General features: G+C 40.8%; 61 protein-coding genes, 1 tRNA gene, 1 pseudogene and 1 riboswitch. Of the genes and pseudogenes, 56 read left to right on the plus strand and 7 right to left on the minus strand.

The window, feature by feature from the left end:
- Positions 1-104, minus strand: a pseudogene (locus AB5706_RS18070) (DUF6783 domain-containing protein); the annotation flags it as partial.
- Here AB5706_RS18070 and AB5706_RS18075 point away from each other — a divergent pair.
- The 17 genes from AB5706_RS18075 to AB5706_RS18155 all read left to right on the plus strand — a co-directional run bounded on the left by AB5706_RS18075 (position 60) and on the right by AB5706_RS18155 (position 23,056).
- Positions 60-158 carry a DUF6783 domain-containing protein gene (locus AB5706_RS18075; protein ID WP_368366257.1) on the plus strand — a complete coding sequence of 33 codons (99 nt, stop codon included), beginning with the start codon at positions 60-62 and terminating at the stop codon, positions 156-158. The pseudogene AB5706_RS18070 and the gene AB5706_RS18075 overlap by 45 nt on opposite strands.
- Before the next feature lie 96 nt (positions 159-254).
- Positions 255-1,679 carry an amidophosphoribosyltransferase gene (gene purF / locus AB5706_RS18080; RefSeq protein ID WP_148462806.1) on the plus strand — a complete coding sequence of 475 codons (1,425 nt, stop codon included), beginning with the start codon at positions 255-257 and terminating at the stop codon, positions 1,677-1,679.
- 262 nt (positions 1,680-1,941) lie between these two features.
- A complete protein-coding gene (locus AB5706_RS18085; protein WP_118580104.1) occupies positions 1,942-2,169 on the plus strand; it encodes an HPr family phosphocarrier protein in 228 nt (75 codons plus the stop codon).
- A 1,090-nt stretch (positions 2,170-3,259) separates the two neighbouring features.
- Positions 3,260-4,888 (plus strand): CTP synthase, encoded by a 1,629-nt coding sequence (locus tag AB5706_RS18090; protein WP_173736410.1) that lies wholly within the window; start codon positions 3,260-3,262, stop codon positions 4,886-4,888.
- A 5-nt stretch (positions 4,889-4,893) separates the two neighbouring features.
- A complete protein-coding gene (gltB, locus tag AB5706_RS18095) occupies positions 4,894-9,450 on the plus strand; it encodes a glutamate synthase large subunit (protein ID WP_416385931.1) in 4,557 nt (1,518 codons plus the stop codon).
- A gap of 14 nt (positions 9,451-9,464) precedes the next feature.
- Complete coding sequence (locus tag AB5706_RS18100) at positions 9,465-10,949, plus strand: glutamate synthase subunit beta (protein ID WP_173736412.1); 1,485 nt, start codon at positions 9,465-9,467, stop codon at positions 10,947-10,949.
- A 336-nt stretch (positions 10,950-11,285) separates the two neighbouring features.
- Complete coding sequence (glnA, locus tag AB5706_RS18105) at positions 11,286-12,608, plus strand: type I glutamate--ammonia ligase (RefSeq protein WP_173715502.1); 1,323 nt, start codon at positions 11,286-11,288, stop codon at positions 12,606-12,608.
- Between the two features lie 19 nt (positions 12,609-12,627).
- Positions 12,628-13,182, plus strand: coding sequence for an ANTAR domain-containing response regulator (locus AB5706_RS18110; RefSeq protein ID WP_118578478.1), 555 nt, complete (start codon positions 12,628-12,630; stop codon positions 13,180-13,182).
- A gap of 104 nt (positions 13,183-13,286) precedes the next feature.
- Complete coding sequence (gene aspS / locus AB5706_RS18115) at positions 13,287-14,618, plus strand: aspartate--tRNA(Asn) ligase (RefSeq protein ID WP_173715503.1); 1,332 nt, start codon at positions 13,287-13,289, stop codon at positions 14,616-14,618.
- Between the two features lie 66 nt (positions 14,619-14,684).
- Complete coding sequence (gene gatC / locus AB5706_RS18120; protein WP_173715504.1) at positions 14,685-14,978, plus strand: Asp-tRNA(Asn)/Glu-tRNA(Gln) amidotransferase subunit GatC; 294 nt, start codon at positions 14,685-14,687, stop codon at positions 14,976-14,978.
- An 11-nt stretch (positions 14,979-14,989) separates the two neighbouring features.
- On the plus strand, positions 14,990-16,462 hold the full coding sequence (gatA, locus tag AB5706_RS18125; RefSeq protein WP_173736413.1) for an Asp-tRNA(Asn)/Glu-tRNA(Gln) amidotransferase subunit GatA: 1,473 nt from the start codon (positions 14,990-14,992) through the stop codon (positions 16,460-16,462).
- Positions 16,459-17,898, plus strand: a complete 1,440-nt coding sequence (gatB, locus tag AB5706_RS18130) for an Asp-tRNA(Asn)/Glu-tRNA(Gln) amidotransferase subunit GatB (RefSeq protein WP_173715506.1) — start codon at positions 16,459-16,461, stop codon at positions 17,896-17,898. The genes gatA and gatB overlap by 4 nt, the downstream gene beginning before the upstream one ends.
- Positions 17,899-17,918: 20 nt before the next feature.
- Entirely contained in the window at positions 17,919-19,133 is a 1,215-nt protein-coding gene (locus tag AB5706_RS18135; protein ID WP_173715507.1) for an LL-diaminopimelate aminotransferase, read from the plus strand.
- Between the two features lie 83 nt (positions 19,134-19,216).
- Entirely contained in the window at positions 19,217-19,546 is a 330-nt protein-coding gene (locus tag AB5706_RS18140; protein WP_118578473.1) for a cupin domain-containing protein, read from the plus strand.
- 195 nt (positions 19,547-19,741) lie between these two features.
- A complete protein-coding gene (locus AB5706_RS18145) occupies positions 19,742-21,004 on the plus strand; it encodes a M18 family aminopeptidase (RefSeq protein ID WP_173715508.1) in 1,263 nt (420 codons plus the stop codon).
- Positions 20,997-21,866, plus strand: coding sequence for an HAD-IIB family hydrolase (locus tag AB5706_RS18150; protein ID WP_244095631.1), 870 nt, complete (start codon positions 20,997-20,999; stop codon positions 21,864-21,866). Before AB5706_RS18145 ends, AB5706_RS18150 begins: the two co-directional genes overlap by 8 nt.
- On the plus strand, positions 21,863-23,056 hold the full coding sequence (locus tag AB5706_RS18155) for a M20 family metallopeptidase (protein WP_368366244.1): 1,194 nt from the start codon (positions 21,863-21,865) through the stop codon (positions 23,054-23,056). Before AB5706_RS18150 ends, AB5706_RS18155 begins: the two co-directional genes overlap by 4 nt.
- Before the next feature lie 9 nt (positions 23,057-23,065).
- On the opposite strand, the gene AB5706_RS18160 is transcribed toward AB5706_RS18155, so the two are convergent.
- Positions 23,066-24,010: an AEC family transporter gene (locus AB5706_RS18160; RefSeq protein WP_173715510.1), complete on the minus strand. Its 945-nt coding sequence runs from the start codon at positions 24,008-24,010 to the stop codon at positions 23,066-23,068.
- Between the two features lie 189 nt (positions 24,011-24,199).
- On the opposite strand from AB5706_RS18160, the gene AB5706_RS18165 reads away from it, so the two are divergent.
- The 3 genes from AB5706_RS18165 (at position 24,200) to ilvC (ending at position 27,182) form a co-directional block, all read left to right on the plus strand.
- A complete protein-coding gene (locus AB5706_RS18165) occupies positions 24,200-25,279 on the plus strand; it encodes a tyrosine-protein phosphatase (protein WP_173736606.1) in 1,080 nt (359 codons plus the stop codon).
- A gap of 194 nt (positions 25,280-25,473) precedes the next feature.
- Positions 25,474-25,971, plus strand: a complete 498-nt coding sequence (gene ilvN / locus AB5706_RS18170) for an acetolactate synthase small subunit (protein ID WP_173736605.1) — start codon at positions 25,474-25,476, stop codon at positions 25,969-25,971.
- A 191-nt stretch (positions 25,972-26,162) separates the two neighbouring features.
- Positions 26,163-27,182, plus strand: coding sequence for a ketol-acid reductoisomerase (gene ilvC, locus AB5706_RS18175; RefSeq protein WP_118578467.1), 1,020 nt, complete (start codon positions 26,163-26,165; stop codon positions 27,180-27,182).
- A 135-nt stretch (positions 27,183-27,317) separates the two neighbouring features.
- Here ilvC and AB5706_RS18180 read toward each other — a convergent pair whose 3' ends face one another.
- The gene (locus AB5706_RS18180) at positions 27,318-28,193 is read right to left on the minus strand and encodes a LysR family transcriptional regulator (protein WP_173736604.1); all 876 of its coding nucleotides are present in this window, start codon (positions 28,191-28,193) and stop codon (positions 27,318-27,320) included.
- A 318-nt stretch (positions 28,194-28,511) separates the two neighbouring features.
- Here AB5706_RS18180 and leuC point away from each other — a divergent pair, with 318 nt between their 5' ends.
- The 7 genes from leuC to AB5706_RS18215 all read left to right on the plus strand — a co-directional run bounded on the left by leuC (position 28,512) and on the right by AB5706_RS18215 (position 34,222).
- Complete coding sequence (gene leuC, locus AB5706_RS18185; RefSeq protein WP_118578465.1) at positions 28,512-29,780, plus strand: 3-isopropylmalate dehydratase large subunit; 1,269 nt, start codon at positions 28,512-28,514, stop codon at positions 29,778-29,780.
- A 15-nt stretch (positions 29,781-29,795) separates the two neighbouring features.
- On the plus strand, positions 29,796-30,284 hold the full coding sequence (gene leuD / locus AB5706_RS18190; RefSeq protein ID WP_118578464.1) for a 3-isopropylmalate dehydratase small subunit: 489 nt from the start codon (positions 29,796-29,798) through the stop codon (positions 30,282-30,284).
- 335 nt (positions 30,285-30,619) lie between these two features.
- Positions 30,620-30,693: transfer RNA gene (locus tag AB5706_RS18195), tRNA-Pro, on the plus strand.
- A gap of 514 nt (positions 30,694-31,207) precedes the next feature.
- Positions 31,208-31,393: a hypothetical protein gene (locus AB5706_RS18200; protein ID WP_148462920.1), complete on the plus strand. Its 186-nt coding sequence runs from the start codon at positions 31,208-31,210 to the stop codon at positions 31,391-31,393.
- A gap of 202 nt (positions 31,394-31,595) precedes the next feature.
- On the plus strand, positions 31,596-32,951 hold the full coding sequence (locus tag AB5706_RS18205) for a hypothetical protein (RefSeq protein WP_368366245.1): 1,356 nt from the start codon (positions 31,596-31,598) through the stop codon (positions 32,949-32,951).
- Between the two features lie 12 nt (positions 32,952-32,963).
- The gene (locus tag AB5706_RS18210) at positions 32,964-33,302 is read left to right on the plus strand and encodes a hypothetical protein (RefSeq protein WP_173770051.1); all 339 of its coding nucleotides are present in this window, start codon (positions 32,964-32,966) and stop codon (positions 33,300-33,302) included.
- Between the two features lie 455 nt (positions 33,303-33,757).
- A complete protein-coding gene (locus AB5706_RS18215; protein ID WP_173770050.1) occupies positions 33,758-34,222 on the plus strand; it encodes a hypothetical protein in 465 nt (154 codons plus the stop codon).
- Positions 34,223-35,087: 865 nt separating this feature from the next.
- On the opposite strand, the gene AB5706_RS18220 is transcribed toward AB5706_RS18215, so the two are convergent.
- A complete protein-coding gene (locus AB5706_RS18220) occupies positions 35,088-35,786 on the minus strand; it encodes a hypothetical protein (protein ID WP_173770049.1) in 699 nt (232 codons plus the stop codon).
- Positions 35,787-35,970: 184 nt separating this feature from the next.
- Positions 35,971-36,046, plus strand: a riboswitch (cyclic di-GMP riboswitch).
- Between the two features lie 73 nt (positions 36,047-36,119).
- On the opposite strand from AB5706_RS18220, the gene AB5706_RS18225 reads away from it, so the two are divergent.
- Both AB5706_RS18225 and AB5706_RS18230 read left to right on the plus strand, forming a co-directional pair.
- Positions 36,120-38,753, plus strand: coding sequence for a leucine-rich repeat protein (locus AB5706_RS18225; RefSeq protein WP_173770048.1), 2,634 nt, complete (start codon positions 36,120-36,122; stop codon positions 38,751-38,753).
- An 18-nt stretch (positions 38,754-38,771) separates the two neighbouring features.
- Positions 38,772-39,851, plus strand: coding sequence for an Ig-like domain-containing protein (locus AB5706_RS18230; RefSeq protein WP_173770047.1), 1,080 nt, complete (start codon positions 38,772-38,774; stop codon positions 39,849-39,851).
- Between the two features lie 1,348 nt (positions 39,852-41,199).
- On the opposite strand, the gene AB5706_RS18235 is transcribed toward AB5706_RS18230, so the two are convergent.
- Complete coding sequence (locus AB5706_RS18235; RefSeq protein ID WP_368366246.1) at positions 41,200-42,048, minus strand: ArdC family protein; 849 nt, start codon at positions 42,046-42,048, stop codon at positions 41,200-41,202.
- 174 nt (positions 42,049-42,222) lie between these two features.
- The gene (locus AB5706_RS18240; RefSeq protein WP_148462936.1) at positions 42,223-42,402 is read right to left on the minus strand and encodes a hypothetical protein; all 180 of its coding nucleotides are present in this window, start codon (positions 42,400-42,402) and stop codon (positions 42,223-42,225) included.
- A 376-nt stretch (positions 42,403-42,778) separates the two neighbouring features.
- Here AB5706_RS18240 and AB5706_RS18245 point away from each other — a divergent pair, with 376 nt between their 5' ends.
- The 16 genes from AB5706_RS18245 to AB5706_RS18320 all read left to right on the plus strand — a co-directional run bounded on the left by AB5706_RS18245 (position 42,779) and on the right by AB5706_RS18320 (position 49,007).
- A complete protein-coding gene (locus AB5706_RS18245; RefSeq protein WP_148462937.1) occupies positions 42,779-43,057 on the plus strand; it encodes a hypothetical protein in 279 nt (92 codons plus the stop codon).
- Positions 43,058-43,102: 45 nt separating this feature from the next.
- On the plus strand, positions 43,103-43,291 hold the full coding sequence (locus AB5706_RS18250; protein WP_148462938.1) for a hypothetical protein: 189 nt from the start codon (positions 43,103-43,105) through the stop codon (positions 43,289-43,291).
- 101 nt (positions 43,292-43,392) lie between these two features.
- Positions 43,393-43,560 carry a hypothetical protein gene (locus AB5706_RS18255; protein ID WP_195409668.1) on the plus strand — a complete coding sequence of 56 codons (168 nt, stop codon included), beginning with the start codon at positions 43,393-43,395 and terminating at the stop codon, positions 43,558-43,560.
- Positions 43,561-43,628: 68 nt separating this feature from the next.
- Positions 43,629-43,949 carry a hypothetical protein gene (locus AB5706_RS18260; protein ID WP_368366247.1) on the plus strand — a complete coding sequence of 107 codons (321 nt, stop codon included), beginning with the start codon at positions 43,629-43,631 and terminating at the stop codon, positions 43,947-43,949.
- Between the two features lie 47 nt (positions 43,950-43,996).
- Positions 43,997-44,233: a hypothetical protein gene (locus tag AB5706_RS18265; protein WP_368366248.1), complete on the plus strand. Its 237-nt coding sequence runs from the start codon at positions 43,997-43,999 to the stop codon at positions 44,231-44,233.
- A gap of 2 nt (positions 44,234-44,235) precedes the next feature.
- A complete protein-coding gene (locus tag AB5706_RS18270) occupies positions 44,236-44,397 on the plus strand; it encodes a hypothetical protein (protein ID WP_173770042.1) in 162 nt (53 codons plus the stop codon).
- A 15-nt stretch (positions 44,398-44,412) separates the two neighbouring features.
- Positions 44,413-44,679, plus strand: coding sequence for a hypothetical protein (locus AB5706_RS18275; protein ID WP_368366249.1), 267 nt, complete (start codon positions 44,413-44,415; stop codon positions 44,677-44,679).
- Between the two features lie 16 nt (positions 44,680-44,695).
- Positions 44,696-44,851, plus strand: a complete 156-nt coding sequence (locus AB5706_RS18280) for a hypothetical protein (RefSeq protein WP_173770040.1) — start codon at positions 44,696-44,698, stop codon at positions 44,849-44,851.
- A 104-nt stretch (positions 44,852-44,955) separates the two neighbouring features.
- Positions 44,956-45,294 (plus strand): hypothetical protein, encoded by a 339-nt coding sequence (locus AB5706_RS18285; protein ID WP_148462942.1) that lies wholly within the window; start codon positions 44,956-44,958, stop codon positions 45,292-45,294.
- Positions 45,295-45,303: 9 nt separating this feature from the next.
- On the plus strand, positions 45,304-45,582 hold the full coding sequence (locus AB5706_RS18290) for a hypothetical protein (protein WP_148462943.1): 279 nt from the start codon (positions 45,304-45,306) through the stop codon (positions 45,580-45,582).
- Positions 45,579-46,091 carry an HNH endonuclease gene (locus AB5706_RS18295; RefSeq protein ID WP_227199917.1) on the plus strand — a complete coding sequence of 171 codons (513 nt, stop codon included), beginning with the start codon at positions 45,579-45,581 and terminating at the stop codon, positions 46,089-46,091. Before AB5706_RS18290 ends, AB5706_RS18295 begins: the two co-directional genes overlap by 4 nt.
- A gap of 12 nt (positions 46,092-46,103) precedes the next feature.
- Positions 46,104-46,331 carry a hypothetical protein gene (locus AB5706_RS18300; protein WP_368366250.1) on the plus strand — a complete coding sequence of 76 codons (228 nt, stop codon included), beginning with the start codon at positions 46,104-46,106 and terminating at the stop codon, positions 46,329-46,331.
- A gap of 85 nt (positions 46,332-46,416) precedes the next feature.
- Entirely contained in the window at positions 46,417-46,653 is a 237-nt protein-coding gene (locus tag AB5706_RS18305) for a hypothetical protein (RefSeq protein WP_368366251.1), read from the plus strand.
- A 186-nt stretch (positions 46,654-46,839) separates the two neighbouring features.
- Positions 46,840-47,412: a Fic family protein gene (locus AB5706_RS18310; RefSeq protein WP_368366252.1), complete on the plus strand. Its 573-nt coding sequence runs from the start codon at positions 46,840-46,842 to the stop codon at positions 47,410-47,412.
- Between the two features lie 22 nt (positions 47,413-47,434).
- On the plus strand, positions 47,435-48,472 hold the full coding sequence (locus AB5706_RS18315) for a hypothetical protein (protein ID WP_368366253.1): 1,038 nt from the start codon (positions 47,435-47,437) through the stop codon (positions 48,470-48,472).
- The gene (locus tag AB5706_RS18320; protein ID WP_368366254.1) at positions 48,453-49,007 is read left to right on the plus strand and encodes a Uma2 family endonuclease; all 555 of its coding nucleotides are present in this window, start codon (positions 48,453-48,455) and stop codon (positions 49,005-49,007) included. Before AB5706_RS18315 ends, AB5706_RS18320 begins: the two co-directional genes overlap by 20 nt.
- Before the next feature lie 50 nt (positions 49,008-49,057).
- On the opposite strand, the gene AB5706_RS18325 is transcribed toward AB5706_RS18320, so the two are convergent.
- Positions 49,058-50,068 (minus strand): helix-turn-helix domain-containing protein, encoded by a 1,011-nt coding sequence (locus tag AB5706_RS18325; RefSeq protein ID WP_148462947.1) that lies wholly within the window; start codon positions 50,066-50,068, stop codon positions 49,058-49,060.
- 638 nt (positions 50,069-50,706) lie between these two features.
- Between AB5706_RS18325 and AB5706_RS18330 the strand changes: the two genes are divergently transcribed.
- From AB5706_RS18330 to AB5706_RS18380, 11 genes are all read left to right on the plus strand, one after another.
- The gene (locus AB5706_RS18330; protein ID WP_148462948.1) at positions 50,707-50,970 is read left to right on the plus strand and encodes a hypothetical protein; all 264 of its coding nucleotides are present in this window, start codon (positions 50,707-50,709) and stop codon (positions 50,968-50,970) included.
- 77 nt (positions 50,971-51,047) lie between these two features.
- The gene (locus AB5706_RS18335) at positions 51,048-51,314 is read left to right on the plus strand and encodes an IclR family transcriptional regulator (RefSeq protein WP_148462949.1); all 267 of its coding nucleotides are present in this window, start codon (positions 51,048-51,050) and stop codon (positions 51,312-51,314) included.
- Positions 51,311-52,378, plus strand: a complete 1,068-nt coding sequence (locus tag AB5706_RS18340; protein ID WP_148462950.1) for an FtsZ/tubulin family protein — start codon at positions 51,311-51,313, stop codon at positions 52,376-52,378. Before AB5706_RS18335 ends, AB5706_RS18340 begins: the two co-directional genes overlap by 4 nt.
- 65 nt (positions 52,379-52,443) lie before the next feature.
- Positions 52,444-52,635, plus strand: coding sequence for a hypothetical protein (locus AB5706_RS18345; protein WP_148462951.1), 192 nt, complete (start codon positions 52,444-52,446; stop codon positions 52,633-52,635).
- A gap of 66 nt (positions 52,636-52,701) precedes the next feature.
- Positions 52,702-52,971, plus strand: coding sequence for a hypothetical protein (locus AB5706_RS18350; RefSeq protein ID WP_148462952.1), 270 nt, complete (start codon positions 52,702-52,704; stop codon positions 52,969-52,971).
- Between the two features lie 99 nt (positions 52,972-53,070).
- On the plus strand, positions 53,071-53,475 hold the full coding sequence (locus AB5706_RS18355) for a hypothetical protein (protein ID WP_148462953.1): 405 nt from the start codon (positions 53,071-53,073) through the stop codon (positions 53,473-53,475).
- 15 nt (positions 53,476-53,490) lie between these two features.
- Positions 53,491-54,363 (plus strand): YkyB family protein, encoded by an 873-nt coding sequence (locus AB5706_RS18360; protein WP_148462954.1) that lies wholly within the window; start codon positions 53,491-53,493, stop codon positions 54,361-54,363.
- Between the two features lie 77 nt (positions 54,364-54,440).
- Complete coding sequence (locus tag AB5706_RS18365; RefSeq protein WP_148462955.1) at positions 54,441-55,109, plus strand: hypothetical protein; 669 nt, start codon at positions 54,441-54,443, stop codon at positions 55,107-55,109.
- A gap of 48 nt (positions 55,110-55,157) precedes the next feature.
- Positions 55,158-55,346, plus strand: coding sequence for a DUF5659 domain-containing protein (locus tag AB5706_RS18370; protein WP_148462956.1), 189 nt, complete (start codon positions 55,158-55,160; stop codon positions 55,344-55,346).
- 4 nt (positions 55,347-55,350) lie between these two features.
- A complete protein-coding gene (locus tag AB5706_RS18375; protein ID WP_173769084.1) occupies positions 55,351-55,503 on the plus strand; it encodes a hypothetical protein in 153 nt (50 codons plus the stop codon).
- Positions 55,504-55,652: 149 nt separating this feature from the next.
- Entirely contained in the window at positions 55,653-56,909 is a 1,257-nt protein-coding gene (locus AB5706_RS18380) for a DEAD/DEAH box helicase family protein (protein WP_148462957.1), read from the plus strand.
- Positions 56,910-57,671 lie beyond the last annotated feature (762 nt).

Raw genomic sequence — 57,671 nt, forward strand, 5'->3', positions numbered from 1 at the left:
CCCCACTTTGCGGTATATTTTGCCCGAATTCGGTTGTCGTAGCCCGCTACGACGCCCTCATCCGGACAAAATCTCCCACAAATTGTGACGCACATCTTGCAGAAAGCCTTTTTCAAACACGCTCTAGAGCCTGCATAACGATACGTTCCTGGGTGTAAATTTATTTGGCGATACGCCAAATCGACGAAATGGGATGCATTTCTGAGATTGGATTTGATCATTAAAATAAAACTCAGTACCGAGGAGGAAAACAAATGGCAGAGATTAAAGAAGAGTGTGGTGTCTTCGGAATCTATGACCTGGATGGAAATGATGTGACGTCTTCTATCTACTATGGTCTGACTTCTTTGCAGCACCGTGGTCAGGAAGCCTGTGGCCTGGCAGTATCGGATACTAAGGGACCTATTGGAAATGTTAAGTTTCACAAAGATCTTGGACTGGTAAGCGAGGTGCTTCGCGAGGATACACTCCATAAGATGAGTGGTGATATCGGAATCGGACATGTACGCTATTCCACAACAGGAGCATCCGTTGCAGAGAACGCACAGCCTTTGGTTTTATCTTATGTAAAAGGAAGTCTGGCACTGGCACACAATGGAAACCTTGTTAACACTGGGACACTGAAATGGGAACTGATCCAGAGCGGAGCAGTTTTTCATACCACCACTGACTCAGAAGTGATCGCATTTCATGTAGCCAGAGAGAGGGTACATACCAGCTGTGTAGAGGAAGCGGTTCTGAATACAGCCAGGAAGCTGCAAGGCGCATACGGTCTTGTGATCATGAGTCCCCGTAAGCTGATCGGAGTCCGTGACCCCTATGGCTTAAAGCCTCTCTGCCTTGGAAAAAGGGACAATGCTTACGTGCTGGCTTCTGAGAGCTGTGCACTTACTTCTGTAGGTGCCGAGTTTATCCGTGATATCGAACCTGGTGAGATGATTACGATCAGCCGCAAGGGCGTGAAGTCAGACATGACTCTTGCAGATACTGTGAAAAAACGTGCTCACTGTGTTTTTGAATATATCTATTTTGCAAGACTGGACAGTACCATGGACGGTGTAAAGGTTTATGACGCACGTATACGTGGCGGTAAATCCCTTGCAAAATCTTATCCTGTGGAGGCAGATCTTGTCACCGGCGTTCCGGAATCCGGTCTTCCTGCAGCCAAGGGATTTTCTGAAGAATCTGGTATTCCATTCGGATTTGCATTTTATAAGAACTCTTATATTGGCAGAACTTTTATCAAACCTACTCAGAAGGAGAGAGAATCCAGCGTTCATCTGAAGCTGAGCGTATTGGATGCAGTTGTAAAAGGAAAACGCATTGTGCTTGTGGATGATTCTATTGTCCGTGGAACTACCATAGCAAACCTGATCCGCATGCTGAAAGAAGCAGGCGCTCTTGAAGTGCACGTAAGGATCAGTTCCCCGCCATTTTTACATCCATGCTATTTCGGAACCGATGTGCCAAGCAATGACCAGCTGATCGCAGCACAGCACTCCACAGAAGAAATCTGTAAGATGATAGGGGCCGATTCCCTTGGTTATATGGAGATTGATTATCTGGAGGGCATGGCAGGTGGACTTCCTATTTGTAAGGCATGCTTTGACGGAAAGTATCCGATGGTAATTCCAGATGAGAATAATTTACAAAATGATTTTGAAATTCATAAGATATGAGAGAAATAATTTCGTTTATACAGGTTGTTCCAGAACATTCATAACAATAAAAAAGTGCATAATTACCAAAATACCGATTGCATATTTGTGCAATCGGTATATTTATTTCTGAAATGTTACAAAAAAGTGTATGAGAAAAAACTTGACAAATATGGAGACTTGGTGCATAATTTGCTTCAATCAAAGGAAAGCGTTTTCAAGAGCCTTTGATTTTGATAGAAAAGGAAACTATAATTCCTGTAAAACAGAAAGGGTGATAACGATGTGTCAGAAGCAGATTAAGCTGAATGCGAAGGAAGATGTTCAGGAATTCGTAAGGGCAGCAGGTAAATGTGATTTTGACATAGATGTTTTTTATAACAGAATCATCATTGATGCAAAATCCATTCTGGGAGTTCTGAGCATGGATCTTACAAGGGTTCTTACTGTACAGTGCCATGGCGAGAGCAAGGAATTTAACCGTACATTACAGAAGTTTGCAGTTGCCTGATTAAGCAGTTGTAAACTGGCGCCTTTTAAGGTGTCCATAAAATCGCAAAAAACAGATATTGCCGGGAACGACTTGAAATATGAGACAGCATGGTATCCCGACAGCATCTGTTTTTTTTTATAACTCAAATTGCTATTTAGTGTGTTGAAAGTTGTTCAAGGCGGACGCACTCGGACAATGGTGATTGCTCACTCGCCGGCGCAACGCTCCAGCGAACTAACTGCTAACTGCGACTAAATCGTTCAGGAAAGCCTTCACGATTAAGTCTCCGTAAGCAGTGGATTTCGCCTACGCTAAAACCGCGCCTGAAATGGCTCGCTGGAGCAATCACCATTGCCCGAATGCTGTGTACTGGCTGGGACTTATTTATGCGTAGGAACTTTCAACAGGTGGAGCGGGTGAGTGACTGGTTTCCCTATACTGTATCGGAAGCGAAAATTTATGGGAAACTTGCCGGAAATTAGCGGATTTTACAATTTCTATGAAGTATTTGCACATTTTAAGGGTTGTTTTGCAAACAAAAACTTGACATATTATTTTATGTGTCTTCGATACCCCATTTAGCTGGTTGATACTTCGCAACTTTATTGGTTTTACCTAATCTATCATTGTCAAGAAAGTATCGGGAAACCAATCACTTCCCCTCCCCCTCGTTAAAAGTTCCTAAATAACCTCAGTTCTAGCCGACACACAGCATTTGGGCAATGTGTATTACTCCAGCGAGCCATTTCAGGCGCGCTCTTAGCGTAAGCGAAATCCAGCGCTTACGAAGACTTATGCGTGAGGGCTCTCCCGAACGCATTAGTCGCAGTTAGCGATTAGTTCGCTGTAGCGTTGCGCCGGCGAGTGAGTAATACACATTGTCCAAATGCGTCCCTACTGAAGAACTTTTCAACACACTAAATAGCAAAAAAGTGGATTGACAAAGCCAAAAAAATGATATATTATATACCATATTTTTGAATAAGAATTTGTTTTGACAAAGGCGTCAAAGAGAAATGGATAGGTTAAGTGCCCCCTAATCCTCCTCTTTGACGCCTTTTTTACATATTAGAACACATTAAAAGCAATTGGAGGAGGAAATCAAAAGATGGCAGTAAAATACGTTTTTGTCACTGGCGGTGTTGTGTCAGGACTGGGAAAGGGAATCACAGCAGCTTCACTTGGGCGACTTTTAAAGGCAAGAGGTTTTCAGGTCACAATGCAGAAATTTGACCCTTACATCAATATTGATCCCGGAACCATGAACCCTATTCAGCATGGAGAAGTCTTCGTAACAGACGATGGAACCGAGACCGACCTGGATCTTGGCCATTATGAACGATTCATTGATGAAAGCCTGGATAAAAATTCCAATGTAACTACCGGAAAAATTTATTGGTCCGTTTTACAAAAAGAACGTCATGGAGACTTTGGAGGAGGAACCGTACAGGTAATCCCTCATATTACAAATGAAATCAAAAGCCGCTTCTATCGCGCAAAATCCCCGGATGAAAACAGGATTGCCATTATCGAAGTCGGCGGAACAGTAGGAGATATTGAAAGCCAGCCATTTCTGGAATCCATCAGACAGTTTCAGCATGATGTGGGGCATGAAAATGCAATCCTTATCCATGTAACCCTGATTCCATACCTGAAAGCTTCAGGAGAAATGAAAACAAAACCAACCCAGGCCAGTGTAAAGGAGCTTCAGGCAATGGGAATCCAGCCGGATGTTCTGGTATGCAGAAGTGAATATCCGCTGACCGACGACCTGAGAGCAAAAATTGCCCTGTTCTGTAACGTGCCGGTAAGCCATGTACTTCAGAATCTGGATGTAGAGTATCTGTATGAGGCCCCACTTGCGATGGAACGTGAAAAACTGGCAGATGTGGTCATGCAGTCATTGGGACTTGAAAAAAGAAAACCAGACCTTACGGACTGGGAAGCTATGGTAGAAAATCTCCGCCATCCGGATAAAACTGTAAACATTGCCATGGTAGGAAAATATACCCAGCTTCATGATGCATACCTTAGTGTGGTGGAAGCTCTGAAGCATGGCGGAATCGCATGCAAGGCGAAAGTAGAGATTACCTGGATCGATTCCGAAGAGTTAAACGAGAAGAACCTGGATCAGAGGCTTTACCAGGTAGATGGAATCCTGGTTCCAGGTGGTTTCGGCGGAAGAGGAACAGAAGGAATGATCCTGGCAGCCCAGTATGCCCGTGTACATAAGATCCCATACCTTGGAATCTGTCTTGGAATGCAGATGGCAATCGTAGAATTTGCCCGTCATGTACTTGGTTATGAAGATGCAAACAGCATTGAACTTGCACCAGAAACTACCAATCCGGTAATTGCCCTTATGCCAGACCAGGAAGATGTGGAAGATCTTGGAGGAACCCTGCGCCTTGGAAGTTATCCATGTGTGCTTGCGGATGGTTCTTTATCCCTGGAACTTTTCGGACAGAAAGAAATTCAGGAACGTCACAGACATCGTTATGAAGTTAACAATGCATATCGCAAAGAACTGGCAGAAAAAGGCATGACCATAGCAGGAACTTCTCCTGATGGTCACATTGTGGAAATGATCGAGATTCCGGCAAACCCATTCTTTGTAGGAACCCAGGGACATCCGGAGTTCAAATCAAGACCAAACCATGCTCACCCGCTGTTCCGTGGATTTATCCAGGCAGCTGTAGATAAATTAAACAAAGAGGAAACTCTTAATCAACAATAGAAAGGATGAGGAAAATGAAAGAAGTGATAAAGGAAAGGCAGGGACTTTACCGCCAGGAATTTGAACATGATAACTGCGGTATCGGTGCAGTTGTCAATATCAAAGGTAAAAAATCCCATGATACAGTTGCCAACGCATTGCGGATTGTAGAGAATCTGGATCATCGTGCCGGAAAAGATGCAGAAGGCAAAACAGGTGATGGCGTTGGTATCCTCCTTCAGATTTCCCATAAATTTTTTAAGAAAGCATGTAAAAAAGAGGGAATCGAAATCGGCCAGGAAAGAGAATATGGTATTGGCCAGTTCTTTTTCCCACAGCATGAGATCAAACGTGCCCAGGCAAAAAAAATGTTTGAGATCATTGTGGAAAAAGAGGGACTGGAGTTCCTTGGCTGGAGAGAAGTTCCGGTAGTTCCGGAGGTTCTCGGACATAAGGCAAGAGAGTGCATGCCATACATTATGCAGGCATTTATCAAAAAGCCGGATGATCTGGAAAAAGGCATCGCATTTGACCGTAAACTGTATATTGCCCGTCGTGAGTTTGAACAAAGTAATGACAACACTTACGTATGTTCTATGAGTAGCCGTACGATTGTTTATAAAGGTATGTTCCTGGTTGGACAGCTTCGTACATTTTTCTCTGACCTTCAGAGCCTGGATTATGAATCTGCGATTGCACTGGTACATTCCCGTTTCAGTACCAACACAAATCCAAGCTGGGAGAGAGCACATCCAAACCGTCTGATCGTGCACAATGGTGAGATCAACACCATCCGTGGAAACGCAGATAAGATGCTGGCAAGAGAGGAAAATATGGAGTCCCCATACTTAGAAGGGGAAATGCAGAAAATCCTTCCGGTAGTCAACCGAAATGGTTCTGATTCTGCAATGCTCGATAATACGTTGGAATTCCTTACCATGAGCGGCATGGATCTTCCGCTTGCAGTGATGATCACCATTCCGGAGCCATGGGCAAATAACGATACCATTTCCCAGGAAAAACGTGACTTCTATCAGTATTATGCCACTATGATGGAGCCATGGGATGGACCTGCGTCTATTCTTTTCTCAGATGGAGATGTGATGGGCGCAGTGCTTGACCGTAACGGTCTTCGTCCGTCAAGATATTACGTGACATCCGATGGCTGCATGATTCTTTCTTCTGAGGTTGGAGTATTGCCGGTACCGGAAGAGAAGATCATATTAAAAGAGCGTCTTCATCCTGGAAAAATGCTTCTGGTAGATACGGTTCAAGGCAAGATCATTGATGATAACGAATTAAAAGAGATGTATGCGAAGAAACAGCCATACGGCGAATGGCTGGACAGCAATCTGGTACACTTAAAAGATATTAAGATTCCAAACGAAAGAATGGAAGAATATACAGAGGAACAGCGTTCCCGTCTTCAGAAGGCTTTCGGATACACTTACGAGCAGTATCGTACTTCTATCCGAAACATGGCGTTAAACGGTGCTGAGAGCATTGGCGCAATGGGTGTGGATACACCATTGGCAGTATTTTCCAAACAGAACAGACCGCTTTTTGACTACTTCAAACAGCTTTTTGCGCAGGTAACCAATCCGCCGATCGATGCGATCCGTGAGGAGATTGTCACCAGCACAAGCGTTTATGTTGGAAAAGACGGAAACCTTCTGGAGCAGATTCCGGAGAACTGCAAGGTATTAAAGATTAACAATCCGATTCTTACCAATACAGATATGCTGAAAATTAAGGAAATGCATCACGAAGGCTTCAAGGTGGCTGTTGTCTCCACTCTTTATTACAAGAGCACAAAGCTGGAGCGTGCTATTGACCGTCTGTTTGTAGAAGTGGATAAAGCATACAGGGATGGTGCCAATATTCTGGTGCTTTCCGACAGAGGCGTGGATGAAAACCATATGCCGATTCCGTCTCTGCTGGCTGTTTCTGCAGTACATCAGCACCTTGTAAAGACGAAAAAGAGTACTTCTCTTGCTATTATTCTGGAATCCGGCGAGCCGAGAGAGGTTCATCATTTTGCTACTCTTCTGGGCTATGGCGCAAGTGCAGTCAACCCATATCTGGCATTGGAGACAATCCATGAGCTGATCGATACCCATATGCTGGACAAGGACTATTATGCAGCTGTAGACGATTATAATCATGCAGTTATCAGCGGTATTGTTAAGATCGCTTCCAAGATGGGTATTTCTACAATCCAGTCTTATCAGGGATCTCAGATTTTCGAGGCAATTGGTGTATCTCAGGATGTAATCGATAAATATTTCACAGGTACTGTAAGCCGTGTTGGAGGCATTACACTGGAAGATATTGAGGAGAATGTAGAAAAGCTTCATTCAGAAGCATTTGACCCGTTAGGACTTACCACAGACCTTACTCTGGATAGCGTGGGTGCTCACAAAATGAGAAGCCAGGGAGAAGAGCACCGTTACAATCCGGCAACCATTCATCTCCTTCAGCAGTCTACAAGAACAGGCAGCTATGAGATGTTCAAACAGTATACAAATCTTGTGGATAAGGAAAATCACGGCAATCTTCGTGCGCTTATGGACTTTAAGTATGCAGAAAATCCTATCCCTCTTGAAGAGGTGGAGAGTGTTGATGAAATTGTAAAGCATTTTAAGACTGGTGCCATGTCCTATGGTTCCATTTCTCAGGAAGCACATGAGACACTTGCTATTGCAATGAACCATCTTCATGGAAAATCAAATACCGGTGAGGGCGGTGAAAGCAATGAAAGACTGGATTCAGCAGGAACAAAAGATGACAGATGTTCTGCAATCAAACAGGTAGCCAGTGGTCGTTTCGGTGTTACCAGCCGTTATCTGGTATCTGCAAGAGAAATCCAGATCAAAATGGCACAGGGCGCAAAACCTGGTGAAGGTGGACATCTTCCGGCGAAGAAGGTTTATCCATGGGTTGCGAAAACCCGTCACTCCACACCGGGTGTTTCCCTGATCTCCCCGCCGCCGCATCACGATATCTATTCCATCGAGGACCTGGCAGAGCTGATCTATGACCTGAAAAATGCAAATAAATATGCAGATATTTCTGTAAAGCTGGTTTCTGAGGCTGGCGTTGGTACGGTTGCAGCCGGAGTTGCAAAGGCCGGTGCACAGGTAATCCTGATTTCCGGATATGATGGAGGTACTGGTGCAGCACCCAGAAGCTCCATTCACAATGCAGGACTTCCATGGGAGCTTGGACTTGCTGAAACCCATCAGACACTGCTTATGAACGGACTTCGTAACCGTGTCCGCATTGAGACAGACGGTAAACTGATGAGCGGCCGTGATGTTGCAATTGCAGCACTTCTTGGTGCAGAGGAATTCGGTTTTGCTACAGCACCTCTTGTAACTATGGGGTGTGTGATGATGAGAGTCTGCAATCTGGACACCTGCCCGGTTGGTGTAGCTACCCAGAATCCGGAGCTGAGAAAGAGATTCAAAGGCAAACCGGAATATGTTGAGAACTTTATGAAATTTATTGCCCAGGAGCTTCGTGAATATATGGCAAAACTGGGTGTGAGAAGTCTGAAAGAGATGGTAGGACGTACGGATCTTCTGGTTGCTACAGATGCAGTAGATGAGCCGCACAAAGGAAAAGTAGATCTTAGTGCAATCCTGAACAATCCATATGCAAAAGCTGGCAGCGAGGTAACCTTTGATCCGAAAGCAGAGTACAATTTCCAGCTGGATAAGACGCTGGATGAGAAAGTTCTTGTGAAGAAATGCAGTCGCGCAATTCATGGCGGTGAGAAGACCAGATTTTCGGTAGAAGTAAAGAACACAGACCGTGCATTTGGAACAATCCTTGGTGCGGAGATTACCAGAAATAATAAAAACGGACTGCCGGAAGATACGGTAGAGATTGATTGTACAGGAGCCGGAGGACAGAGCTTTGGTGCCTTTATCCCGAAGGGTCTTACTCTGAAGCTTACCGGCGACTGCAACGACTACTTCGGAAAGGGTCTTTCCGGTGGCAAGCTGATCCTGAAGACTCCGGAAAATGCCGGTTACAAGGCGGAAGACAATATTATAGTCGGAAACGTTGCACTCTACGGTGCAACCAGTGGAACTGTCTTTATCAATGGTATGGCAGGCGAGCGTTTTGCAGTTCGTAACTCTGGCGCAAATGCAGTTGTGGAAGGAGTGGGAGAGCACGGCTGTGAGTACATGACCGGTGGTCGTGTGGTAGTTCTTGGAAGAACCGGTAAAAACTTTGCAGCAGGTATGAGCGGCGGTATCGCTTATGTTCTGGATGTGGAAAATGTTCTTTATAAGAACTTAAATAAAGCGATGATTTCTATTGAAAAAGTAGATAATAAATATGACAAAAAAGAACTGAAAAATCTGATCGAAGCACATGTAGCTGCAACGGGATCGGAGCTTGGACAGAAGGTTCTGGATCAGTTTGACATGTATCTGCCTCACTTCAAAAAACTCATTCCAAATGAGTACAAGAAGATGATCACATTAAGTGCAAAGCTTGAGGAAAAAGGTCTGAACAGTGAGCAGGCGCAGATGGAAGCATTCTACGAAAGCATAGGAGTTAAGCATTAAGGAGGCAGAAGATCGTGGGAAAACCGACTGGATTTTTAGAATATAACAGAGAGACGGCAAAGGTTCTGCCGCCAAAAGTAAGAATTGCCAATTTCAAGGAGTTCCGTACTCCTCTTAATAAAGAGAAACAAAAACTTCAGGGAGCACGCTGCATGGCTTGCGGCGTTCCCTTCTGCCAGGCAGGCATGATGATCGGCGGCATGGCTTCCGGATGTCCGCTTCACAACCTGGTGCCGGAGACAAATGATCTGGTATTTACCGGAAACTGGAAACAGGCGTTTCTTCGTCTGAATAAGACACACAGCTTCCCGGAATTTACCTCCCGTGTATGCCCTGCACTTTGCGAGGCAGCCTGTACCTGCAACTTAAATGGAGAGCCTGTTTCCACTAAGGAAAATGAACGTGCCATCATTGAGACTGCATATGCAGAAGGCTGGGTTGTTCCACAGCCTCCGAAGGTTCGTACAGGAAAGACCATAGCAGTTATCGGAAGCGGTCCTTCCGGACTTGCAGCAGCACAGCAGTTAAACAGAAGAGGTCACAATGTAACTGTATTCGAAAGAAGTGACCGGATCGGCGGACTTCTTCGTTACGGCATTCCAAATATGAAACTGGAGAAATCTGTGATCGACAGAAGGCTGAAGCTGATGGAAGCTGAGGGTGTGAAATTTGTAACAAATACAAATGTTGGAGTGGATATTACAGCAGAGGAGCTTTTGAAGAAATTTGACCGTGTAATCCTTTGCTGCGGAGCTTCCAATCCCCGTGATATTAAAGTGCCGGGAAGAGATGCAAGGGGAATTTATTTTGCAGTAGACTTCCTGAAAAAAGTCACCAAAACTCTTCTGGACAGCGATTTCACCAAAGCTCCCTATGAAGAGGCAAGAGGCAAACATGTGCTGGTAATCGGCGGTGGTGATACCGGAAATGACTGTGTGGGTACTTCCGTACGTCTCGGTGCCAAATCTGTAACACAGCTGGAAATGATGCCAATGCCGCCGACAGAGCGTGCTGCTTCCAATCCATGGCCGGAATGGCCGAAGGTCTTAAAAACAGACTATGGCCAGGAAGAAGCAATTGCAGTGTTTGGACATGACCCCCGGGTTTACCAGACAACCGTTACTGAGTTTATCAAAGATAAAAACGGAAATGTCTGCCAGGCCCGGATCGTAAAGCTGAAAAGCGAGAAGGATGCCAAAACAGGCCGTATGATGATGGTTCCAGTAGAGGGGACGGAAGAAGTGATCCCTGCAGACCTGGTACTGATCGCAGCTGGTTTCCTTGGAAGCCAGAAATATGTGACCGATGCATTTAAGGTTGCAACAACTGCAAGAACCAACGTAGAGACAAAACCGGAAGCCTATGAGACCAGCGTACCGCGGGTTTTCACAGCAGGAGATATGCACAGAGGCCAGTCTCTGGTAGTATGGGCAATCCGTGAAGGAAGAGAAGCCGCAAAGGCAGTGGATGAATCCCTGATGGGATATTCTTATCTGTAAGTTGGCAAAAAAATGCTTTGTGGAATAATACCTGCTGAATCGCTGACGGGAAAATAAAAAAGAGAGTATATAAAAAGTATGGTCGGGGGCAAACTAAATTTGCTCCCGATTTTCCGTTCTGATACAAAATATTTATTTTGTACATCATTTTATACAACGCTGATATGGTAAAGTGGTAAAAAATAAGTTGACAAAGCATGACCTCATTGCTATAATTACCTCCATGAACAAGGGCGTTCTTCAGAAGGGTATCTTTTTGAAGTGCGCCTTTTTTGTTTAAATAAGTCATGCGTAATGGATGGATGAGGGCATGAGAGTGAAAGAAGGAGAGAAACCATGGGGAATTACACCAGAGAAGAAGTGTTACAGATGGCAGAAGACGAGGATGTAGAATTCATTCGTCTTCAGTTTACCGACATGTTTGGTACTTTGAAAAATATTGCGATTACAGCTCGGGAGCTCCCCCGGGCACTGGATAATGAATATGTAGTAGACAGCTCCTACATTGCCGGAATTGCAGGGGAGAAAGAGCCGGATATGTATTTACATCCGGATTATAATACGTTTACCATTCTTCCGTGGCGTCCGCAGCAGGGAAAGGTAGCCAGACTGCTCTGTGATATCTACCGCTCAGATGGAACACCGCTTGAGAAAAGCCCGAGATATATTCTGAAACAGGTAGTAGAGATGGCTGCTAAGGAAGGTTATGTTTGTGAAGTGGATCCGGAATGTGAGTTTTTCTTATTCCACACAGATGATAATGGAATTCCCACTACACTGACTCATGAAAAAGCCGGATATCTGGATATCAGCCCGCTGGATCTGGGAGAAAATGCAAGACGTGATATGGTTCTGAATCTGGAAGATATGGGATATGAAATTGAATCTTCCCATCATGAAACCGCTCCGGCACAGCATGAGATTGATTTTAAATTTACCGGTGCAAATGAAATGGCTGACTGTGTGATGACTTTTAAAATGGCAGTCCGCACCATTGCAAAACGGCATGGACTTCATGCAACCTTTATGCCAAAGCCGAGAGCTGAGGTGAATGGTTCCGGTATGCACATTCATTTTGCATTATATAAAGATGGAAAAAATATATTTGCTGATCCTGATGACGTAAATGGTCTCAGTGAGGATGCTTATCATTTTATAGGTGGTCTTCTTGCACACAGTGAAGAGATGGCTGCCATTACCAATCCACTTGTGAATTCCTACAAGAGACTTGTACCTGGCTATGATGCTCCTACAGAACTGACCTGGACAAAGAATAATCAGAACTCTCTGATCCGTATTTCCAATTTAAGATCAGACAGTCTGGCAATCGAGCTCCGAAGCCCGGACGCATCTGCAAATCCTTACCTTGTGTTTGCTGTTTGTATTGCAGCCGGTCTGGATGGAATTCAGCAGAAATTATATCCTACCAAGGCATCGGATCGTTCTTTTTCCGAATCTGACCAGAAAGCTATGAATATTGGAAATCTTCCTCTGAACCTGGATGATGCCCTTACACATTTCGAGAATAGCACCTGGATCCAGAGTGTACTTGGTAAAAAGTTCTGTGAGGAATATGCAGCTGCCAAGAAGGAAGAATGGCTGAATTATATGAGACAGGTAAGCGAGTGGGAAATCAGCCAGTATTTATACAAGATTTAAGATAAGAGAGTAGCATGGTATGAACAGCAGCATTGTAATTGCATTACCGAAAATCGATGACGCAAAGAAAATACGTACCATATTGAACCGGCACGGTTTTTCTGTAGCTGCGGTATGTTCAACTGCTTCAACAGCACTTGCCAGCATGAGTGAGCTGGACGGAGGTATTCTGATCTGCGGCTATAAGCTGACGGACCGGTATTACCGGGATGTGCTGGAAGATATTCCTTCATATTTTGAAATGCTGTTGCTGGCATCTGGAAGAGTGATTGCGGAGGCGCCTACATCCGTTCTTACTGTAGAAATGCCAATGAAAGTCAGCGACCTGGTAAACACGGTGGATATGATGTTGTCCCAGATCGAGCGGCGGCTAAAAAAAGAGAAGAAGAAACCGAAAACGCGTTCCTGGAAAGAGCAGAATTACATTTCCAACGCAAAGTTTCTTCTTATGGAGCGAAACCATTTAAGCGAAGAAGATGCATACCGGTACATTCAGAAATGCAGTATGGATTCCGGGACAAATATGGTAGAGACAGCTCAGATGGTTCTGATGCTGTTATATGATGAGGTATAGTGTAAGGCGGAATTTTAATCCTGTTGTATAGGATTTTTCAGAAATTCCGGCCGGGGTTTTTATAAGATATATTTTTATGATTTTAGGAAATGGAGGATGAGGAAATGGAGTTTTTGGATGGAAGCTGGAAAAAAGAAGTGAGCAGCTGGGATGCACTGATGGGAGAAGAACTTCTGAATCAGGAAGCCATCCTGGAGGGCGCCATTCACAGTATCCGCAACATGGGAGATGTTGCATTTGTAATTATCAGAAGAAGAGAGGGTCTGTTTCAGACAGTTTTTGTAAATGAGGATGTTGATTTTTCCATTCATGATCTGAAAGAAGGCATGACAGTAAGAGTAAAAGGTGTTGTAAATAAAGAAGAGAGAGCGCCTCATGGCAGAGAACTTCACATTCGTGAAATTCAGGTGTTGTCTTCTCCAGCTGAACCTCTTCCTCTTGCAATCGATAAATGGAAGCTGAATACTTCTCTGGAAGCCAAATTAAATTACCGTTCCCTTTCCCTCCGCAATATTCAGGAGCGCGCAAGATTTAAAATCCAGGAAGCTTTGACGAGGGCTTTTCGTGATTATCTCTATGAAAATGGATTTACGGAAATCCATACGCCGAAGATCGGAGCCAGAGGTGCTGAGGGAGGCGCGAACCTGTTTAAACTCAGCTATTTTCATAAACCGGCTGTGCTGGCTCAGAGCCCACAGTTTTACAAACAGATGATGGTGGGAGTTTTTGACAGAGTATTTGAGACCGGACCTGTTTTCCGTGCTGAGAAACATAACACTAAGAGACATTTAAATGAATATACAAGTCTTGATTTTGAGATGGGCTATATTGATAGCTTTGAAGAGATCATGGCTATGGAGACTGGCTTTTTGCAGTATGCAATGAAGCTTTTAAAAGAGGATTATGCAAAAGAACTTGAGATCCTGAAGGTTGAGCTTCCAGATGCTTCCAGGATTCCGGCAGTTCGTTTTGATGTGGCAAAAGAGCTGGTTGCAAAGAAATACAACCGCCAGATCCGTAATCCGTTTGATCTGGAGCCAGAGGAGGAAGCCCTCATCGGTCAGTATTTTAAAGAAGAATATAATGCAGATTTTGTTTTTGTTACTCATTATCCATCTAAGAAACGTCCGTTCTACGCAATGGATGATCCGGAGGATACCAGATTTACTTTAAGCTTTGACCTGCTTTTCCACGGCCTTGAGATCACAACAGGAGGACAGAGAATTCACGATTACAATGCCCTTCTGAAAAAGATAGAGGACAGAGGTATGGAGACAGAAGGAATGGAACAGTATCTGGATACATTCAAATATGGTATGCCTCCTCACGGCGGTCTTGGAATCGGTCTGGAGCGTCTTACCATGCAGCTTCTCGGGGAGGAAAATGTCCGTGAGGCATGCCTGTTCCCAAGAGACCTGAACAGACTGGAGCCATAATAAAGTTGATTTTTCAAACAGGCTCGAGTGTGGATTGTAATAATTTCTGTGCAGGAGGATGAGAAAATGGCAAAACAGATTGACGATGAAACCATGGAAAATGTCTGCATTCTTGCAAAACTTTCCCTTACAGAAGAAGAGAAAGAAAAGGCAAAAAAAGATATGCAGGAAATGCTTGATTATGTAGATAAGCTGGATGAACTGGATACATCCAGTGTTGAACCAATGTCCCATATTTTTGGCGACAACAATGTATTTCGTGAGGATGAAGTTACAAATGGGGACAACCGCGAGGCAATGCTTGCAAATGCGCCAAAAGCCAAAGAAGGACAGTATCAGGTTCCAAAGACCATAGGATAGGAGACATTCACATGGAATTAGAAAAATTAACAGCCTTACAGCTGGCTGATAAGATTAAAAAACATGAGGTCAGTGTCCTGGATGGCGTCAAGGAAGTCTTTTCCAAAATAGAGGAGAAAGATGGCAGAATCCACGCATATCTGGACACTTATAAAAAAGAAGCGTATGCAAGAGCAAAAGAGGTGGAAAAGGGCATTGAGGACGGAACTTATACCGGTCCTCTCGCCGGTGTTCCCATTGCTATCAAAGATAACATTTGTGTACAGGGAAAACCTACTACCTGTGCGTCAAAAATTCTGGAAGGATTTGTTCCCCAGTATCAGGCAGATGTGATCAGCCGGCTTGAAAAAGCAGGAATGATCATTATCGGAAAAACAAATATGGATGAGTTTGCCATGGGAAGTACGACGGAAACTTCTGCCTATGGTATTACCAGAAATCCATGGAATACAGAGCATGTTCCAGGCGGCTCCTCAGGCGGCTCCTGTGCAGCCGTAGCAGCAGGAGAGGCTTATCTGGCACTGGGCTCTGATACAGGAGGTTCCATCCGTCAGCCAAGCTCTTATTGTGGTGTAACAGGAATGAAGCCTACTTATGGTACGGTTTCCCGTTATGGGCTGGTTGCATATGCCTCTTCTCTGGATCAGATCGGACCGATTGGAAAAGATGTGGCAGATTGCGCAGCACTTCTGGAAGTGATCGCTGGCCATGATCCGAAAGACAGTACTTCCATTGACAGAAAAGACCTGGATTTTTCCAGTGAGATGACAGATAAGATTACAGGAATGAAATTTGGTGTTCCGAAGGAATATTTGTCAGAGGGAATTTCACCAGAGGTAAAAGATGCCTTTATGGAAACCCTGAAGGTACTGACCCAGATGGGAGCAATTGTAGAATTTTTCTCTGTCAAAACTATGGAATATATGATTCCGGCATACTATATTATTGCCAGCGCAGAAGCAAGCTCCAACCTGGAGCGCTTTGATGGCGTAAAATATGGCTATCGTGCAAAAGAATATGACGGTCTTCATGATATGTATAAACGTACGAGAACGGAGGGCTTCGGAGAAGAAGTAAAACGTCGTATCATGCTTGGTTCCTTCGTCTTAAGCTCCGGTTATTACGATGCTTATTATCTGAAAGCCCTGCGCACCAAAGCTCTTATTAAAAAAGAGTTTGATCAGGCTTTTGGAAAATATGACGTGCTTCTTGCCCCGGCAGCTCCTTATACAGCGCCGAAGATCGGAGAAAGCTTAAAAGACCCTATGGCAATGTACCTTGGGGATATTTATACAGTTGCCGTAAATCTTTGCGGACTTCCAGGAATTACAGTTCCCTGCGGGAAAGACAGTGCCGGACTTCCAATCGGAATCCAGATGATCGGAGACTGTTTTATGGAAAGGAAGATCCTTCGTGCTGCCCATGCCTATGAAAGCGTAAGAGGGGATTTTGGAACACCAGAGGAAGGAGGTAAGAGAGCATGAAACAGTATGAGACTATTATCGGACTTGAGGTTCATGTAGAACTTGCCACCAGAACAAAGATTTTCTGCGGCTGCTCCACAGCATTTGGAGGGACACCCAATACCCACACTTGTCCGGTGTGTACTGGTATGCCAGGTTCTCTTCCGGTATTAAACAAAAAGGTGGTAGAATTTGCCCTGCGCGCAGGACTTGCCACAAACTGCAGCATCAATCAGTATTGCAAATTTGACCGTAAGAACTATTTTTATCCGGATAATCCGCAGAACTATCAGATTTCCCAGCTGTATCTGCCAATCTGCCATGATGGATTTGTGGAGATCGAGACAGAAGCCGGTAAGAAAAAAGTCCGGATCCATGAGATGCATATGGAGGAGGACGCAGGTAAGCTGATCCATGATGAGTGGGAGGACTGCTCTTTGGTAGATTACAACCGAAGCGGCGTTCCTCTGATCGAGATCGTTTCTGAGCCGGATATGAGAAGTGCAGATGAGGTTATTGCTTATCTGGAGAAGCTTCGTTGTACCATGCAGTATCTGGGTGTTTCCGATTGTAAGCTTCAGGAGGGCTCCATGCGTGCTGATGTGAACCTTTCTGTGAGAGTGGCAGGAAGTGATACACTTGGAACCAGAACAGAGATGAAGAACCTGAACTCTTTTAAGGCCATTGCACATGCTATTGAGGGCGAAAGAGAGCGTCAGATCGAGCTTCTGGAGATGGGTAAAAGTGTCACTCAGGAGACCAGAAGATGGGATGACAATAAAGAGTCTTCTCATGCAATGCGTTCTAAGGAGGATGCAAAGGATTACCGCTATTTCCCGGATCCGGATCTTCCGCCGATCCATATTTCTGATGAGTGGATCGCAAAAATCAGAAGTGAGCTGCCAGAGTTCCGGGAGGAGAAGGCTGCCCGTTATCAGAGTGAGTTTGGTCTTCCGGAGTATGATTCCCAGATTCTTACAGAGTCCAGACATCTGGCTGCTTTGTTTGAAGATGTGGCTACGCTGAGCGGCAACCCGAAAAAGGCGGCAAACTGGTTTATGGTGGAAGTGCTTCGTCTTATGAAGGAAAAAGGCATTGAGGCTGAGAAGTTAAGATTTACACCGCAGCATCTTGCAGATCTTCTCACAATGGTCGATAAGAAGGAGGTAAGCCCGCAGAATGCCAAGAAGGTATTTGAAAAGGTATTTGATGAGGATGTTGATCCGGTAGCTTATGTGGAAGAGCATGGCTTAAAGATCGTGGAGGATACCGGGCTTCTTAGCAGCACCATCAGCAGGATTCTGGATGAGAACCCTGGACCGCTGTCTGAGCTTCTTGGCGGTAAAGAGAAGGTTATGGGCTTCTTTGTCGGTCAGATCATGAAGGAAATGAAGGGCAAGGCAAACCCGGCAAGCGTGAGAGAGGCGCTGCTGGCTGAGGTTGAGAAGAGAAAGTAGATTTACAGGAGGATAATCAGATGGTTACCGTTAATCATAATTATTTAAAACTGCCAGGAAGCTATCTTTTTTCTACAATTGGAAAAAAAGTGCGTGCCTATAAAGAAGAGAATCCGGATAAAGAGGTGATCAGCCTTGGTATCGGTGATGTGACACAGCCGCTGGTCCCAGCTATTATTGATGCTCTTCACGGGGCAGTAGAGGAGATGGCTCACGCAGAGACTTTTCACGGTTATGCGCCAGATCTGGGGTATGAATTCCTGAGAAGGGCAATTGCAAAGAACGATTACCAGGACAGAGGATGCGATATTGCAGCAGATGAGATTTTTGTTTCTGATGGTGCGAAAAGTGATTCCGGTAATATTCAGGAGATTTTTGGAACAGACAATAAGGTTGCTGTGTGTGACCCGGTTTATCCGGTTTATGTGGATACCAATGTTATGGCTGGCCGTACCGGAGAGTATAATAGGGTTCGTGAAAATTTTGACGGTGTGATCTATATGCCATGCCGCAAGGAGAATGGATTTTTGCCGGAATTTCCATTAGAAGTGCCGGATCTGATCTATCTTTGCTTTCCAAATAATCCGACCGGTTCTGCTATTACAAAGGATGAACTGCAGAAATGGGTGGATTATGCCAACAAAAATGGCTGTGTGATCATTTATGATGCAGCTTATGAGGCTTATATCTCTGAGGAAAATGTACCGCACAGTATTTATGAGTGCGAGGGTGCAAGAACATGCGCGATTGAACTTCGTAGCTTTTCCAAGAATGCCGGATTTACTGGTGTTCGTCTTGGATTTACGGTTATTCCGAAGGAACTGGTACGAGATGGGGTATCACTTCACAGTCTGTGGGCAAGACGTCACGGCACCAAGTTTAACGGTGCTCCTTATATTGTACAGAAGGCAGGAGAGGCTGTCTATTCTGAGGCAGGTAAGGCTCAGCTGAAGGATCAGGTTGGCTATTATATGAGAAATGCAAAGCTGATCCATGATGAGCTGGCGAAAGCTGGCTTCTCTGTTTCAGGTGGTGTGAATGCACCATATATCTGGCTGGAAACACCGGATAAAATGACTTCCTGGGAGTTCTTTGATTATCTCCTTAAAAATGCAAATGTGGTTGGTACGCCAGGTTCTGGTTTTGGTTCTCATGGAGAGGGCTATTTCCGTCTGACTGCGTTTGGAACTTATGAGAATACTCTGAAAGCCATTGACAGGATCAAGAGTTTGTAATTATAATTGAAGAAAGCTGAAAAACAGGGCGCATCTCTGGCGAAAGCTGGGGATGTGCCCTTTTACGAAGGAGGAGTCTGGATATGAAGATCAATCGTATTGAGCATATGTGTGAGGGGAATGGACATGTGATTATCAAGGAGCTGCTGGATGAGCAGCAGTTAAATGGGAAGTGCGGGCTTTATGCAGAGGTGACTCTGGAACCGGGATGTTCTCTTGGCTTTCATATGCATTATGGGGAGAGTGAGACCTATTATATTCTGACTGGGGAAGGGGAATATAATGACAATGGGACTTCATGGAGACATGTGAAAGCGGGCGATATTACCTTTACACCAGATGGAAGAGGTCATGGACTGGCGAATACGGGGAATACGGATCTGGTGTTTATGGCGTTGATTATTAAAGATTGAGAGCGTCGCTATGCTCGCAAACCTGCCGAAAATCCCCAAGCCACACAAGCAGTACCCGCTGCCACCTCCCCCTGTGTATCGGTTGGAACTGGTTCAAATGTGGTATGTCTTATCACTTTGGCGAGCGGGGCTCGCAAAACGATTGCGGGGGTGTGGCAAAGGGAAAAGTATAGAAAAATATTTAGGAGTTTAGAAATGAATCATACAGCAGAGAAATTACTTACATTTATCAAAGAGAGCCCTACTGCATTTCAGGCAGTGGAGATGATGAAAACAAGATTTACGGAGAATGGATTTACAGAGTTAAAGGAAGATGAGCACTGGGAGATAAAAAACGGTGGGAAGTATTTTGTGATCCGGAATCATTCGGCGATCATTGCATTTACAGTGCCAGAAGTTTCCAGTGATGTGTTCCATATTATTGCAAGCCACAGTGATTCCCCGTCTTTGAAGATCAAGGAGAATCCAGAGATGGTGGAAAATGGGTATGTGAAGCTGAATGTGGAGCTTTATGGTGGTGCGCTTCTGGCTCCCTGGTTTGACCGACCCCTTTCTGTAGCTGGACGCCTGATCGTGAAGGAGGATGAACAGATTTGTGAGAAGCTTGTGACTGTGGACAAGGATATGCTGATGATCCCGAATCTGGCTATCCATATGAATCGTGAGGCGAACAGCGGTTATAAGTATAATGTGCAGAAGGATATGCTTCCTCTTTATGGCCTGGAGAGCGCTAAGGGATCTTTCTTTAAAACTGTGGCAGAGGCTGCAGGGGTGAAAGAAGAGGACATTCTGGGACATGATCTGTTCCTTTATAACCGCATGTCTGGTACTGTCTGGGGCAGCGAGGAGGAATTTGTTTCTGCGCCAAGACTGGATGACCTGCAGTGTGCTTTTTCCTCTATGGAAGGACTGATCGCTGGAAAAAATGAAAAGAGCATCTGTGTACATATGGTAATGGATAATGAAGAGGTGGGAAGCGGCACCAGGCAGGGAGCTGCATCTACTTTCCTTCGGGATACCCTCCTTCGCATTAATCTGGGGCTTGGAAGAAGCTACGAGGATTATCTGATCTCTCTGGCAAAGAGCTTTATGATCTCTGCGGATAATGCACATGCGATTCATCCGAACTACCCTGAGAAGGCGGATCCGGTGAACCGACCGCATATTAATGCCGGAATTGCGGTGAAGTATAATGCGAACCAGAAGTACTGCACAGATGGTATTTCGGCAGCGATGTTTAAGGAACTTTGTAAAGAGGCAGGGGTATCCTGTCAGGTTTACGTGAATCGTTCGGACGTAGCCGGCGGCTCCACTCTGGGAAATATTTCCAATACTCAGGTGGCTTTAAATACAGTAGATATTGGACTGCCGCAGCTGGCTATGCATTCTCCTTATGAGACTGCCGGTGTGAAAGATACCTGCGACTTTGTAAAGCTTGCGGAGGTATTTTATGCCTGATAACATGTTCAAGGGAAGTTATGAAGGTGCTTCTTCTACAGGAAGTGAACAGCAGATTCACAAAAAAGCAGTGTTTTTCGATGCTGATGGTACGATCTGTGATATTGAAAAGGGGACACCGGCCAGTGCTGTAGAGGCGATTACAAAACTGGTGAAGAATGGTCATCAGGCATGGCTGTGTACAGGAAGAAGCAGGGCGTTTGTGCCTGATTATCTGGAACAGATCCCTTTTACAGGAATGATCAGTGCCTGTGGATGTACCATTGAGAAAGATGGTAAAAGGCTTTTTAACAAGGAGATGACCACGGAGGAGGCATGGCATTCGGTGGAGGTCCTTCGGAAATACGGCATGATTCCGGTGATGGAGGGTGCCGACTGGATGTACTACGATAAGGATGAGTATAATACAGATATTAACTGGTATGCTGATCTGATCACAAAGGCTCTGGGGGTTAAGTGGCGTCCTGTTAAGGGGTATGAACACGACCTTCATATCAATAAGATCAGCTCCAAGATCGTGCCGGGAAGTGATCCTGAGAAGGCCTGTGCGGAGCTTGAGGACTATTATGAGTTTATTGGCCATATAGGGGAAGGTCTTGCCGGGGATACCATTGAGATGATCCCGAAAGGTTTTTCCAAGGCTGTTGGCATTGCAGCTGTATGCAGGATTTTTGATATTGCACATGAGGATACCATAGTATTTGGTGACAGCAATAATGACCTGTCTATGTTCGAATATGCAAAGACGAAGGTGGCAATGGGAAATGCGGCACCTGGAATCAAGAAGCTGGCTGATTACGTGACAACGGATATTTTTCATTACGGGATTAAGAACGGGCTGGAGCATCTGGGACTGATATGACACAAGGATTAAATTACCAATGTAAATTTGAAAAATACAAAGAAGAACTGATAAAATTGCGGCGGCATTTCCACAGGCATCCGGAGCTGGGACTTCAGGAGTTTGAGACATCTGCTTTTATACAGGAGTATCTGGGAAAATTAGGCTATCGGTTTCGGATTGTGGAGCCTACGGGGATCATTGCGGAGCATCCCTGTCAGGATGAGGCAGCTTTTGCCGGCAAAAAGAAGGTTGTGCTTCGTGCAGAGCTGGATGCACTTCCTATACAGGAACAAACCGGACTGCCTTACGCATCGGAAAATGCCGGAGTCATGCATGCCTGTGGTCATGATGGCATCGTGGCTTCGGCGTTGGTGCTGGCGTCGATTCTGGTGGAAGAGGGAACGGATTTTCCAGTACGGATGCGGTTTCTTTTTGAACCTGCTGAAGAAATCGGTGAAGGTGCCAAGCGAATGCTGGCAGCAGGTGCCCTTGATGGAGAACCGGATATTTTTCTCATGTTTCATTACGCAGTGGATCAGTCTTTTGGAATGGCAGTGCATGAGGGACAGACTTCGGCTATGATCAATGGCATGGAAATCCGTGTTCATGGAAAAGCCAGCCACTGGTGTGAGGCTCATAAGGGAATTGACAGTATTTATGCGGCTTCCCTGGTGGTAAAAGCCCTTCATGATCTGAATGAAGCGTATAAAGGAAAAGGTCCCTGCCTAATCGGAATCGGAACCATTCATGGTGGAGAATACTCTAATATTATTACAGATCTTGTGACTCTTCGGGGAAATATCCGGGCTGCTTATGAAGAAGATTACCAGGCGCTGGATAAGCGGCTGAAGGAAACCTTGAATGAAATAGAAGCAAAGACGGGAACAAGGATCGAGTTGGAATATCCAAAGCCTGCGGTTCTGCCTTTTGCAAATGATCCGGAGCTTACCAGGATTGCGGAAACTGCAGGAAGGAAGATATTTGGAGAGCAGTTTCTTCTGGAAGGCGAGGAGCAGCTGTTTTTGTCCGGAGACAATGCCTATCGGTATTTTTTACATACAAAGGGCTTGTTCAGTGTATTTCTGGCAGGAATTCCTGATAAGGGTTATCCGCTGCATCATCCGAAATTTCAGATTGATGAGGATATTTTGCCATATAGCCTGGAGGCCTTGTATGAGATACTGTCTGGCATTGACAGGGATATGTAACAGAATCCATTAAATCAATCCTAAACTCTTGCAAATGAACAGCCAGATAGTGAGAGTAAAAGCACTGAATAATGTAGTGAGCATAATGACACTGGAGGAAAAAGACCCTTCGTGCCCCATGTTTTTTGCCATAATATAACAGCTTACTGTGGTAGCAGAACCAAGCATGATCAGAATGGCAACCAGCTTGTCATGGGTAAATCCAAGTCTGACAGCAACTGGAAGAAAAATGGTGCAAAAGCCGATCAGCTTCATAAAAGTGCAGGCGATAGTTGCTTTTAATCTGGAAAAAGCTTTTCCAAAATGAAGGGCACCACCCATGGCCATCAGTCCAAGAGGTGTGGCTGTTTTTCCGAGGTTATTGACAGTACTGGAAAGGATCGTTGGAAGAGGTAGACGAAGGACAGACCAGATAAGACCTGCCAGGATTCCAAGAATAATAGGGTTGCTGGCAATCCCTTTTAAGGTTTTTAGGAGCATCTGTTTGTTCATTCCCTGATTGTCAGGCTTCATAAAAGAGAGAACCATGACTGCCATTACATTATAGAGCGGAACGCTTGCTATGATCATAAGAGGTGCCATGCCGGCATCTCCATAAAGGTTCTGGATGATAGCAATGCCGAGGATTGCCGCGCTGCTGCGGTAAGAGGCCTGGACAAATTCTCCCTGTATGTCCCTTGGATTCAGCAGGAAGGAAAGACCGATAGAAATGGCAATGCTGCAAAACGTAGCGCCAAAACAAAAGAGAACAAACTTTGTATCCCAAACTTTAATAAAATCTGATTCAGCCACATTCATAAACAAAAGTGCGGGTAAGGCTGCCTTGAATACAAATTTGTTCATCTGTGCAACAAAGGAATCATCATAAAGATTAATTTTTCGAAGAAAATAACCCAGCATGAGGGTCAAAAAAATAGGAATGGTTGCATTGAGGCAAAAAATCAGATTATCCATAAATAATTCACCTTTCTAAGTTTGTCGACATGTTGCTGTTCACTTCGTTCACAAAAAACACCTCGCGGAATGTTACCTGTGAACAGCAACCCCGACATATCTTTTTTGATTATAAACTTTTTCCAATAATTGTCAAATTTTGTTTTCTGTGGTATCGTAAGAATGAAAGGCAACGAATGGAGGAGAAATATGAGATACGGTAAGATTCGCGTAGAAGATGGAAACCTGATCTTTTTCAGACATATGATACAGAATAATCTTCCTTGCAAAGATATTGTCTGGGCGTATATCCATCGGGAAGGCGAAAACGCAGAAGAAGCAGTGAAGCAGATGATCTCTAATTATCTGGTGATCATTACCAGGAGAAAGAAGCGATATCAGTTTGAAATGACGGAGCATGAGGCACAGGACTGCCTGCGGATTCTGAAACTTTTCAATACGGAAATGGCTACCGGATTTCCCAAGGGCGGACGGATTCCGCTGCAGAGTCTTTCCAATACAAGAGATCTTGGGGCGATTGCCACAAAGGATGGGCGTCATATCCTTCCGAGGAAGCTTATTCGAAGCGGAAATCTTTATCATGCTTCCATGGCTGATCAGCATGTTTTGCAGGAGGACTGCAAGCTGAAGACTGTGATCGATCTCAGAGACCAGCTGGAACGAAATGAAAGACCGGACATTGTGGTGAAGGGTGTGGAATATTATCATATCCCCATGATCGATGAAGAGACTATCAGCGATTCTCCGAAAAGTGTTTTGGGAATACTGCAGACCAATGATATGCTGAAAAAGATTCTGGAGTATGATGGCGATATAGAGAGTCTGATCGAGCAGCAGTATGAGAATTTTGTAAAGGATCAGTATTCAGTGAAACAATGTGCCAGATTTATGGATGTATTGCTGCATCACGAAAATGGTGCTGCTCTCTGGCACTGCAGCTTCGGAAAAGACAGAGTAGGGGTAGTGACAGCACTTCTTCTTTGTGCTCTTGGAGTTCACAGAGATGTGATCCGGGAGGACTTTATACGTTCCAATGTGTGCCTGGCAGGAGAACTGGATTATATGCTCCGCTACCTTGAGGCAAACAGACTGGACAGTATTGCAAATGTAAATAAAGTATCAGCGCTTTTCAGGGTAAAAGAGGAATATCTGGACAGAATGTTTCGGACGATTTATGCGGAATATGGAAATGTGGAGCGTTTTTTGAGAAGAGGACTTTATCTGAACCAAAAGACAGTGACAGACCTGCAGAGTAAATATCTGATATAAAATATTTACGTAAAATATAGATACTTTATGCTGCGTAAATATGTTAATAGTGAAATGAAAGTGTGTTATATGAATAAAAATGCTTTAATGCTATAAAACATTAAAACTTTTTTGAAGTGTAGCATTGACAAAATAAATTATGTTGTTATAATGATAACCATATCAATCTGAAGCACGAAAGCAGGATTATATTTATGCAAAATAAGATTTTATCTTTACTAGTTGACAACACGTCAGGCGTACTCAGCCGGATCGCCGGAATGTTCAGCCGTCGTGGTTATAATATTGACAGTATCACTGCCGGAGTTACAGCGGATGTGAATTATACCCGCATTACAGTAGTGTGCAGCGGAGATGACGCAATTCTTGATCAGATTGTGAAACAGCTTGCGAAGCTTGTTGATGTAAGGGATATCAAGGTCCTGGATCCGTCTGACAGCGTAGTTCGTGAGACTGTTCTTGTGAAGGTTGCAGCAGCACCGGAGCAGAGACAGGGAATTGTTTCCATTGCGGATATTTTCCGTGCCAAGGTTGTAGATGTGAGCAAGGATTCTCTCATTGTAGAGATGACAGGCAGCAAGACCAAGCTGGAGGCATTTATTGATCTTATGGGAGATTATGAGATTCTGGAACTGGCACGCGCCGGTGTTATGGGTCTTGAGAGAGGCTCTCATGGAGTGAAATTTTTGTAATTGCGGAAGCATTGGTCAGGCAGATGCCGCAGGAGGCAATCCGCCGCAGGCGGAGAATCCTGAAGGCAGGATTTTTATTTGGTTTGCTAAGGGCACGTATCCCTGGAATGAATAATCATACACAGGATATGCATATATATTCCCTTAACGATATATATTTTTAAGTTTTAATACAGTAGGAGGAAACGAAAATGTCAGCAAGAATTTTTTACCAGGAAGATTGTAATCTCTCTTTATTAGATGGAAAAACAATCGCAATTATCGGTTACGGCAGCCAGGGACATGCTCACGCATTGAACCTGAAGGAGTCCGGATGTGACGTCATTATCGGTCTTTATGAAGGCAGCAGATCCTGGAAGAGAGCTGAAGAGCAGGGATTTAAAGTATATACAGCAGCTGAGGCTGCAAAGAAGGCTGATATCATCATGATCCTGATCAATGATGAGAAACAGGCTGATATGTATAAGAAAGATATCGAGCCAAACCTTGAGGAAGGCAATATGCTTATGTTTGCTCATGGTTTCAACATTCATTTCGGATGTATTGTTCCGCCAAAGAATGTAGATGTTACCATGATTGCTCCAAAAGCACCAGGACATACAGTAAGAAGTGAGTATCAGGCTGGCAAAGGAACTCCTTGTCTGGTAGCTGTTGAGCAGGATTACACAGGAAAAGCACTTGACAAAGCACTTGCATACGGACTTGCTATTGGTGGTGCAAGAGCAGGACTTCTTGAGACTACATTCCGTACAGAGACAGAGACAGACCTTTTTGGAGAGCAGGCAGTACTTTGCGGTGGTGTTTGTGCACTTATGCAGGCTGGTTTCGAGACTCTTTGCGAGGCTGGTTATGACCCAAGAAATGCATACTTCGAGTGTATCCACGAAATGAAGCTGATCGTAGACCTGATTTATCAGTCAGGCTTCGCTGGAATGAGATATTCCATCTCCAACACAGCAGAGTACGGCGACTACATCACAGGACCGAAGATCATTACAGAAGATACAAAGAAAGCAATGAAGAAAATCCTTTCCGATATCCAGGATGGTACTTTCGCAAAAGACTTCCTGCTTGATATGAGCCCAGCTGGACGTCAGGTTCACTTCAAAGCTATGAGAAAGAAAGCTTCTGAGCATCCATCTGAGAAAGTTGGCGAAGAAATCCGTAAACTCTACAGCTGGAACGGCGAAGATAAGCTTATTAATAACTAAGCAAAAAAAATCCGGGGAAACCCGGATTTTTTTTGCGCTACTTCGGTGTAGCGAAGCGGAGCCGAAGGGACCCGTAAAAATCCGGGGAAACCCGGATTTTTTTGCGCTACTTCGGTGTAGCGAAGCGGAATTTCTCTAGATTTCTGCCAGTTGTGTCAGAAGCTTCTGATTTTCGCTCCCTTTCTTGCATACAAATCCGATTTCCCTTGATGGGAAAGTCAGCCCCAGAGGCGCTTCCACAAGTATTTCTTTATCAAGATCATTTTGCACAAATTCTTTGATCACACAGGCAATTCCCAAGCCCACCTGTGCAAACTGGATTAAAAGATCCATGGAACTGACTTCCAGAATGTGACCAAGCTGCATCTGGTGCTCATGAAGCATGGTATTGACGGACTGTCTGGTTATATTCTGTTCGTCAAGAAGCATGAAAGTAGCAGTGTGCTGAAGGGGTTCTGATGGAAAAAGCTGGTGCTGATTCTCCAGGTATTGGTGTGTAGCGACAAAGGTATCCTGGATCTGCAGCAGAGGCGAAAATTCGTATCCGGATAGTTTCTGTGGTCGTCCGATCAGACCGATGTCTATTTTGTCTTCCTCAAGAAGTTTCAGGGTCTGGTAGGTGGACTGACAGGAGATTGTAATACGGATTTGCGGATTGGCAGCTATGAAATCTTTCAGCCTGGGCATAAGTACATATTTGCATAAAGTGGTGCTGGCACCAATGCGCAGCCTGGGAATCTCTCTGGAGCGATTGTGAAGAATGGAATCTTCTCCTTCGGAAAGAAGGTCGAAGGCTCCTTTTACTTTTTCATATAGAATCCGACCGTCAGGGGTGAGGGCTACACCTCTGGAACTGCGTTTGAAAAGAGTGGTGTCCAGATTATTTTCCAGTTTTTTAATGGCGCGGCTGATAGCAGGCTGGCTGATGTACAGCTCCTTAGCAGCGGATGAGATATTGCCCGTGCGGCTGACTGTGTAAAATATATGATAAAGAGACAGATTTTCCTGCATAAATTCCTCCTGAATATATAACAATATTGCTTACCCTTGTCCATGGCAATCTATCTTACATTGTACAGAAATCAAGCATTCGAATGATTTATCGCCGAGCTTCTTAGTTTTTTGTGAACAAAGTTCACGGAAAACCCGAGAATTACGGCGCGAAATCATGCGAATGCATGATTTCTGTGCATTGCGAAGCACGTTACTGGTCACGGAATGAACAGTAACATAACTACAAATTATAATAACTATGATTAATATGTATTTTTATTATAACAGAAAGTGTGCTAAAATATCAACATACAATGAATCAGGAGGAATACTAAAATGGGAATGACAATGACTCAGAAGATCCTGGCAGCGCATGCAGGTCTGGATCATGTAGAAGCAGGACAGCTTATAGAGGCACAGCTTGACCTTGTTCTTGGAAACGATATCACTTCTCCGGTAGCTATCCATGAGATGGATAAGATGACGGTAGATACCGTATTTGACAAAGATAAAATTGCACTGGTAATGGATCACTTTATTCCGAATAAGGATATTAAGTCTGCTGAGCACTGTAAATGTGTTCGTGAATTTGCCTGTCGCCACGATATCACCAATTATTTTGATGTAGGACAGATGGGAATTGAGCATGCGCTCCTTCCGGAAAAAGGTCTTACAGTTGCAGGCGATGTGATTATCGGAGCTGATTCACACACTTGTACATATGGAGCTCTTGGAGCTTTTTCCACTGGTGTCGGAAGTACTGATATGGCAGCTGGCATGGCTACAGGAAAAGCATGGTTTAAGGTACCGTCTGCCATTAAATTTAATATCGTTGGCAAACCGAAAAAATGGGTAAGTGGTAAGGATGTGATCTTACATATTATTGGAATGATTGGCGTGGACGGAGCTCTTTATAAATCTATGGAGTTCGTAGGAGAGGGAATTAAAAACCTGTCTATGGACGACCGGTTTACTATTGCTAATATGGCAATTGAGGCTGGCGGAAAGAATGGAATTTTCCCGGTTGATGATCTTGCAATCGAATATATGAAGGAGCATTCCAAGCGCCCGTATACAGCATACGAGGCTGATGAGGATGCTGTTTATGAAGCTGAGTACACAATTGATCTTAGCACATTGGAACCAACTGTTGCCTTCCCTCATTTACCAGAGAACACTAAGACCATTTCTGAGATTGGAGAGCCGGTCGTTGTAGACCAGTCTGTAATCGGATCCTGTACGAATGGCCGTATTGACGACCTTCGTGTTGCAGCCCAGATTTTGAAGGGACGTAAGGTTAAGAAAGGGCTTCGCTGCATTGTGATTCCTGCGACTCAGGCAATTTATCTGCAGGCAATGGAAGAGGGTCTTCTTAAGATTTTCATTGAGGCTGGAGCAGTTGTAAGTACACCTACCTGTGGACCGTGCCTTGGTGGATACATGGGTATTCTGGCCGCTGGTGAGCGCTGCATTTCTACTACTAACCGCAACTTTGTAGGACGTATGGGACATGTGGAGTCTGAGGTTTACCTGGCAAGCCCGGCAGTAGCTGCAGCAAGTGCAGTAACCGGTTATATTTGTGCACCGGAAGAATTAGGATTATAAGGAGGAGTACTTATCATGCAGGCAAAAGGCAGAGCTTTTAAATATGGAGATAATGTTGATACAGATGTTATTATTCCGGCACGTTATCTGAATTCTTCAGATCCGGCAGAACTGGCAACTCATTGCATGGAGGATATTGATAATACTTTTGTAAAAAGAGTACAGAAGGGTGATATTATTGTAGCAACTAAGAATTTTGGCTGCGGTTCTTCCCGTGAACATGCGCCGATCGCTATTAAGGCAGCTGGTGTCAGCTGTGTTATCGCAGAGACATTTGCCAGAATTTTTTACAGAAATGCAATCAACATTGGACTTCCGATCATTGAGTGCCCGGAAGCAAGCAAGGGTATTGATGAGGGTGATGAGGTAGAGGTGGATTTTGATTCTGGCATGATCTATAATCGCACCAAAGGAACTGAATTTAAGGGACAGGCTTTCCCGGAATTTATGCAGAAGATTATTAAGGCGGAAGGGCTTGTCAATTATATTAATGCACAGCATTAAAAAAATTATCAACAGGCAAAGTGAAATATCCTGTTAATGGGCAAATCGCCCAATCAATGGAAATTTGTCCAAGCATAAAAACTGACCTTGATGGACTGGGAAAACCAGCTGTCAAGGTCTTTGGGTATATGGGCGAAAACCTTGATTTCTGTGATTTTTCTCAATAAAATTGCAGCTTTATCTACGTTCAAGGTTCTTTCATAATTGGATAGGGGAGTTATACATGGGTTACCCGTCTACTCCGTTCACAGTTACCTAATTTGTTTTTGTTAGTTTGTTTTTTTGAAAAAACTGTTGATTTTTATTATAACATTTGGTACAATATCAACTGTTCGCGGGGTATGGCGTAGCTTGGTAGCGCGCACGGCTGGGGGCCGTGAGGTCGCAGGTTCAAATCCTGTTGCCCCGATTAATGCAGTAAAATCAAGGGTTTGCGGACTTTCTGTTTTAATGAAAAATAGAAAGGTAATCAAAAAGGCAATCAAAAGTAAAAAAAGGTAATCATTTCTTATAAGTGACAAAATATATTTATAGGAGGATGAGCCTGCAAATGTGGTAAATTTAATAAGATTTCACAGAAAATTCACAAAATCACAGAGATTTTATCTGTGGTTATTTTTTTTGTTTAAAATTAAATATGAATACCTGAATAAGTCCATGAGTTTTTGATGTGTTACTCGTGGGCTTATTTTAGTGTTCATTTATGAGCACAAATATGTGTCATCCTCTTTTATTAGCCTATGCACAGTAAATAACGCTGTGTATGGGCTAAATTTCGTTTATTTCATTTCAGACAACAATTTCCCTACTATTAGAATTAAAATCGAAATTTGAGCCGTATAATGCGTTTTAAAGCATTGCTATAGAGCGAAATGTAAAATCGTGATTTTATGGGACAATTTCAGAAAGGAATAAGACCAGATATGGATAAAAATGTAATACGCCGGGGCGAAATCGTATCAGACTCTGGTAAGCTGTATTCTGTGATTGGTGTACTGGGAACAGTGATGTACATTCAAGAGACAGATGCAGGAAATAAAAAGGTGGACTATCAGCTGAAAGAGATAGAGCCACTGTTTAGAAAAATTGAATATGTGAAAAAGGCTTAGAGGGGTCTTTATTTTGGAGATACCTTACAAAGGGTGTCGAGGAAATAGACTTCCTTGTAATGCAAGAAATCGCAAGCCCTTAATTGGGGTATGTGTTTTTATATTATGTATCAGTGCCACCTGGCAGCACTCATAAATAAAGTCAGGGCAGAAGGGCAGTCAAGATATGACTGTCTTTTTTGCTTAGAACGAAAGGAGACTTATGTTAGATGATAAGACAGTTACAGAACATAATATTGAAGATAAGAGCGTACAGGAGGTTACAGCAGAAGCTACTAAGGTTTGCTGCCAGTGTGGGAAAGAATTACCTTTAAGCAGATTCCGTATGGAGATCAGACCAAATGGTAAGAAAGCATACAGATCAAAGTGTAAGTATTGTACTTGGTTGGATCACAGGGAGAAGAAATTACAGAAGAAAACAGTAACAGATACCTTTGATCCCAATATGGTTATATTACAGAAACGGCAGTATAAGCAGATTAAGCCTGAAAGAATTCTTGATTTATCTCAGACTGGGCTTGATATTGAATTACTGGGCGAGAATGAAATATTTGTAAAATTACTGAATTGTAAGGACACCTGGCTTTCCTACTATGGAAGAATGATACGAAAAAGTAAAGGTAAGTATAATTTGCTTAATGGTATCACGTATAAAAGAAGTAAAGATGGTGGTTTGGTATATTCTTTCAGCAAGAACATATTCAAAGACGGTAAATGGCAATTTCAACAAGTATTTATAGGTGCAGAACGTCTGATTGTTGATACTTTTATAGAAAATCCTGATTGCGTGAACAATACTTATATTTGGCATAGGGGCAATGATAAGTCAAATCTTTATTATAAAGACCTTTATCCACTTACCAGAGAGCAGAAGGCACAGGTACGAGATCATTATAAAAGAACAGGTGATGATTCGGAAGAGTATATTGTACAGGTAATGAACGATATTCGATATAAAAATAAGGAATGGTCTGCTAAAAGGTATAAGCCGACTGTATGTGGAGTTGGTTATTGGGGCTGTGAAGATGTGGACACGGATTCTACAGCATATAATAAATGGCATGGTATGTTACACCGTTGCTATAGCACTAAAGTACATGAAAAATATCCTGAATATATAGGATGCATAGTTTCAGAAGAGTGGAAAAACTTCAGTAATTTTAGGTACTGGTATGAGAAGAATAATTATGGAGGCAGTAATCTGAATCTTGATAAGGATATTCTTTATAAAGGTAATAAGATATACAGCCCTGATACTTGTTGCTTGGTTCCAGGATTTATCAATACACTGTTTACGAATAGAAAAGCGAACAGAGGTGAACTTCCTTTAGGAGTATATAAAGAAGAAAAGAATGGAAAGACTTGTTATCGAGCAGGTATGGAGGTAAATGGACAGAGTATTAAACTTGGTACTTTCAAAACACCGGAAGAAGCATTCCAGAAGTATAAAGAGTACAAGGAACAATATATCAAGGACACTGCAAAGAGATACAAGGACAAGATTCCATACAGTGTGTATGAAGCTATGATGAACTGGAAAGTTGAGATAACAGATTGAGAGGGAGATATTATGGAACAAAATGATGAATTACAGGGCTGTGTATTTGCAGTACCGTCCAAGACACCCTGGATTACAAGTAAGCCACTTGTACATAAGAAAAATCAACATTCTGAAGAGTATTTGCGGATGAAACGAATTTTTAGAGAAAATGACTTTTCTGTGTATACCGATCCGGAAACAGGAGAAATTGTTTGCAAGGTGATTCCTAAAGACATGGATGCAGAGCGGAAGAAAGCCGAACGTGCAGCGCAGCTTACAGCTCTTGCGGATCTCATGGATTCCAATGGTTACACAATTGATGAGCTGAAGGAGCTTATATCAATGCCGAAGCCAACTATAGAAGAGTAACACACTATAAAAGCCTGGGCGAGTGCCTGGGCTTTTAACATTTCAATCTCACACAAAATCCACAAAATAGAGTTTACATATGCTTGAATTGGAAGCCTTTGGAATTATAAGCTTTAAAGGTTACATTGTATCATGCTAGGCTTAAGGATATATGGGGTCATAAATTATATGGGTCGTATGTATGATCCATGATATATGATCCAAGACTATATGCGCACTCTCTTTTATGGATTTTTTGGAAATATGCTTTAGGTGTCTGGGGTTACCGGAGCGTTGAAACTGGGTATAGAATAATAATAGGGTAGTTATGCAGGAAGCTGTGTAATTGCCCTATTTTTTCGCCTTTTGTGGATTGACTTCTGCATTGACCGGACGTAATATAAATCTTATAAAAGTCCTTTCAACAGGACTGATGATACATGCAAACGAAGTACCTTAAAAGGAGGCTGAAGCAGATGAAGAAATCAACATGGAAAGAAAGATTCAGTAAATTTATCCTCGCAGTGTTTGTAGTTGGTATCATATTTAGTTGCTCCAATATAGAGCAAGTACAAGCTGCATCAAAGAAGGGCACTTATTATTATGGAACTGTGCTTAACCGTACAAAGGGCGGTAAGAAATATGGTTCCTGGCAGCCTGGAACTAAAAAAGTGAAATACACCAGTAAGTCTATTACATTTTATGGCTCATTTATGAAGAGCAACAAAGCATCATTGAAATTTAACAAGAAAAACTTTGTGAAGTACGGTAAGAAGACGTTCAAATTAACATCTAAGACCAAATATTATTGGACAGATGAATATGGTAGAATACCTGCAAAAAAATATGAAGCTTTGAAATGCTGTAAGAAATTGAATGGTCTTATGGTGACTCTTAAAGTAACAAATGGAAAAGTTGTATCATTAACGTTCTATTCATAAGATATGAATGAAGAGGGATCAGAAATGGTCTCTCTTTTTTCGCCCTGCTGCCAGATTGGGAAATAATTTCTACGGTATATACAGCGGTGGATTTGATCGGGGCATGTAAAAATTCCAGAGTTTATAAGTACCCCCCCTGGGTAGCAGTAGTAGTTGTTTTATGGCTAGTAAAAAGTACCCCCTCCCCTTTAAATATATTGTTAAAAAAATAACAATATATTCACATTTTGAAGCGTTGAGATAGCAGTATTTATAAGGGATTGCATGTACTTGCAAGTGTTTCAAGGTATCGACCATGATATCGTATAAATCCTTATTTTTAAAGGGTTTGTGTAGGAATAGATTGTTAAATAAATAACAAAAATTGTACAAAATTTCACTGCTAAAATTCCGTAAACCCTTATAAACATTGACTTTTTTCGATACGGTTCGACTTTATTTTGACTCTCTGAGAAGCCAGTAAATATAAGGATTTGAAAGGGGCGATTTTTATACTGTATCGCCTTTGATTTATCGTGGCTCTGTGTGGCTGATATATAATATTCCTGGGAAGCTTGATCCAGGCAGAGTATCAACATTAGGAATTGCAGTAATTATTTCTTTGTTGGCTTCTTTCTTTTGTAAAATGGACAACGAGAAGAATCTATACATATTTTGCTGTCAAGTTTGCAAGATTTTTTATCTACTATATAATTTTCACAGTTGATCCCAGTCTTCCAGTTTTTCGTGTTTTATAGAAGTTGCATCCACTATCAGGCACATGCAAAACACTTTTCCTACCATCATACATGCGAGGCTTCTTCTTTTGGTAAACGGAATTGCTTTTCACGGTTGGAACCTCCATTATGTATTTTTATAACAGGTATTAATATTCGTTGTTTTCTTTCAGATGTTCAAAACAGTAATGTGTTCCACCATAACAAGGGGCACCGCATCTCCAGCAAGTGCTGTATTTTTGAGGAGATATAGTATATCTATTTTTTTTTCTGGATCGATGGATTTTCATTTTGGTAAAAGCATATTTAGGAGAAGTTGTTAATGTTCTTCCAACCGGTGAAGATGTATTGTTGCTTACGCTGTTATTCTTCTTTTTGTGCCTTTTTTTGCTTGGAGACAAATTTGGTTTAGGGGCAACGTTTGGCACAATTTTAGCATTCGGGTGACGTTCAAAAATATTAGAGCTTTTATGCGTAATAGCTGAAGGCTTAATACGAGCTAACTTTTTGGCCGTTTCAAGTTGTACTATGGGTTTCGTTGGATCAATTTTTTTTAGGTGTTCGACATTTGGACATTTCTTTTTACGCTTAATAATTGTTATTGGTTTATTTTCTTTTGCTTTAGATACAAGTGTAGTGTTGGAGCCTTCGCAGTAGGCAATATTTTCACCCTTTTTTGGGAACTGTTCAAATTTTAAAGAACACACAAAACAATTTTGATTGTATTTATGACAAAATCTTGTACTTTCTGTAAGCTGCTCGCAGGTAATACGATATTCTCGAAAAAAGCGTTTGGTTTCGCCATTTATATTTTGCTCAAATATTTTGGAGATTGTTATTTCGCCCATATAAGATGCTCCTTTTCATTAATAACGTTACCACAATCTATTTTCCTCAAGTATAACACCACCATCCCCAAAATACCATAAAAATTTATGAAAAACATCCAATATAAGACCAAACTGTACCATGTATTTGTTGACTTTCCCATACCATAAGCGTATAATTTTGCTTATATAAATCAAGCAAAAACCGAATATCAGGCAAAGTAGTCGAAAGGCTACGGCGCAAAGCTATAGGGCCTGTAAAATGGTAGCCAGTTGCAATTGAACGTGAAAAGCATTACTTGCCTGAAGTGTATTCCGGTGAGTAGTGCTTTTATTTTTAGGAGGAAAAGAAGTATGAGGAAGAAAAGGATTTTAGCAGTATTGTTATCATCTGCAATAGTATTTTCCGGAATGTCTGGTAATGTATTTGCAGCGGAAGAGATTGTGCAGGAAGATGGATTCTCTGATGGGGAAGAGATTACAGAAGATGTAACTGAAGAATCTGTTGAAGACGTGAAAGAATCTGTACCGGAAATAGATCAAGGCTCAGAGGATTTTGTAGGATTTTCAGATGGTGAGAGTGAAGATTTTGTTAATGAAGAAGAGATAGAAGATGAAACTGATCCAGAAACTCAGGTATTTGTTGATGACAAGAATACTGTGACTGAAGATACCGATCAAAGTAATATTAAATGGAAAATTGTTGATTCTAATGAGGATGGAATGGATGATACATTAGTTATTAGCGGCAATGGTGATATGGAAAATTATAATGGGGCGAAATATACGCCATGGTTTCCATATGCTAATAATATTTCAAGTGTAATAATCGAAAATGGTGTGACAAGTGTTGGAATGTGTTCTTTTGAAGATTTTAAAAATCTAGAGAATGTTAGTTTTGGAAATTCTATAAAGCTAATAGGACAGAGTGCTTTTGAAAATTGTGTTAACATTAAGAAAGTTACGATTCCAGATGGAGTGATAAAAATAAATGGATTTGCCTTTGAAGGTTGTAGTTCTTTGGAAAAGATTGCTATTCCAGATACTATAACAGACATCGGGATGCGAGCTTTTTATAATTGTAAGAAATTAACATATGTTAAAATGTCAAAAAATCTTGTTAATTTAGGAGAAAGAGCGTTTTATAATTGCACTGGATTGAAAAATATTTATCTTCCATTGACACTGGAAAAAATTGGTAAAAGGTGCTTTTTCCGTTACATATCAAATACAGAGGAGATATATATTGACGCAATTCATTATGAAGGAACGTTAGTTGATTGGAAAAAAATTAATGGATTCAATGATTCTGATAGATGGGGATCATTAACAGAAGAGGTTCACTATGTAGCACATCACATAACTAAACCAGCAACTTGTTTAAAATCAGGGTTTGAAGAGTATTGGAGTTGCAATTCTTGTGGTGGAAAAGCATATACTGATGAAATGTGTACTCAAAAATTAGACAGTATTCCGGTAATACCTGCACTGGGACATGATTTAGATAGTGGCATAATAACACTGGAGCCAACTTGCATTTCTGAAGGAGTTGCGACATATTCGTGCCAAAGAGAAGGGTGTGACTATACAGAAACAAAATCTGTGCCAAAATCACAGAATCATGTATACAACCAGCCAACATATGAATGGAGTAAGGATAATTCTCAATGTACTGCAAAAGAAGTGTGTTCTTTGTGCGGAAATGAAAACACTGAAGTTGCAAAATCAAAAATAAATATTATTGAAGAAGCAACTTGTTCAGAGAATGGAAAAGCGCAATATATTGTTGAGTTTAAAAATACAGATTTTAAAACAAAAAATAAAACAGATATTATTCCAATGTTAGAGCATAATAATATTGAAGTAAAGTATAGAAAAGAAGCAACTTGTGATGAAGAAGGATATACTGGCGATACCTATTGTAAAGATTGTGGAAAATATTTAAGCTCTGGAGATATTATTGACGCTTTAGGACACAAATGGAATAATGGTGTAATAAAAACGAAAGCAACTTGCACAGATAGTGGAGAAAAAATTTATACATGTTTTAGATGTAATAATATTAAAAGCGAAGAAATTCCAGCATTGGGTCATTCTTGGAATGGTGGAATAATAACAAAAGAAGCAACTTGTACCGAAGATGGAGAAAGAACATATACTTGTGCAAGATGTAACGATAATAAAGTAGAAGAAATACCAGCAACAGGACACAAAATTGTAATTGATAAAATGGTTTCTGCAACTTGTACGAAGCCAGGAAAGATAGAAGGAAGCCACTGTTCAGTATGTGAAGAAGTATTAGTAGAACAGAAAACAATACCAGCAACAGGACACTCATGGAGCGAGTGGCAAGTTGTACGTGAAGCAACGGTGACAAATGCAGGTGAAAAACAGCGTACTTGTACAAAATGTGGTGAGCTTGAAAAACAGAGTATTGCAAAAATAATTCCAGCAAGTACACCTACACCAGCTCCAACAAAGGCACCACAGCCAACAGTTGCATCACAGCCAACAAATACTCCAGCTCCAACTGTAGCACCAACAAAACCATCAACCATAACAGTTACGAAGGGTAAAACAACATCAGTTAAATCAGATTCATCTTGGAAGAACGTAAAATACTCTACATCCAATAAAAAAGTAGCAACAGTAGATAAAAAGGGTAAAGTAAAAGCGGTAGCTGCTGGAACTGTTAAGATTACTGTTAAGTCAGGATCTCAAAAAGCTGTCTATACAATTGTTGTACCGGGCACAACAGCTATCAAGGGTGTAAAATCTTCTGTATCAGTGAAAAAGGGCAAGAGTTATACTTTGAAACCGAAGCTGAGTTACACAGAAAAAGCAGATAAAGTTACCTATAAATCTTCAAACAAGAAGATTGCTACTGTTTCGAAAAAAGGTGTTATAAAAGGCAAGAAAAAAGGTACTGCAACAATTACAATCAAGTCTGGTAAAATAACCAAGAAGTGCAAAGTAAAAGTTAAGTAATGTATGGAGGAAAAACGCATGGAAAAGAAGCAAGGATTTCTGAAGAAGTTTTTGGTGGTAATGATCGCAGTATTCTCATTGACTTTATTATCACCAGAAGTAGCAACACAGTTAGGAACAATGCAAACAGTACAGGCTGCAGTAAAAATTAGTTCCAAGTCTTTGATAATGGTAAAAGGTCAGAAAAAGACTTTGAAATTAAAAGGGACAAAGAAAAAAGCAAAATGGAGCAGTAGTAAAAAATCTGTGGCAACTGTATCTTCTAAGGGTGTGGTTGTTGGCAAGAAAAAAGGTATAACAGTGATTACTGCAAAGGTTGGAAGTAAAAAGTACACTTGCAAAGTCACTGTTGAAACGCCAAAGCTCAATAAAAAGTCTGTTACAATAAATGTGGGTAAGACATACCAGCTGCAATTGACAGGAACTAGACAAAAGATAAGTTGGTCAAGTAATAATCAAAATATTGTAACAGTTTCTAATAGTGGCGTAGTATTAGGTAAAAAGGCAGGAAAGGCAACAATTTCTGCTAAAATTGGGGGAAAGGTATATTGTTGTACAATTACAGTAAAAAGCAATCCAACTGTAAATATAAATTTGGGAGAATTAACTGGAAGAATAGAAAATGTCAAAAGAAAACCTGACTATCAGGCTGAGGTAATTTTAATACCACTTAATGGTTCTGCTAAAGAATTGTATTTGACTGATACATGGGATTGGGCTGTTGCAGATTTAGGAGAATATAATAAATATAACATATATGCAGGAGATGTATATGTAGCAGGAACTTATACAATAAAAAATATTAATCCTGGTAAATATGTATGCTTAATTAAGTCAGATTATTATGATGGAAATAATGATACTGAAGATCCAGATCTATTCGACAGTTTTTTTGAAGAATGTTTATCTAAACAAAACATTAATTATTTACGCGAATATGTAAGCGGTTATGTATATAACATTTATCCTGAAATAGTAATTAATCCAAATAAAACAACAAAATTGGATGAGTATTTCTGGTATTATGATGCAATTCAGGATGATGACGATTTAGATGATGATGATTTGGATTATGATATAGATAATAAGTATGACTAAAAATATTAATTATATTCTATAAGAGATTGTTTATATCTAAAAGGGATGTAACCTCACACCGAGGCTGCATCCCTATTTTTTCGCTTCCAGAATCACCATAAAATTCGACTTTTATCTGCTTCGGATTCTGCTGCTATTTTTGTGCATAAAGAAATCCCCAGACTGCCTATATCTGGGGAAATCCGTGTTGTTACTCCTATACCGGTACGGAAAGGAGGTGTTCCGTTTGGATTTATTCTTTCATTCCTTTATAAGAATAGCACATACAGTTCTAAGAATCAATATAAGAAATGACGTTCCTAGTCCGTTATATCGTATCGGGCTATTTTTCCAGTCAGTGTGCAATTAAACCACATTCACCCCTTACGACAAAAACGAAACGGCGCAAAGATTAAAAGTACCCCCACCCTACCCATACCATACTAAAATACTAGGATATATCAGCAGCAACGCACACAAGCCCGATAGACCACACAATCAAAGAACCACACACAACCAACAACATATATCAGAAAAAAGTGTTCTGCATAGCTTCCAGACTGACAACCACAGAAAAAGACATTCCCACAGCCTACCCAGATATAACCGACTGTACAATATCAGCCCAGATCACCCCAAACCAGACAATCATACATTCCACAACAGACAAGAACCATATACCGTTATCATGTCAGAGCGGATCACAGCACAAGTCCCAGAGTCCAACATACTCAATCAATCCACCCATAGAACCACATCCACCCACACACCATACAGCCTGACCACATTCCCATTTTAGGAATCTGCGTCAATCTGGTATAACATTCTGCATTACTCAGCAATAAGCCCTACAATCAAATAAGATTATCCTCATGGCAGAATACCACACATCAAATTATCATATCGCACCACAGCCCCTTTTTCATTCACTAGGATTTTCCCAGTGTGTAGTATTTTCAGACCTGACATAACAATTCGTTCTATCAGCTCACATTACCAGACACAGCCCACACCAGGTACACGGAGCACCACACACCAGATCACAGCTCGACACAATAAAAAGCCCATAGGACAATATAAGCCTATGGACTGTATAACTCATGGATCATTACAGATAATACCATGTCATTGTATTGTATATCTCTTGTTACGGTCTGCACCATATCAACAGTTTATCCCTTAGTATCACACTACATTCACGGCAGATACCACAATCATTTTCAATCCGACACAGCGCAAGCATAACAGACCAGAGCCGAACCATAGCCAACAGAACCGGAAGCCATAGCAGAAGCGCACACCATAACAGAACCATATACCGGAAACCATAACGCAAAAAAAGAAGCGGTATGTTTCAACCGCCCCTTTATCATTTTATGCCTAATATGTAGTTGACTGCTTTCTCTGCTTTGCTTGAAGCAGATACAATAAACTTGTTATCGTTCCTGAGAACCTGAAGCCAACTTTCAATGTAGGATGCACTATTTTGAAATGTTCCTTCTGTTTCAATTCCCAGATGATTAAGGATGGAAGCTGAACCAATTTCTGCTACTAATTCCTCTTTGCTGTATGTCTCAGAACCAAATGAAGCAAGGTTACTTGTTTCAAGTCTGTTTAATCTGTTCTTACTGCCCGAGCTATGCACTAATTCATGGAAAGTTGTGCTGTAATATTCCGATATGTTGCTATACTGTTCTTTAAGCGGTACAACCACTGTGTCAATTAATGGCGCGTAATATGCTTTATTGCTTTTGCATTCGTTGAAAACAAGTTGTTCACGTTCTACATAATCTTTTATAATTCTGTCGGCTTCCTCTATAGGTTCAACTTCTGTATTGAGTTTTTCTTTCAGTGGTTCTACGCCTTCAACTTGTGATATATGGAATACATTGTAATATCTGAGAAGTGGGAGCTTCTTCTTTTCAATCTCGCCTTTATCGTTTTTCTCTTCTACATCAATGATCTTCCAGAAGACTACTATTTCAGATTTAGCACCTTTTTTGATGTGACCGCCTAAATCTTTCCATTGATGAAAACTTGCGTACTCGCCAGGTTTTTCCAATATAGCTTGGTTGATAAGGCTGTAAGGCTTTTTGCTAACTCTATTGAATGCACCAGACCGGACACCAGTCCAAGGCTTCTGCCATGGGATTGTTCCCTGTTCTAACTGTTTAATGATTCTTTCTGTTACCATTTCGTATACGTTTAAGCTTGCCATATGCTTTGACCTCCTATTGTGTTGTGCTTTATTTCCTTTGTTGAGGTCAATTATATAACACGATATCGGTATATGCAAGACGGAATATTGCATAAAAATAACACGATATCGTATAACGAAAATTGTATAAAAAGTATAACGATATCGTGTTTTATAATTTGCATCTATATATAGTTAATTATCGAGCTTATCTAATACAGCTTTTACAACAAAGCCGTTTACAGAATCACCTGTTTCTTTGATCCGTTCTTTAGTTCCTTTTGGAAATCTTACAAGGACTTTATCATAATTTTCTTTTTCCCATTTTTCTGTTGCACGAATATGTGCCTCTGTGACCTTTTTCTTTTCTTCCATATAATCACCACCTTTTATATGTTTATATGCAATTCTCTATATAACACGATATCATATTTTTACAAAAATGTCAAATATAGCGATATCGGTATACAAAGTCAACAAAAGCATATAACGATATCGGTATAAAACTTGTGAAATATTCCGACTTGAAATAACACGATATCGTGTTATACTAGAGCCATAAACAAAACAGCAACACACAAACGAAGAACACAGCGAAGGGTGAAAACGAAGTAGCACATGCACACCGGAGACACCCACATAATACCGGAAAGAGATAAGCAAAGACACAGGAGTTGTCGAGATTGGTTTAAAGCTTACCGGAGCTGAGTTTTTCCAATAAGAATAAGAATCAGGGAGGATAAAGAACAATATGTGTACAACAATGAACGAATTAGAAAAAGTCGTAGCAGATTACAGATCACTTAAAGCAATGAAAGAAGAGCTTGACGCACAGCTAAAGGATGCAGAGCGCGAAATGATCTCCTACTTAGACAATAACAACAAACTTTCAGAATCCGGTAAAGATTTCACTATAAAGGTTTCAACTTGCGAGCGCCGAACACTTGACAGCAAACAGCTTGAAGCTGATCTCGGATCACTGGCAGATTACCAGAGAGTAAGCCAGTACAGAAGACTATACGTGAGATAAATTCCTTATCCTTGCGGTGGAGGTCAACCGCAGAAAGGTGAGAACATGAAACTTCAGGATTTAACATTTGAAAGAATTGAACACTATGATCCTTTAAATTCAAGAGCTAAAAAGAACGGTACCGTCTCAGAGTGGGTCGCAAGAAATGATTGGGGTAATGCTGTAGCTTTTGGAAACACTAAAGCAGAATGTTTGCAGGATGCTCGTAGATACATAGCACTTCAGAATAGTTAATCATCAAAGTGGTCACAGCCACTATAAACAGGGCTTTAAGCTGTGAGCGTTGACCGTCAGAAATGGCGGTCAGATAGCCAAACATAAGGAGGAACAACAACATGAAAGAAACAAAATATATCAGCTACGAGGAACCGATAAACGGCAGGAGCTTTACGTACAAGCAGATGCAAGAAGTATACCGTGATCTGGCTAACAAAGAAGAATATCCAGATTTTGACTGTTGGTTTACAGACATGTTGAAATCGGGAGTGTTTGAAACAATTTAATGGGTAACAAGGGGCTGTCAATCGGCAGTCCCGACTAAATAAAACACCATTCAGGAGGATTAAGAACCATGATGTATTGTGAATTTATCAACATTTCCGAATACGAAGAAAACTATATTACCTTCACAGAGTATCACGATTATATTGAGCCTATTTACATGGATGCAGATATGTCCAAACAGGACTTTGTAGCATTACTGAAGGAGACTATACACCAGATGGTTGAGCCAGTAGTCCAGCGAGCTATTCATAACGTTCCATTACCGGATAAGTTAGCAATCGCATTCAGTGACGAAGAGCCGGTTGAGCTTCTGGATCACATTGCAAAGATTGACTTTGAGGCACGAAAACTTGTTTATCAGTATTTGAAGCTGATGTTGACAATCTAACATTAAATAGCTGACCTATCGGCTGATCGGGGAGAAAGGTGTAGCCCATGAGGGACGCAATAAAGACCTTGTATGAACACTGGATAAACGTACATACAACCACACCAGCAGAGCAGTCAGCTTTTGAAGCAATCAATAAAGCTGCTAAAGGTCAAGCAGAACATGATCCGCTGTACACAGCTATTGTGGATTATTCAGAAGTAATCCAGTATGAAGCTTTCAAAGAGGGTGTTCTTACAGCCTTGAGCTTATTACATCCATTACCAGAAGAGGAGGACATATAAATATGAAGGAATACGGTTTATCAGACGAAGAACTGAAAGCACTTGGAGAAAAAACAGTAGCGAGCGGAAAAAATCTATTGTTGGGTGGAAAGTCAGAGCCTAAGCAAGAACCGCAAGAAATGTGGGATGGAGATTTTGATTTCTTGATGGACTTCTGGTTTTAGAAAGGGGGCAGAACAATGTCAGACTTAGGAAATAAAGTAATGGAATCCATGTTTGATGCCTGGTGTGATGATGAATGCAAAGAGTTCACACCGGACCATAACGATTACGGTCATAGCTTACAAGAAGTTGTTGATTATATAAGCGAACTAACCGGAGCTTCCAGAGAGCAGAAATACCGCATTGAACATGAGCTTGAAGATCTTGTAAATCGGACAGAGAAGAACACTTTTGCAGATGGCTTTTACATAGCTATGGCGGTAGCAACAGGAAAATTATTTTAATAGCGAGGTGGTAGATATGACGCAGAATGTAAATATTGCAGTAAAAACAGAGTCAGGACAGGTAAAGAAGATAAGCCATGGTGTGATCTTCCAGCCTGAGACACAGTTTAAGGGTGGATCTGTTAAATGGTTTGATGATTCTAAGCTTATTAAGCCAGAATACAGAAAATAGAACAGTCGTTTGAGCGACTATAAATAGGACTTTAGGCTCAAAGCGTTCCCATCTACATAAGGTGGGAGGTAGTCGGCTAATACATAAGTAGGAGGGAATTAAAGATGGAAGCGGTAAGAGAACCCGAAGTAATCCGGTTATACAGAGAAGATGAAGTTGTTGAGCTTGTTGCAAATTATCTTCTGTCAAATAAGAAGCATGAGCAAGAGAGACAGCGTAAACAGAAAGTAAAGCAGATTGTAAGCAGACAACGTAAACGTCAGCTATTAAGGGAATTGTTGATCTCATTTCTGAAGCAGATCATAGCTATTGTTTTTATTGCACTGTTTCCGTGGGTTATCTGCAAAGTAACCGGCGATTCAGAATATTACAATATGTATTTGATGGCTGCGCCGATTGCGCTAGGAATGATTTATCAGTTAATCAAGGGAAGTTGGAGGTAATAAGGCAAAATGAGAAGATTACATTGTGTATTTCAGGACGGATTGATTCTTGGAATCTGGATGTGTCCTGATGAAAGATTCTATTACCATATTGCAGAGGCAGACGCAACAGAACCACTCACAAAAGAAGAGATATGGGAAATGCTTGATTATGCAGTGGCATTCCACAAGGGAACTGGTACAGTCAACTATTTCTGGGATATGATGGCAGAATTGGTTAAGCCTGAAGATTTACAGATATTAAAGGAACGAGCAGAAGCAATTGTTGAAGGGGGAGCAGACAAATGATAGTTATTACAAATGGAACAGAGTACATATATTTAGACGAAGAGCACCAGATCCAGAAGACAACAGATATAAGTAAAGCAAAGACATTTACATTCAAGGGATGCAGTATTTTCATAAGGGAAAACGTCAAGGCAACCAAGGGCTTTTATGCCTATGACACGGAAACACAGCGTATCTGTTACAGACGAAAGAAGAAAAAGTGTTTCCCAAAGACCACAAGAATGATGATTTACAATCAGGCAGACGGACGTTGTGTATTATGCGGAAGAAAAATCAAATATGAAGATATGACTATAGACCATATCAGACCTACGTCATTGGGTGGATCAGATTCAGTGGAAAATCTTCAGTGCACATGTCGAACATGCAACACCTTCAAAGACAAGATGCTCCCGGACACATTCTTTGATCGGATCAACGAAATCTATCTGTATCAGATGCAGAGAAAGTATGGCAAGAAACTTAAATGGAAACTGGCGAATAAATTAATTAAGAGTATGGCACGGTAGGAGGACAAGACAATGTGGACGAGAGAGATTTTAGATTATATAGAATACAATAAATGGAAAGATGAAATGGTTCCCGAGCGGCTGAAGTGTTTCTTCACGACATGGACACATGAGTATATGATCGAGAAAGACGATAAATCATGCAGGAATCTGTTACAGAGAATTTATGAAAATGCTGAGGTAGCAGGATTTATGGACTACGAGGAATTTAAGACATACATGCTTCAGTTCGTGAAGTAGGGCTATACAGGGGGAGTCGTGTTTCGCGACACCCCTATTGAGCTAATGGTCAGGTAGCAGGACATAATAAAGAAGAGAGTACACAATGAGTGGAAAATTGGATAGAAAGACAGAAACACGATTTAAGACGTATTTGGAAGCAAACCATTATATAAAAAATAAGTCAATAAAAGGAAATGGAGATCGCTGTAAATATACATCAACCTTAACCGGATATCATGTAGCGGTAATGCGTAAGCAGAATATAATGATTACAAAAAGGCTAATAAGGGAGGTACGGCAGGATTTAGAGCGGAATGGTTACGAGTGTATTCCGTATTAGATCGGCTGCTGCCTAGGCGAAATCCATTGTATTACTAGGGAAAATCGGCTATAATGGGAGTTGAATAAGATAAATAACAGAGGACATATTGAATTACATTTTTCAGACAAATTTTCATTATCAGAACAGGAAAATTCCATTTTAGCACAGAATATAACAAGCGAAGTTGTATACTGTGGTATGAAAATGGAGCAGAGAGCTGTTACATTACTACAGGTTCAAACAATCTTAAATGGAACCAATGTACCAGAGGTGAGAATTAATGATCTTGAAGCAATTTTGAATATGAGGGACGCATGGAAGTATTTACTCAGTACAGTAAATGAACCTGTTATTTTTGAATATTGGTGCAAGCTCAATGAATATATAGCAAGAAATGAAGCCCTGGAATGGGGGAAGTTGCGCACCGGATCAGTAGGTATCTCGGATACAGACTATGAGCCACCAGTCCCAGATAAAGACAAGACAGTAGCAGAGCTGGAAGCAATATTAACAGATGAAGACGCTTCAACTACAGATAAGGCATTAGCAGCTTTTGCATGGGGTGCAAGAGGTCAGTTCTTCTGGGATGGTAATAAGCGTACAAGCTTAATGCTTGCAAATAAGATTTTGATCCTGGGCGGTGCTGGAATAATGACTATCACGGATAAGTATATGGAGCAATTCAACGGATTACTTCTTGATTTCTATAACACAGGGGAAAGCGAAAATCTGAAAAAGTCCTTGTATGACAATGCGATTCAAGGGATAACTGTATAAAGTAAAAGAGGGAGGACTTGCTATGGGATTGTTTGGTGGAAAAGATGATAATAAGGTTGGAATAACGCTGTCAACAGAACCGTTACCTCAAACGGCACAAGTTAAACAAGACAATAGCGTAGAAGATCAGAAATATGAATCTCTGAAAAGTCAGTGGGAGCAGATTCCAGGAATTTTAGTATACACAGAAGGAACGGCATTTTCAAAAACGCGAGAGTGTAAATTCTCAATCCAAAATGGAGAATATATTATTACTGAGTCTTTGGATGGAAAATATATGTATCAGGAAATTCCATCAGTATTGAGACAGATACGTTTAGGTAAAGAGTATAGTTATAAACTGTATAATGAAATTCCACAGATTACAAAGTCAGATGATTATGTTGGAGAATTGTCCAAAAGGGTAGATGGAATCAAAATTTGTCTGCTTAAAAATGGAGCAAGTCAACCTGAGATTATCATTAATATAAAAAAACTTGAGCAGGATTTCTCACCAGTGCAGGAAATTTTTCAGCACATACATATTAGAAATTTTTATAATGTTATTGACATTCCAAAAGAAAATTTTAATGTTAGGGTAATGAATGGAGCCGGATATTTCTCTAATAATAATTTTATTATGATGCGGAAAAATAATTCTCTTATATGGGTTAGGGTATCAAATTCTGGTTGGGATGGACGCTATGTGACAATGGTAGAATTGGAAGTTGGAGATATTCTTTATTATAAGTCCGAAGGTGCATTAAGATATGAACAGCAACTTTCTGGGGGCGGTGGAATGGGCATTAACTATGGAAGTGCAGTAATTGGTGGCTTATTATTCGGTCAAGCAGGAGCTATGATTGGAAGCAGGAGAAAAGAAGAAGTGAAGGAAATTGAGTCAAGAACGATTGCACATGATACCAGAGTTATATCCGTAGCATTTAGAAAAAATGGTAGAATATATCAGGTTGGTTTTGATATAAATTCAGAGCTGGCGTTTGACTGGTTGATTCCTGAGAAACAGTATGATTATGTGATCCAGAAGCGAAGAGAACAATATGAAAAAGCAAACCAATAATCTTTTAAAGCATACCATTGCTGATTTATACCGTGATACAACAGAAGTGGAACGAGTGGAGTTGATTGACGGACAGTATTACAATATACCTATGGTGAATACCTTGCATCAACAACTTATGTCTGAAATCAGTAGCCAGATACACAGCTACATCCATGATAGAGGACTACCGGATCAGATATATTATGGACGCTTTGGCGTGTTCTTTGATGATTACAATATGGTAGAACCAGATATTTCTGTTATCCGGGATAAGGCTAAGTTATCAGATCGTGGCTGTGAGGGTGCGCCAGATTGGATTATTGAGATAGTAATGCCTGGTGATCCGCTGCATGATTATGTTACAAAGCTGGAAAAGTATTTTGTTGAAGGTGTCCAGGAGTATTGGATTGTGGACGGAGAAAAGCAGAAAGTAACTGTATATTGCTTTGAACAGGACATATATGCAGAGAGTCATACATTTAATGAGTCAATAAAATCATATCTGTATAAGGACTTGGCTGTGAATTTTTCAATAATGGATTTGAGGTTATAAAAAGAGGGCTGCCGGGATGATCGGTAGCCCATAGTGGGTAAATGTAAATATTAAACAGGATCGTTTATTTTGGAGACATTTTCTAAGACTTCTTTAGCAGAATTGTATAAATCTTTAGGAATATATTTCTCAACATTAGGGAGTGCTAATTCCTCTTGTCTGTCGGATAGCCAATAATAGCATATAGTAATTAGATGGCTAAAAGCTCTTCCGGTGTTGATTTCTGGGAGGTATGGTATGCCATCACCAAGTGTATGAGGTTGAATTTCATTGATTAGATAGACAACAGAAGAATAAAACAAATTGCGGAGACTTTCTAAGTTAGGATCTTGCATATCTTTTAAGTTTGAGATAACTCCTAAAATTGATTTTAAATTATCCAAAGCAATTTTTCCTGTTTTTTTATTTCTTTCTATTTGTTTTTTCTCTTCGTCCAAATAAACAGCAACAGTTTCAAGACTGTTATTTTTTACTACTAAATCGTTGAATTTTGCAGCAAGTTGGAGTAAATCACTGAGAACAGAATTAAATTCTTCTGGGTGCATAATACTTGTACAATATGTTGGCAAATATAAGGTAGAAAAAGCAAGTTCAGGATTGACAACGATAGAGCGCTGAAAATGCAAAAGAGAAGTTAGTATTGCCTGTTGATGATGTGTATTTGCCCAATTAAATTGTTGGGTAATTCGATTTCGTATATCCTTCAGTAAGTCATCTAATTCTGATTCCAGATATAAAAAGTCCAACATATCTTCATATTGATCTTCAATATCAATTAGTTCATACCAATTTTTTATTTTTCCAGCAATAGGTTGATTGATAATTCTTTCCACATAGTCAAGTATATTTTCCTCGTCATCATCATCTAACAGAATTTTGTAAATAGAAATTAAATCCTCTTTGCTAATCTTTTTAGTTTTACCACTTTCAATATTGGCAAGCCAATACTTAGAATGTCCACTTTCTTCAGAGAGATCAGAAGCTGTATATTCGATTTCTTTTCGTTCTTCTATAATATTATTGCGTAACTGGTCAGTAATAGTAATTTTTTCTGTAGCCATGTTATCCCTCCATTCAATATTTAATATTACAATAGAAGTACAAGAAAGTCAATTAAATGTGTATTAGTATAAAAATTACTAAAATGTACAAAATACTATTGACATATCAGTTTGTACGTGATATGATGCTAACCATAGAAACAAAAAAAGATCAATGCACGCCAATGCACTGATCTTCACATGAAACGATACGCCAATACCGTTTCATATAATATGCACAGATCATCATAAATGAAGAATCCATACATAACCTTCGACAAGTTAAGTATAGTCTATTTTTCATTTCGTGACAATCCGAAACGTTTGTTCGGATATTCTGTCATATTACCCAATACATAAAAACCTATATTAGATAGGAAGAAACATAATCAAGAAACACAATCAAGCAACGCAATCAATATCGCACCATGACAACTTTATACCTGCATCTTTACCACAGCCCACAGGACTATTTTTATTTCTTTCAGTGAGACTGCTTTATTTTTTGCACCCTTTTTTAGGAAAACAGCAATGTGCATTTTACAGAATGTAATTCCTAAGAAATTGGAAGTAAGGAATGAACCAGATCACCATATTTTTTTACACAGTGGGTTACAGCTGAGATAAAGGTAGACAAAAACTTAATAGGGAGGAACTTTATGGAACTATCGAGATCAGATTTTCAAATCCTGAACGTGCTGAAAGAACACCAATGTACGAACTATCAGGAAAGCATGACACTACAGGAGATTATACCAGAGCTACCATTTTCCAGAGTGACCGCTTACAAGCGCCTGAAGAACCTTTGTGACATGGGATATACCGCAAAGGGCTGTCAGGCAGAGCAAGCCGACACTTATTACATCCTGGAAAAAGGCATTCGTGTAGCGGACATAAAAGACATAACAGAGTTGGAGTCGTGATATGTTGGTGTAATGTTTACGCAATGCCAAGATACATAAAAGTCAATATGAAGATATAGGAAGGATAGATTGTATATATGACAAATAAATTAAACAGATCAGATTACCTCATTCTGGACACACTACATGGTTCCAATATGACAGATCAATTTCATAGTATGACAATTGAAGAGATCATGGAAGAGACAGGAAATGTTCTTGGAGTTCGAATGACAGTATACCGCATGGTAACTAAGCTGGTGAAGCTTGGCTATCTTGAAAAAGGTGTTATGGACAACCATGCAAACACCTATTATTTAACAAATGATGGTCGCAAATTATTCAAGGAGGATAAAGCAGAATGAAGATCAGAGAGAATTGTTACATGTTAGGACTGGGAAGCACAGGCGGAAAAATCTACAAAGAATTTGTACAGCGTCATTACAAAGGTGCGGCGGCAAATGGCAGCGAACAGGATCACAAAGCCCTGGGAGATGTACCCAATAAATATATCTTACAAGGTTTTGACGGATTCGGTGGACACCGGGAAAGAGCTATGGATTGTCTGGCTGGAAACGAAGATTTCATCAAATTTGTTGAAGGAATCAAAGAAGACATTGTGTTTATTCTCTTTGCCGGAGGCGGTTCTACTGGATCAGGCTGTGCGCCAATTGTTGCAGAAATGCTCCTGGAAGAAAAAGACGAAGAGGGTAATCCGGTGAAGACCGTGTGTCCGGTGATTGCGTTACCTGCATCTGGTGAATCCTTGGCAAAACATAAGAACGCTTATGAGACAGTGCAGGAGCTTCAGGAAATAGAAGGTTTGGGAGCAACATTCTTCTTAAATAATGACAGCAACGAGAATTACGATTATATCAATAAGAATTTTGCAAGTATGCTGGATGAATTTCTTTCAAATGAGAGTTACGGCAGACAGAACAATTTTGATGAATCAGAGCGTCTGGAAATGTTGAAAGACAGCGGAGCAATGGTCCTGAGCGTAACAGGAGATGGAACAGATAGCAAGATCAAGCTTGAAAAGCTGACTAAGAGTGGAATCTTTGCACCAATCGAGGATAACTACATCTGTGAGAATATCGGTATCATTCATTCTAAAAATGATAAGTCAGATATTGACTCTGAGGATGTAATTGCAGAAGTAGGAAAGCCAGATAATGTATTTGAGGGCTTCAATGGCAGGAAGACAATCATTGCTGCAAGTGGCTTGGATTATCCGGTATCTCATGTAAAGAAGCTTGGCGAATTGGCTGTAAAAGCTAATGCGGAACGTATGAGAAATAAGAAAAGCACCAGAGCAAAGCTTGGTTCACTGGAATTACCGGAAGTAGATATAACAGAGCAGAAAGAAGAACCTACAAAGAAGAGAATGACAAAGTTGGAACTTCTGAAAAAGAGAAGAGGACAGTAAAGGTTAAGTACATCTTATGTTATGTCAGAGAAAAGTCATGTATCAATAGTGAGGATATGAAGTATATGGAAAAGCAGCGTAATGACTTAGCCGTGTTACAGAAGAATGGTTTAATCCATCTGATCGGCAAGTCTGAAAATAGAATACCAGAACCAAAATTTAAAGGTGGTACTGTACCATGGTTTGACGACACAAAATTACTGAAAACCAACCGAGCAGGAAAATCAGCCAGAGGTTACGAAGTAATCAGTAAATAACCGGATTCAGGCAGTGGATACAAAAAGCTGCTGCCTGATCCACCAAAAGATAAGGAGAATATGAGTATGGGATATTACGTTTTAGACGAAATTGAAAAAGGCGATTACAAATTTTCATTAGATACATTCCTGGGTGATCCAGCTGCAAATATTTGTTGCTGGGTGTACTACAAAGGTAAGCCGTTAAATATTGAGGGTACAAACGACCAGGTTCATAAAGTATTCCCACAAGATCATGGTAGCGTAAACAGGAGTCACTTGTATAACTTTATCAATAAATTTATCAAAGACGAAGCATACAGAAATCAGTATGTGGTAAAAGGACGAACCAGATAATTTTCTTAGAATAAATTAGAAGCAAAATGAGAAGTAACAAGTGAACAGAAGTAAGGCAGTAGAAAATTGGCCGTCAATGATAAAAAGGAGAAAACGGATATGAGTAATAAATTAGTGAAGAAAAGCAACCTTGGAGACCTTAGTTATAGTGATCTGGGACTGGATGTTAGCTTCCAGATCCTTGAAGCACCTTATCTTGAAGACGGCACAAAGATGCTTTTTAAGATTGATGATGTTGAAAATTTCTGTGCATATAACTTAAATGATTTTGCAGATTTTGGCAGCATTTTACTATTGAGACAAAATGACACATTCTTCTTTGCGTGTATTGATAAAGCAAAGAATGACATTGCTTATATCAATGAAAAGACGCATCCTCAAATGTACAAGGAAATTGGAGATATTGTATTTGAAATGGCAATGGACACATATGGACATTATTTCTCTGGAATTGTTGTTCTGGTAGAAGTTGAACCAAATACATATAAAATGATTGAGAAATAGAAGGAGAGCTAAGATATGCAGAGTATTGAAGAGAAAATTTATGAGGTGTTTTGGGACAAGAATATTGCCAGAATGATTAATAGGGCTGATCTTTTTTCTTTCTTGAAACAGTATGTTAATCCCGGGCTTTTAACCAGATCCAGCAAATCTGAGCTTGTACACGATCTGAAGGAATATATGACTACTGCTAATCTGGAATTTATTGCAGAACGAATGGAGAGTTTTGGCTTACCAATGGTGGACACTGTGAGCGTATTAGACACAACATCTTATGCGGTGAAGAAACTTGTAGACAATGATACATTGCGTATTGTTGGAACCTTTAAAGGTGGAAATCAGCGTATTCCATACAAATTATGCAGTGTCCTGGATATTCTGGATATTTCCCATGCCGGACTTTTGGAGAAGAAACAGCAGCCTGTTTTACCAGCAACAGACGAGAATATTGCCAGTGCCCTATACACTATAAATAAATCTGCAAAAGTGTCCAGAGATACAAAGAACCGTAGTTATTATAACAGGAAATTTCAGTGTTGCGGAGCTGCTAAGACAAGAATGCTCAATTTATATCATCTGAAGGATGCTGTGCTGAAAAAACTTCAGGAAGAAGACCGGGTGGAATATCTTGGAGTCAATCGACAGGTATTTGATTATGGACCAGACAGTTTCCTGCGTTTGTATCGTATTGGTGATTTTACATTTCATATTCCGTGCCAAAAGGATGAAGTAAACGAGTTGGAAATTTTAGATGAAGAAATTGACGGTGAAATCAGTGCTGAGAAGACAAGAAATGTAGATATAAATTTTAGACAGGCAATGTTGCTGTTGGAAAATTACAGTGGAGTAAAAGCAGCAGGTACATACAATAAGAAACCTGAGTTTTATTAGAATGACTTTCTGTACAAATAAGAAGTATTACACGGCGGTAGACCTACCACAATCTACCGCCAGGAAGGAGAGTGTGCATGAAACCACCAAAAGAATACCTGAAGAATCTGAAGCACCATACGATCACAGAAAAGATGTTATCCGATTGCATTTACAGCATAAATAACAGAGCACTCAACAGTCGTGATAACGAATACAAGTATACACATTACATCCCTAATACATACGGCAACGCCAATAAGTACCACAAAAAGAAACTGGAATACTACCAGATGAAGAAAGTCCTGTTATCAATCCTGGAACCAGCTCATATCCAAAAGGGTGAAGTTCTGCAGCGAAAGCGTACATATGACTATGAGGAAGGTTACGAAGATATATTAAAATCTGGAAACTACGTCAACAACAGTGGCTTCTACGATCCAGACAGAAAGGAACACGTTGAGTTCGTGGTGCAGATGATTCCAGAGACAGTCTATTATTTGACATACACACTAAGTAACCGGACATTTCGTGTACCACTGGAAGAATCTGAGATTAAACAGTATCCAGATTTAGAAGTAGTAGATGTAGGACGGATAACGCCAGTATACGGAGATATTACCGCAGATATGTTATCGGTTCAATTTGTGGAGAAGATTCTGCTGCTGATAAAGAACAGAAACTACACGCTGATTTTTGAGAATAACACAGAGCAGGAAACAGAAGTAAAAGATGAACTGGCAGCAGAACCGGTTAGTGTTGAATGAAACGGCGGCCATGCTGGAAGAATAATTAAGAATGAGAGGAAAACAAACATGTATAAAGGACCAAAGACAACAATGTATATTGTACGTTCACTGAATATGGTGAACTGGCTGTGTAGCCATGGCTTCAAAATTTTAAAAGTGGAAGATTCTGAGAAAGATGAAAAATTGAAGGTGTTCTTTTTTGAAGAATCTCCGGCCTTACATCACACAATGATGATGTACCGAAAGGAAGTGTGATTGTATGGCAAACGGCAAAGCAGCAATTAGTCAGTATTTCTCAAACCTTATTGGAGAAGCGCTAAAACAGTATGATTGCTTTTATATAGATAAGTATGAAAGGCTGGATAAACAGAATATTTCTACAGAACATATAGATTCAGCTTTTCTTATATAAAGCAATTTAGAACGTTCTTTCCGGTGGTTTCAGATAATCCAATCACCGGAAGGAATTCTAAGAATAAATCAACAGTTAAATAAGAAGTAACATATGGAGGAAGATAAGAATGAAATCAAAATATTTTAAATCATTGGAGGAAATAATTCATGAACACAGAAGAAAGAACAATTACAATCGTAGACGATATCATGGGATCTGGCAAAAGCACCTGGGCGATCAATTACATTAATGACAATCCGGACAGGAAGTTCCTTTGTATTGTACCGCTCCTGTCAGAATGCGAGAGATTCAAGGATGGCACAGACATTGATATTGTTGATCCGGAGAAATGGGGTTCCAAATGGAAACATTTCAGATGGCTTGTAGAGAATGAAAAGAATATTGTCACAACGCATTCGCTCATTCAGAAGATGGACCTGGATATGCTGGAACTGCTGAAGAGTAAGGACTATGTTCTGATGATTGATGAATGCCTGGATGTACTTGATACCTATAAGATAACCAAGGATGATATGAAGATTATTTTTGAGCAGAAGCTTGTCTCTCTGGATGATAAGGGCTTTCTAATCTGGAATGATGACAAGAAGTATAAAGGTGTATTCGGAGACATCAAGCGCTTGTGCAGTTTCAAGTCACTTATGGGATTTAAGAAAGAAGACAGCGAAGAACTAGCAAGAATCATCATGTGGAATTTTCCAGTAGACTTCTTTAAGTGCTTTGAAGAGAGCTACATCTTTACATATCTGTGGGAAGGTAGCATTCAGAAGTCATACTTTGATATTCACGGCATTCATTACGAGAAGTATATGCTGGACTATGACAGAAAGTTGATTAAGCATAATAAAGAACTGGAATATGAGAAGCGTAGAAAAGTGGTTGATCTGATAAACATTTATGAGGGCAAATTTAACAAAATTGGTATGAAGATTGGAAAGACTAATCCTCTATCAAAGAACTGGTACGAAAGTAAGAGGAAAAGCAATCTGTTTATGCTGGAACAGTTAAAGGCAAATACAGAGAATTTCTTCAGAACAGTTTCTAAGACCAATTCAGAAGATAATATGTATACCGTGTTCAAGTCATATACCAAATATATTAAAGGTAAAGGGTATTCGAAAGGTTTTGTCCCATGTAATGCCAGAGGAACGAATGAGTTCAAGGACAAGAAAGCGCTGGCATATCTGGTAAACTTTTTTATGTCACCGGAGATTAGACAATTTGTTAATCATTATGATCTTATCTTTGATGAAGATATGTGTTCCTTATCAGCATTGTTACAATGGATGTGGAGAAGTCAGATTCGTAATGGTAAACCGATTGATATTTATATTCCAAGTGAGCGTATGAGAGAGCTATTAAATAATTGGATTCAAAATTGTTATGTCACTGAAAAGGCAGCATAAAATAAAAATGTGCAAAATGAGCATCAAAAACTGCACATTTTGATTTTTAAACCCTTTATTTTACTGAGATTCCGAGCCTCTTTTGTAAAGAATAAAGATGGAAAAATAATATATAGATAGAATATTCAAAAACATCAAAAATGTTAATATTGTTATAATTACATGATGAATCAACAAACAATCAATTTCGAACGAACCAGCTGTGAAGCGTTAGCGAACAGATGGTGAAGTGATGACAAGCATCTTTAGATGCGCGGCAGTAATCTGGTGGAACACCAGGCAAGTAAGATAAAAATCACTTAACTTATCTGTCGTTCCGACAGGGGCTGACGCATTCACTTCGCTAAAGCTACGTTCATTTGTCATCACTTCACAATTTTTCGCTAACGCTTCAAAATTGTTCGTTCTAATCAGATAATGTAATAATATTTATCGTTTGTGAGAAGAAAGATATATATAACACAATATGATCTGGATTGGTTGCCTGGTTCAAAAGGGTTCTCTGAAATGTAGATACCTACACCAGGTATACAAGATTAACTGTTGCAAGGAGTAACGAAACGTGACACCCATACATGTTGATTGCTTTGATAAGGGAGTCAATTCAGTGGACACCCATGTATTAATCTTCCAGGACGGATCAGGCGGTAGCAGCTGTTTCTATAGCAATGACTATTTTGCATGAAATCGAGGGTAAAACGGATGATGATTTTCCAGATTGACAATTTAGCATTGCTTGATATCTGGGTGAAATTATCTCTA

The organism is Ruminococcus sp. RTP21484sp1_RTP21277st1_D2_RTP21277_210401 (genome assembly GCF_040924225.1).
Taxonomy (GTDB): Bacteria; Bacillota; Clostridia; order Lachnospirales; family Lachnospiraceae; genus Blautia_A; species Blautia_A faecis.

Excerpts from the sequence above, each read along its gene's own strand:
- purF (WP_148462806.1), top strand. The coding sequence starts at position 255 with ATGGCAGAGATTAAAGAAGAGTGTGGTGTCTTCGGAATCTATGACCTG.
- AB5706_RS18085 (WP_118580104.1), top strand. The coding sequence starts at position 1,942 with ATGTGTCAGAAGCAGATTAAGCTGAATGCGAAGGAAGATGTTCAGGAA.
- AB5706_RS18090 (WP_173736410.1), top strand. The coding sequence starts at position 3,260 with ATGGCAGTAAAATACGTTTTTGTCACTGGCGGTGTTGTGTCAGGACTG.
- gltB (WP_416385931.1), top strand. The coding sequence starts at position 4,894 with ATGAGGAAAATGAAAGAAGTGATAAAGGAAAGGCAGGGACTTTACCGC.
- glnA (WP_173715502.1), top strand. The coding sequence starts at position 11,286 with ATGGGGAATTACACCAGAGAAGAAGTGTTACAGATGGCAGAAGACGAG.
- AB5706_RS18110 (WP_118578478.1), top strand. The coding sequence starts at position 12,628 with ATGAACAGCAGCATTGTAATTGCATTACCGAAAATCGATGACGCAAAG.
- aspS (WP_173715503.1), top strand. The coding sequence starts at position 13,287 with ATGGAGTTTTTGGATGGAAGCTGGAAAAAAGAAGTGAGCAGCTGGGAT.
- gatC (WP_173715504.1), top strand. The coding sequence starts at position 14,685 with ATGGCAAAACAGATTGACGATGAAACCATGGAAAATGTCTGCATTCTT.
- gatA (WP_173736413.1), top strand. The coding sequence starts at position 14,990 with ATGGAATTAGAAAAATTAACAGCCTTACAGCTGGCTGATAAGATTAAA.
- gatB (WP_173715506.1), top strand. The coding sequence starts at position 16,459 with ATGAAACAGTATGAGACTATTATCGGACTTGAGGTTCATGTAGAACTT.
- AB5706_RS18135 (WP_173715507.1), top strand. The coding sequence starts at position 17,919 with ATGGTTACCGTTAATCATAATTATTTAAAACTGCCAGGAAGCTATCTT.
- AB5706_RS18140 (WP_118578473.1), top strand. The coding sequence starts at position 19,217 with ATGAAGATCAATCGTATTGAGCATATGTGTGAGGGGAATGGACATGTG.
- AB5706_RS18145 (WP_173715508.1), top strand. The coding sequence starts at position 19,742 with ATGAATCATACAGCAGAGAAATTACTTACATTTATCAAAGAGAGCCCT.
- AB5706_RS18150 (WP_244095631.1), top strand. The coding sequence starts at position 20,997 with ATGCCTGATAACATGTTCAAGGGAAGTTATGAAGGTGCTTCTTCTACA.
- AB5706_RS18155 (WP_368366244.1), top strand. The coding sequence starts at position 21,863 with ATGACACAAGGATTAAATTACCAATGTAAATTTGAAAAATACAAAGAA.
- AB5706_RS18160 (WP_173715510.1), bottom strand. The coding sequence starts at position 24,010 with ATGGATAATCTGATTTTTTGCCTCAATGCAACCATTCCTATTTTTTTG.
- AB5706_RS18165 (WP_173736606.1), top strand. The coding sequence starts at position 24,200 with ATGAGATACGGTAAGATTCGCGTAGAAGATGGAAACCTGATCTTTTTC.
- ilvN (WP_173736605.1), top strand. The coding sequence starts at position 25,474 with ATGCAAAATAAGATTTTATCTTTACTAGTTGACAACACGTCAGGCGTA.
- ilvC (WP_118578467.1), top strand. The coding sequence starts at position 26,163 with ATGTCAGCAAGAATTTTTTACCAGGAAGATTGTAATCTCTCTTTATTA.
- AB5706_RS18180 (WP_173736604.1), bottom strand. The coding sequence starts at position 28,193 with ATGCAGGAAAATCTGTCTCTTTATCATATATTTTACACAGTCAGCCGC.
- leuC (WP_118578465.1), top strand. The coding sequence starts at position 28,512 with ATGGGAATGACAATGACTCAGAAGATCCTGGCAGCGCATGCAGGTCTG.
- leuD (WP_118578464.1), top strand. The coding sequence starts at position 29,796 with ATGCAGGCAAAAGGCAGAGCTTTTAAATATGGAGATAATGTTGATACA.
- AB5706_RS18200 (WP_148462920.1), top strand. The coding sequence starts at position 31,208 with ATGGATAAAAATGTAATACGCCGGGGCGAAATCGTATCAGACTCTGGT.
- AB5706_RS18205 (WP_368366245.1), top strand. The coding sequence starts at position 31,596 with ATGTTAGATGATAAGACAGTTACAGAACATAATATTGAAGATAAGAGC.
- AB5706_RS18210 (WP_173770051.1), top strand. The coding sequence starts at position 32,964 with ATGGAACAAAATGATGAATTACAGGGCTGTGTATTTGCAGTACCGTCC.
- AB5706_RS18215 (WP_173770050.1), top strand. The coding sequence starts at position 33,758 with ATGAAGAAATCAACATGGAAAGAAAGATTCAGTAAATTTATCCTCGCA.
- AB5706_RS18220 (WP_173770049.1), bottom strand. The coding sequence starts at position 35,786 with ATGGGCGAAATAACAATCTCCAAAATATTTGAGCAAAATATAAATGGC.
- AB5706_RS18225 (WP_173770048.1), top strand. The coding sequence starts at position 36,120 with ATGAGGAAGAAAAGGATTTTAGCAGTATTGTTATCATCTGCAATAGTA.
- AB5706_RS18230 (WP_173770047.1), top strand. The coding sequence starts at position 38,772 with ATGGAAAAGAAGCAAGGATTTCTGAAGAAGTTTTTGGTGGTAATGATC.
- AB5706_RS18235 (WP_368366246.1), bottom strand. The coding sequence starts at position 42,048 with ATGGCAAGCTTAAACGTATACGAAATGGTAACAGAAAGAATCATTAAA.
- AB5706_RS18240 (WP_148462936.1), bottom strand. The coding sequence starts at position 42,402 with ATGGAAGAAAAGAAAAAGGTCACAGAGGCACATATTCGTGCAACAGAA.
- AB5706_RS18245 (WP_148462937.1), top strand. The coding sequence starts at position 42,779 with ATGTGTACAACAATGAACGAATTAGAAAAAGTCGTAGCAGATTACAGA.
- AB5706_RS18250 (WP_148462938.1), top strand. The coding sequence starts at position 43,103 with ATGAAACTTCAGGATTTAACATTTGAAAGAATTGAACACTATGATCCT.
- AB5706_RS18255 (WP_195409668.1), top strand. The coding sequence starts at position 43,393 with ATGAAAGAAACAAAATATATCAGCTACGAGGAACCGATAAACGGCAGG.
- AB5706_RS18260 (WP_368366247.1), top strand. The coding sequence starts at position 43,629 with ATGATGTATTGTGAATTTATCAACATTTCCGAATACGAAGAAAACTAT.
- AB5706_RS18265 (WP_368366248.1), top strand. The coding sequence starts at position 43,997 with ATGAGGGACGCAATAAAGACCTTGTATGAACACTGGATAAACGTACAT.
- AB5706_RS18270 (WP_173770042.1), top strand. The coding sequence starts at position 44,236 with ATGAAGGAATACGGTTTATCAGACGAAGAACTGAAAGCACTTGGAGAA.
- AB5706_RS18275 (WP_368366249.1), top strand. The coding sequence starts at position 44,413 with ATGTCAGACTTAGGAAATAAAGTAATGGAATCCATGTTTGATGCCTGG.
- AB5706_RS18280 (WP_173770040.1), top strand. The coding sequence starts at position 44,696 with ATGACGCAGAATGTAAATATTGCAGTAAAAACAGAGTCAGGACAGGTA.
- AB5706_RS18285 (WP_148462942.1), top strand. The coding sequence starts at position 44,956 with ATGGAAGCGGTAAGAGAACCCGAAGTAATCCGGTTATACAGAGAAGAT.
- AB5706_RS18290 (WP_148462943.1), top strand. The coding sequence starts at position 45,304 with ATGAGAAGATTACATTGTGTATTTCAGGACGGATTGATTCTTGGAATC.
- AB5706_RS18295 (WP_227199917.1), top strand. The coding sequence starts at position 45,579 with ATGATAGTTATTACAAATGGAACAGAGTACATATATTTAGACGAAGAG.
- AB5706_RS18300 (WP_368366250.1), top strand. The coding sequence starts at position 46,104 with ATGTGGACGAGAGAGATTTTAGATTATATAGAATACAATAAATGGAAA.
- AB5706_RS18305 (WP_368366251.1), top strand. The coding sequence starts at position 46,417 with ATGAGTGGAAAATTGGATAGAAAGACAGAAACACGATTTAAGACGTAT.
- AB5706_RS18310 (WP_368366252.1), top strand. The coding sequence starts at position 46,840 with ATGGAGCAGAGAGCTGTTACATTACTACAGGTTCAAACAATCTTAAAT.
- AB5706_RS18315 (WP_368366253.1), top strand. The coding sequence starts at position 47,435 with ATGGGATTGTTTGGTGGAAAAGATGATAATAAGGTTGGAATAACGCTG.
- AB5706_RS18320 (WP_368366254.1), top strand. The coding sequence starts at position 48,453 with ATGAAAAAGCAAACCAATAATCTTTTAAAGCATACCATTGCTGATTTA.
- AB5706_RS18325 (WP_148462947.1), bottom strand. The coding sequence starts at position 50,068 with ATGGCTACAGAAAAAATTACTATTACTGACCAGTTACGCAATAATATT.
- AB5706_RS18330 (WP_148462948.1), top strand. The coding sequence starts at position 50,707 with ATGGAACTATCGAGATCAGATTTTCAAATCCTGAACGTGCTGAAAGAA.
- AB5706_RS18335 (WP_148462949.1), top strand. The coding sequence starts at position 51,048 with ATGACAAATAAATTAAACAGATCAGATTACCTCATTCTGGACACACTA.
- AB5706_RS18340 (WP_148462950.1), top strand. The coding sequence starts at position 51,311 with ATGAAGATCAGAGAGAATTGTTACATGTTAGGACTGGGAAGCACAGGC.
- AB5706_RS18345 (WP_148462951.1), top strand. The coding sequence starts at position 52,444 with ATGGAAAAGCAGCGTAATGACTTAGCCGTGTTACAGAAGAATGGTTTA.
- AB5706_RS18350 (WP_148462952.1), top strand. The coding sequence starts at position 52,702 with ATGGGATATTACGTTTTAGACGAAATTGAAAAAGGCGATTACAAATTT.
- AB5706_RS18355 (WP_148462953.1), top strand. The coding sequence starts at position 53,071 with ATGAGTAATAAATTAGTGAAGAAAAGCAACCTTGGAGACCTTAGTTAT.
- AB5706_RS18360 (WP_148462954.1), top strand. The coding sequence starts at position 53,491 with ATGCAGAGTATTGAAGAGAAAATTTATGAGGTGTTTTGGGACAAGAAT.
- AB5706_RS18365 (WP_148462955.1), top strand. The coding sequence starts at position 54,441 with ATGAAACCACCAAAAGAATACCTGAAGAATCTGAAGCACCATACGATC.
- AB5706_RS18370 (WP_148462956.1), top strand. The coding sequence starts at position 55,158 with ATGTATAAAGGACCAAAGACAACAATGTATATTGTACGTTCACTGAAT.
- AB5706_RS18375 (WP_173769084.1), top strand. The coding sequence starts at position 55,351 with ATGGCAAACGGCAAAGCAGCAATTAGTCAGTATTTCTCAAACCTTATT.
- AB5706_RS18380 (WP_148462957.1), top strand. The coding sequence starts at position 55,653 with ATGAACACAGAAGAAAGAACAATTACAATCGTAGACGATATCATGGGA.